At 47.4% G+C, this 57,671-nt stretch carries 43 protein-coding genes (2 of these 43 cut by a window edge); 16 read left to right on the top strand and 27 right to left on the bottom strand.

Going from position 1 to position 57,671, the window contains the following annotated elements:
- The 5 genes from U2F10_RS34820 to U2F10_RS34800 all read right to left on the bottom strand — a co-directional run.
- On the bottom strand, nucleotides 1-1,375 hold part of the coding region annotated (locus tag U2F10_RS34820; protein WP_499874738.1) for a Tc toxin subunit A-related protein (this coding region is incomplete at its 3' end). The annotated region extends 13,224 nt beyond the left edge of the window; 1,375 of 14,599 annotated nt are visible.
- A 114-nt stretch (nucleotides 1,376-1,489) separates the two neighbouring features.
- Complete coding sequence (locus U2F10_RS34815; RefSeq protein WP_499057816.1) at nucleotides 1,490-1,927, bottom strand: hypothetical protein; 438 nt, start codon at nucleotides 1,925-1,927, stop codon at nucleotides 1,490-1,492.
- A gap of 477 nt (nucleotides 1,928-2,404) precedes the next feature.
- Entirely contained in the window at nucleotides 2,405-2,545 is a 141-nt protein-coding gene (locus U2F10_RS34810) for a CHAT domain-containing protein (RefSeq protein ID WP_163697026.1), read from the bottom strand.
- An 11-nt stretch (nucleotides 2,546-2,556) separates the two neighbouring features.
- Nucleotides 2,557-2,904, bottom strand: coding sequence for a hypothetical protein (locus U2F10_RS34805; RefSeq protein WP_499057814.1), 348 nt, complete (start codon nucleotides 2,902-2,904; stop codon nucleotides 2,557-2,559).
- Nucleotides 2,905-3,977: 1,073 nt separating this feature from the next.
- The gene (locus U2F10_RS34800; protein WP_499874737.1) at nucleotides 3,978-5,954 is read right to left on the bottom strand and encodes a hypothetical protein; all 1,977 of its coding nucleotides are present in this window, start codon (nucleotides 5,952-5,954) and stop codon (nucleotides 3,978-3,980) included.
- Nucleotides 5,955-7,683: 1,729 nt separating this feature from the next.
- Here U2F10_RS34800 and U2F10_RS34795 point away from each other — a divergent pair.
- Nucleotides 7,684-9,087 (top strand): helix-turn-helix domain-containing protein, encoded by a 1,404-nt coding sequence (locus U2F10_RS34795; protein ID WP_163697027.1) that lies wholly within the window; start codon nucleotides 7,684-7,686, stop codon nucleotides 9,085-9,087.
- Nucleotides 9,088-9,151: 64 nt separating this feature from the next.
- Here U2F10_RS34795 and U2F10_RS34790 read toward each other — a convergent pair whose 3' ends face one another.
- From U2F10_RS34790 to U2F10_RS34775, 4 genes are all read right to left on the bottom strand, one after another.
- Nucleotides 9,152-9,463, bottom strand: a complete 312-nt coding sequence (locus tag U2F10_RS34790; RefSeq protein ID WP_499874735.1) for a phage integrase N-terminal SAM-like domain-containing protein — start codon at nucleotides 9,461-9,463, stop codon at nucleotides 9,152-9,154.
- A gap of 67 nt (nucleotides 9,464-9,530) precedes the next feature.
- Nucleotides 9,531-10,151: a hypothetical protein gene (locus U2F10_RS34785; protein ID WP_499874733.1), complete on the bottom strand. Its 621-nt coding sequence runs from the start codon at nucleotides 10,149-10,151 to the stop codon at nucleotides 9,531-9,533.
- A gap of 152 nt (nucleotides 10,152-10,303) precedes the next feature.
- A complete protein-coding gene (gene psbU, locus U2F10_RS34780) occupies nucleotides 10,304-10,498 on the bottom strand; it encodes a photosystem II complex extrinsic protein PsbU (protein ID WP_163671891.1) in 195 nt (64 codons plus the stop codon).
- 106 nt (nucleotides 10,499-10,604) lie between these two features.
- Complete coding sequence (locus U2F10_RS34775) at nucleotides 10,605-11,567, bottom strand: aldo/keto reductase (protein ID WP_499874732.1); 963 nt, start codon at nucleotides 11,565-11,567, stop codon at nucleotides 10,605-10,607.
- Between the two features lie 547 nt (nucleotides 11,568-12,114).
- Between U2F10_RS34775 and U2F10_RS34770 the strand changes: the two genes are divergently transcribed.
- A complete protein-coding gene (locus tag U2F10_RS34770) occupies nucleotides 12,115-13,512 on the top strand; it encodes a lysophospholipid acyltransferase family protein (RefSeq protein ID WP_499874731.1) in 1,398 nt (465 codons plus the stop codon).
- A 94-nt stretch (nucleotides 13,513-13,606) separates the two neighbouring features.
- Here the strand turns inward: U2F10_RS34770 and U2F10_RS34765 are convergent, their stop codons facing one another.
- Complete coding sequence (locus U2F10_RS34765; RefSeq protein WP_499874729.1) at nucleotides 13,607-15,031, bottom strand: glutaredoxin family protein; 1,425 nt, start codon at nucleotides 15,029-15,031, stop codon at nucleotides 13,607-13,609.
- A gap of 148 nt (nucleotides 15,032-15,179) precedes the next feature.
- Here U2F10_RS34765 and U2F10_RS34760 point away from each other — a divergent pair, with 148 nt between their 5' ends.
- Nucleotides 15,180-15,671, top strand: coding sequence for a host attachment protein (locus U2F10_RS34760; protein ID WP_163671265.1), 492 nt, complete (start codon nucleotides 15,180-15,182; stop codon nucleotides 15,669-15,671).
- Between the two features lie 381 nt (nucleotides 15,672-16,052).
- A complete protein-coding gene (locus U2F10_RS34755) occupies nucleotides 16,053-16,244 on the top strand; it encodes a DUF4278 domain-containing protein (protein WP_163703198.1) in 192 nt (63 codons plus the stop codon).
- Nucleotides 16,245-16,521: 277 nt separating this feature from the next.
- On the opposite strand, the gene U2F10_RS34750 is transcribed toward U2F10_RS34755, so the two are convergent.
- Nucleotides 16,522-16,758 carry a PLD nuclease N-terminal domain-containing protein gene (locus tag U2F10_RS34750; RefSeq protein WP_499874727.1) on the bottom strand — a complete coding sequence of 79 codons (237 nt, stop codon included), beginning with the start codon at nucleotides 16,756-16,758 and terminating at the stop codon, nucleotides 16,522-16,524.
- An 87-nt stretch (nucleotides 16,759-16,845) separates the two neighbouring features.
- Here U2F10_RS34750 and tnpC point away from each other — a divergent pair, with 87 nt between their 5' ends.
- The 5 genes from tnpC to U2F10_RS34725 all read left to right on the top strand — a co-directional run bounded on the left by tnpC (nucleotide 16,846) and on the right by U2F10_RS34725 (nucleotide 24,445).
- A complete protein-coding gene (gene tnpC / locus U2F10_RS34745; protein ID WP_499870809.1) occupies nucleotides 16,846-18,336 on the top strand; it encodes an IS66 family transposase in 1,491 nt (496 codons plus the stop codon).
- A 599-nt stretch (nucleotides 18,337-18,935) separates the two neighbouring features.
- Nucleotides 18,936-20,213 carry an HlyD family secretion protein gene (locus U2F10_RS34740; protein ID WP_499874726.1) on the top strand — a complete coding sequence of 426 codons (1,278 nt, stop codon included), beginning with the start codon at nucleotides 18,936-18,938 and terminating at the stop codon, nucleotides 20,211-20,213.
- A gap of 42 nt (nucleotides 20,214-20,255) precedes the next feature.
- Complete coding sequence (locus U2F10_RS34735) at nucleotides 20,256-22,217, top strand: ATP-binding cassette domain-containing protein (RefSeq protein WP_499874724.1); 1,962 nt, start codon at nucleotides 20,256-20,258, stop codon at nucleotides 22,215-22,217.
- Entirely contained in the window at nucleotides 22,214-23,314 is a 1,101-nt protein-coding gene (locus U2F10_RS34730) for an ABC transporter permease (protein WP_499874722.1), read from the top strand. Before U2F10_RS34735 ends, U2F10_RS34730 begins: the two co-directional genes overlap by 4 nt.
- Before the next feature lie 3 nt (nucleotides 23,315-23,317).
- Complete coding sequence (locus tag U2F10_RS34725) at nucleotides 23,318-24,445, top strand: ABC transporter permease (RefSeq protein WP_499874721.1); 1,128 nt, start codon at nucleotides 23,318-23,320, stop codon at nucleotides 24,443-24,445.
- A 237-nt stretch (nucleotides 24,446-24,682) separates the two neighbouring features.
- Here U2F10_RS34725 and U2F10_RS34720 read toward each other — a convergent pair whose 3' ends face one another.
- The 9 genes from U2F10_RS34720 to U2F10_RS34680 all read right to left on the bottom strand — a co-directional run bounded on the left by U2F10_RS34720 (nucleotide 24,683) and on the right by U2F10_RS34680 (nucleotide 37,971).
- Nucleotides 24,683-26,152: a glycosyltransferase family protein gene (locus U2F10_RS34720; protein WP_499874719.1), complete on the bottom strand. Its 1,470-nt coding sequence runs from the start codon at nucleotides 26,150-26,152 to the stop codon at nucleotides 24,683-24,685.
- 236 nt (nucleotides 26,153-26,388) lie between these two features.
- Nucleotides 26,389-28,236 carry a DCC1-like thiol-disulfide oxidoreductase family protein gene (locus tag U2F10_RS34715; RefSeq protein WP_499874718.1) on the bottom strand — a complete coding sequence of 616 codons (1,848 nt, stop codon included), beginning with the start codon at nucleotides 28,234-28,236 and terminating at the stop codon, nucleotides 26,389-26,391.
- Nucleotides 28,237-28,342: 106 nt separating this feature from the next.
- Nucleotides 28,343-29,605 carry a hypothetical protein gene (locus tag U2F10_RS34710; RefSeq protein WP_499874716.1) on the bottom strand — a complete coding sequence of 421 codons (1,263 nt, stop codon included), beginning with the start codon at nucleotides 29,603-29,605 and terminating at the stop codon, nucleotides 28,343-28,345.
- Between the two features lie 32 nt (nucleotides 29,606-29,637).
- The gene (locus U2F10_RS34705) at nucleotides 29,638-31,098 is read right to left on the bottom strand and encodes an MBOAT family O-acyltransferase (protein ID WP_163671257.1); all 1,461 of its coding nucleotides are present in this window, start codon (nucleotides 31,096-31,098) and stop codon (nucleotides 29,638-29,640) included.
- A gap of 27 nt (nucleotides 31,099-31,125) precedes the next feature.
- Nucleotides 31,126-31,425: an acyl carrier protein gene (locus U2F10_RS34700; RefSeq protein ID WP_163671256.1), complete on the bottom strand. Its 300-nt coding sequence runs from the start codon at nucleotides 31,423-31,425 to the stop codon at nucleotides 31,126-31,128.
- Between the two features lie 93 nt (nucleotides 31,426-31,518).
- Nucleotides 31,519-33,333, bottom strand: coding sequence for an acyl-CoA dehydrogenase family protein (locus U2F10_RS34695; RefSeq protein WP_499874714.1), 1,815 nt, complete (start codon nucleotides 33,331-33,333; stop codon nucleotides 31,519-31,521).
- 91 nt (nucleotides 33,334-33,424) lie between these two features.
- Complete coding sequence (locus tag U2F10_RS34690) at nucleotides 33,425-35,251, bottom strand: fatty acyl-AMP ligase (protein ID WP_499874712.1); 1,827 nt, start codon at nucleotides 35,249-35,251, stop codon at nucleotides 33,425-33,427.
- Between the two features lie 486 nt (nucleotides 35,252-35,737).
- On the bottom strand, nucleotides 35,738-37,372 hold the full coding sequence (locus tag U2F10_RS34685) for an LA_3751/LA_3752 family putative glycosyltransferase (RefSeq protein WP_499874710.1): 1,635 nt from the start codon (nucleotides 37,370-37,372) through the stop codon (nucleotides 35,738-35,740).
- A 392-nt stretch (nucleotides 37,373-37,764) separates the two neighbouring features.
- Nucleotides 37,765-37,971: a hypothetical protein gene (locus tag U2F10_RS34680; protein WP_250566040.1), complete on the bottom strand. Its 207-nt coding sequence runs from the start codon at nucleotides 37,969-37,971 to the stop codon at nucleotides 37,765-37,767.
- A 91-nt stretch (nucleotides 37,972-38,062) separates the two neighbouring features.
- On the opposite strand from U2F10_RS34680, the gene U2F10_RS34675 reads away from it, so the two are divergent.
- Both U2F10_RS34675 and U2F10_RS34670 read left to right on the top strand, forming a co-directional pair.
- Nucleotides 38,063-38,815, top strand: coding sequence for a RecB family exonuclease (locus tag U2F10_RS34675; protein WP_499874709.1), 753 nt, complete (start codon nucleotides 38,063-38,065; stop codon nucleotides 38,813-38,815).
- A gap of 70 nt (nucleotides 38,816-38,885) precedes the next feature.
- A complete protein-coding gene (locus U2F10_RS34670; protein ID WP_499870799.1) occupies nucleotides 38,886-40,349 on the top strand; it encodes a transposase in 1,464 nt (487 codons plus the stop codon).
- Nucleotides 40,350-40,592: 243 nt separating this feature from the next.
- On the opposite strand, the gene U2F10_RS34665 is transcribed toward U2F10_RS34670, so the two are convergent.
- Entirely contained in the window at nucleotides 40,593-41,186 is a 594-nt protein-coding gene (locus tag U2F10_RS34665) for a Uma2 family endonuclease (RefSeq protein WP_499874708.1), read from the bottom strand.
- Between the two features lie 791 nt (nucleotides 41,187-41,977).
- Between U2F10_RS34665 and U2F10_RS34660 the strand changes: the two genes are divergently transcribed.
- On the top strand, nucleotides 41,978-43,576 hold the full coding sequence (locus tag U2F10_RS34660; RefSeq protein ID WP_499057766.1) for a hypothetical protein: 1,599 nt from the start codon (nucleotides 41,978-41,980) through the stop codon (nucleotides 43,574-43,576).
- A 76-nt stretch (nucleotides 43,577-43,652) separates the two neighbouring features.
- Here the strand turns inward: U2F10_RS34660 and U2F10_RS34655 are convergent, their stop codons facing one another.
- Entirely contained in the window at nucleotides 43,653-45,083 is a 1,431-nt protein-coding gene (locus U2F10_RS34655) for a lipase family protein (protein ID WP_499874706.1), read from the bottom strand.
- 59 nt (nucleotides 45,084-45,142) lie between these two features.
- Between U2F10_RS34655 and U2F10_RS34650 the strand changes: the two genes are divergently transcribed.
- The gene (locus U2F10_RS34650; RefSeq protein WP_163666387.1) at nucleotides 45,143-46,027 is read left to right on the top strand and encodes an alpha/beta fold hydrolase; all 885 of its coding nucleotides are present in this window, start codon (nucleotides 45,143-45,145) and stop codon (nucleotides 46,025-46,027) included.
- 53 nt (nucleotides 46,028-46,080) lie between these two features.
- Here U2F10_RS34650 and U2F10_RS34645 read toward each other — a convergent pair whose 3' ends face one another.
- The 5 genes from U2F10_RS34645 to U2F10_RS34625 form a co-directional block, all read right to left on the bottom strand.
- On the bottom strand, nucleotides 46,081-47,610 hold the full coding sequence (locus tag U2F10_RS34645) for a lipase family protein (RefSeq protein ID WP_499057764.1): 1,530 nt from the start codon (nucleotides 47,608-47,610) through the stop codon (nucleotides 46,081-46,083).
- Nucleotides 47,611-47,635: 25 nt separating this feature from the next.
- Entirely contained in the window at nucleotides 47,636-49,069 is a 1,434-nt protein-coding gene (locus tag U2F10_RS34640; protein ID WP_499874704.1) for a lipase family protein, read from the bottom strand.
- 92 nt (nucleotides 49,070-49,161) lie between these two features.
- Nucleotides 49,162-50,385, bottom strand: a complete 1,224-nt coding sequence (locus U2F10_RS34635; RefSeq protein WP_499874702.1) for a lipase family protein — start codon at nucleotides 50,383-50,385, stop codon at nucleotides 49,162-49,164.
- A gap of 124 nt (nucleotides 50,386-50,509) precedes the next feature.
- Nucleotides 50,510-51,763 (bottom strand): beta-ketoacyl synthase N-terminal-like domain-containing protein, encoded by a 1,254-nt coding sequence (locus U2F10_RS34630; RefSeq protein ID WP_499874701.1) that lies wholly within the window; start codon nucleotides 51,761-51,763, stop codon nucleotides 50,510-50,512.
- A 6-nt stretch (nucleotides 51,764-51,769) separates the two neighbouring features.
- Nucleotides 51,770-52,027, bottom strand: coding sequence for an acyl carrier protein (locus U2F10_RS34625; protein WP_006512953.1), 258 nt, complete (start codon nucleotides 52,025-52,027; stop codon nucleotides 51,770-51,772).
- A 263-nt stretch (nucleotides 52,028-52,290) separates the two neighbouring features.
- Between U2F10_RS34625 and U2F10_RS34620 the strand changes: the two genes are divergently transcribed.
- The 3 genes from U2F10_RS34620 to U2F10_RS34610 form a co-directional block, all read left to right on the top strand.
- The gene (locus tag U2F10_RS34620; protein ID WP_499874699.1) at nucleotides 52,291-53,238 is read left to right on the top strand and encodes an acyltransferase domain-containing protein; all 948 of its coding nucleotides are present in this window, start codon (nucleotides 52,291-52,293) and stop codon (nucleotides 53,236-53,238) included.
- Between the two features lie 291 nt (nucleotides 53,239-53,529).
- Nucleotides 53,530-54,384, top strand: a complete 855-nt coding sequence (gene fabD / locus U2F10_RS34615; RefSeq protein ID WP_163696195.1) for an ACP S-malonyltransferase — start codon at nucleotides 53,530-53,532, stop codon at nucleotides 54,382-54,384.
- A gap of 228 nt (nucleotides 54,385-54,612) precedes the next feature.
- Nucleotides 54,613-57,671 carry the 5' portion of an FkbM family methyltransferase gene (locus tag U2F10_RS34610; RefSeq protein WP_499874697.1) on the top strand. 3,814 nt of this gene lie beyond the right edge of the window, so the window shows 3,059 of its 6,873 coding nt (coding positions 1-3,059); it begins with the start codon at nucleotides 54,613-54,615; the stop codon falls past the right edge of the window.

Here is a 57,671-nt window from a genome sequence, read left to right as displayed (position 1 = left end):
AGGGCAAGTTAAAAATCCGGTTGAACTGGTCTTGAGGCAGATCCTCATTGGTTCTACCCACATATGAGATCTCACTCAGAATGGCAACAACTGTATCAAGAGGCTGCTCCAAAGTCTTGTGAATATAGACCACCTGAGCGACATATACTAGAGTATCGGCACTCAGCGTAGGTACACTGTCAACCTGACAACAGTGGCGCAAAATATGGTCTAAGTCGGTAAAGCTCAGACCTGTTTTCTGCGCTAGCCGCACAAAACGACTGGTGCGGTCAAACCACTCAATCGGTACAGCACCGCCATCGGACCACTCCAGAGTAGTCTCGTCATCGCTCAAAGTGACATAGCCTGTGCCATTGCTGGTACCGGTATTAATATAAAAACTCCCACGACCAGCTTCAACAGCGGAATGATCGGACGGGTCAACATAAAGATTTTGGTACAGCAGCTCCAACATCTCCTGGGATTCTAGATCCGTCGTCTCCATAAAGCTGGTGACGGTGGATAGAAGACTGATTAAATGGTTGCTGAGGACGCTTGCTTGACTGGATCTAATTTCGCTTAGCAATTCAGCCGTTTTATCGGCATCAATTGATGAGATATCCTCGAATATCTCCGCTAATAGAGACAGCAGTTCAGTTGAGTCTGAAAAGTCATCACTACTTTGATCAAAGATAATGCTTCCAGTACTGTCAAAGATACGAATGTAGTATAAAGCACCAATTTTTGCCGCAATTACCAGGCTTGTCCCACCCTCCGGCAGAGCGTCAACATCCGCCAGGGAATCATATAGTTCGATGTCATAGTTCGCTATATAACCATAGGCCATGACAGATGAGGCAGCTACCTCATCAGGTTCTAACAGAGCCGTCCACTCTGCTGTAGACAGCCCCAGGTATTCCCGCGCCACGGTGGTGTAGTCTGCTGTAGTCGCAAAGAGACGACGCAACTCATGGGCCGTGATGCCTAGGTGATTTAGATGGTTCTTGACCTTTTCACTATTTAGGGAAAACGGCATGTTGAAAGGATAGCTTGCCCCCTCCAAGACACCGAAGACTGCTGCTTCTAAGGCTTCTCGTATTTCGTAGTCGGTACTGTCAACCCGACCCTCTAGCACTTCGTTGACAATATCCAGATAGGGAATCAGCGTTGTAGTGTTTTCGGCATCCAGATCAATTCCTTGGATATCACTCCGGCGTGAGTGAAAATCGACGGCATCCTCATCAGCTTCGTCGGTCACAAACTCATCGTCCAGCATTTGCAGCAGGTCGACCAAATAGGCTGCAGGAGAATAAACAGAACGAGACTCGTCACCTGCCTTAAAGTCGATGTTACCAAAGAGATCTGCGTAGTTAGGAATGTTGGAGATCATACTCATAGGAATTCTGTTCCAGAAATGAATGTGGGGGGAATATTCTTAAGATCAAAACGGAGACTGGTCGATGATTGGCCAGCCTTCAGGGATAGCTTTGTTTAGCGAGCAAGATTAGACTTAGCGAGCAAGACCAGCTACACGGCTGTGGGCCCCTGTCTGTTGGGCACGGTCCGTATATTGCAATGCAACAACTTTACGCACCGCCACCGCACGCTTATACACACTTTGGGCCAGGGCTCTGTCATTACCAAAGGTTTTAAGATTATCTTGTATGAACATTTTTCTGGGCGTATTGGCAATTTGCAAAGCAGATTGAAATCCGCTTTGTAGCAACTTTATAGCGAGGTCTTCTTGACCATTGGGAACAACTCTTAATAAACGCTGATAGGCCTTAAGCTGCGTGATTAGACCTTCCTTATTGTCCTCTAAACCAGTCCACTTATAGGTATCGAGAGTCGAAGCGTGGAGTAAATCGGCGGTTCGAAAATCAATTTTCTTATTTTTTCTTAGAAAGGCCTTCAGGTTTTTGATGTTAATTGTTTCTGTACTACTCATTGTTACACCCTACTTTTTGCATTAATGAAACATACTTGAAGACACCACTTTCAAGGTGAAGCCTAGATCATGGAGGTAAAGCCAGCCTGGCTCTTTATCCAGTGGATTCAAAAGAAAACTGAGAGAGAATCAGATTGTTGAGGTTTTCTTTTCTCTCACATAAGACTGTTTAAAGGCATTCAAGCAGTCTTACATCAAATAAACCTCAAAAGAAAAACCACGGCCCAGAAAGCATTGCAAGAATTTTCTACAGTCGTTTCAACAACTTCCTTAGGCTTCTGAAGTAATAACGCTATTTCAAAATCTCAAGAGATATATGTGATGATACTACACTTCGATAAAAGTTGTCAAGCGCTTTTTGGGTGTATAACAACAACTTTTCAAAGAATGCAGTTAGCAAATAGACTCATGCTATTCAGTTCAGGGGCACGAGACAAATTTCAGCAAAATCACCAACTGAATTTATCAGATTTATAATCAGTTACCCGCCAGAACAAAGAGAGTCCAGAAGTGAGAGGAGGCTAGCTGTGGGTCTTGCATCAGGTCTAGCTGTGCCTGACGAAAAGCTTCAGCTTTGGTGATATCTGGCTGTGCTAATGCCGTGTAAAACTCAGTCATATAAAGAAGCGTTACGAGAATGGTGCACAGTTTGGGAATAAATCGGTGTCGATGGTCTCGGTGTTGCGCTGCACCGGATTGATGGCCAAAGCCTTTTGCATGACAACGATAGGATTGCTATGAAAACGATGTAAAATATATGCCTTATCACCATAAGAGTCTTTGTTATTGTGTTGTCGCCCAATCCTCAATTCCTCATCCAGAAAATTCGCTGTTCCCCGGGGGGATAGTCCACTTTCCACAAGTAACCAGTTCAGAACTAGCTGCAATTCTTGCTGCGATGCCCCACGCTTTGCCCAACTGGTCAACCGTCTACGATGGATCTCGCACATACCCGTAGCCGAGAGAATATATGCCATAGCTAGCATTTTACTGTCGACATCTAGCTATGGCACACATCGTTTATTTTGCGACGGCTCTATTACTTCAATACCTGGGTAAACCTGAACTTTTACCTGAATCAACCTGAACTTTTCGGGATTTTTTCTGCCAGGGATCATCGTTATATTAAATATTGTTGTCTAGCTCTGGGATTAGTTATTGCAGTACACCTAATAAGGTTAAATGAGGCAGAAGCATTATGAGTCCAGCGGAACTCATCAGGCGACGTTATTTGTATAAAACTTATGCAAGTTGGTGAACCTATTACCCGCTTTTATCCTTCAACAGAATGGGATTTATTCAATACTTTTCCCTGCTTCTGTTGAAGTGATCAGTGTCTAGAGACCATTCAAGGGACCAATCATTTACCCATTGATATTTTGAATCGCTATGAATTAGCTCGCCATATTAGACGACTCAAAAGGCATCAAATTTCTTTCAAGATTCGAAATATTGGAGATATGACTTATCAGACTTTATATCTTGTCTAATAGGTTTGATGAGTCAAGTCCAAGCTTTCACTATGATGTCTCTCCTGAAGTCAACAGAAGACCAAATATAGCCAGTCAGTAAATCAACCATATTGAACAACAGATTAAAGACGTTACCTACGAAGGCTACTATGCAAATGTCCAATGGACTTAGATGGCTCACTGTGCAAAAAGCCCAACTTGATTGGCCTGTTGTTTCTTTTTTTTGTCATAGCCCATTTAGGTGCGATTCCACTGGTAGCACTGTATCCATCCACAGACGGACTCTGTACCATATGCAGGGTTTTGGTGGTCTCATTGGTTGTGGATTTTCCCTAAAAAGGATCGCAAACAAATAGGGGTACTCTATTTCAAATATGCGAAAGATATGCTTCAAAACCCTTTCTATAAATCTCTTGAAAAGAGCTACCTCTTTTGGCATCTTGGGCTTGCCATCAGCCTATTTCTAATCGGCTATGGTCTTGGGGGGCACTACATTTGCGATCGCACCCTCACATCAGTTGGGCTACTTTTCACTGCTTCCGTTAACTCAGCCCATAGGGCCAAGGTTGGTTAGAGAGTTATCCTGTGTCAGGATGCGTCGACGAGGTCTCTCCAGAGAAGGCTCGCAAATAAGATAACCACTGTTGTCTTTGTTCAGCCGTGAGATGGGCCAGCGAGGATGTGGTGAATTGCGTTGGCGCTAGCGAAGCCATGCCTGATGGGGCTATAGCCGCTTCGAAGAAGCTTCGCAACTCCTCATGAATCCTTCCCGGTCCCCAATCCAACCGCTGCAGCTGCTCCACTATCTCCACAATCGTTTCTAATGACTGCTGCTTCGCCTCTGACAGCTCCATATCCAACAGCTCAGCACATAGCTCAGGCGGCTGTTGCCGTAACCATGCCAACGCCTCCGCCATCAAAATCGGGTCATCCAACGTTAGCCAGTAAGCCATCTGCTGCAGGTGAGCTGCCCTAGACTCCTGAGCCATTAATTCTTCAGCCTCTACAACCTCCTGCGCTGCCTGTAAATTGACAGCGACCTGAGCCTTCGACAACATTTCCCGGATACGCTGAATCTCTTCTTGATGGGGATTACCACCCTCTGGCTGAGATGCAACAGATTTCAGATCGCTAGAACCATTGGTTTCATTATCATTACCATCTATCCCTTGTAATAAGCTTGTAGAGCTGTGACAGTTTGGCGCGTTAGCTTGGTCAAACTGTCCAGATTCATTGTTAATTTGGGGTGTGTTTGGGCAGTTCTCCTGTGTTTTCCAGAGTGGATGCCACAGTTTTTTGTAGCGATATAGAGACCCACCTCCGATGCCAAATTTTCTAAGGGCATTGAATCTAGCAGTGGCCTGTTCTGGAAGTTCGTTTTTGTCTGAGAGTTCTTTGAGTGCTGCTTGAATCTTGTCCTTGGTTTTTTGACTCTGCTGTTTATTCCAACTGGGTTCAGTATTTTCAGATTCAGACTTTTCCTTCTTTTCCTTTTTAGATTTATATTTTCCAAACTGTTCTCCATAGTGGAAGTAGTGACTTTTCTCGATGCAGCTGACCCATTCTGAAACGCGGTCTTCGATTTCATGCTGATGACGACACCACAACTCATAGCCCGGCAATGCTTTGGCTATAGTTAGAACTTCTTTGATTAGACTGTCACCGATTAGCGGTTCACCACCGTACATCACATGGTGAAATACATAGGTGCGCATGGTGATTCGACCCAGTAATCGATTTGTTTGGCCATGGTCGGTCCAACCTTGCTCGATTTCAGCATTGAGGTCGTTTAGAAACTTATCAGCCTTATTCGAGAGACGATAGCTGCGCCGTTTCTTCTGTCGAATGATCCGCTGTAGTATCGCATTATTTAGATTGTTGCGTCCCTGGCATTGTTTCCACTGTTCGACAAAGGTAGTCTGGTCGGTCCAGATCGGGTCTAGATCATCATTGAGTAAATACGACCCACGCTGTAGCGGTAGCCGGTGGGCGTTAAATAAGTTCGGAGTACTTTCGATGGTGTATAACCGAGCATTGGGAAAGACTTCAAGCTGACCGGGGGTGACCTTAAAGCCCTGACTTTCCAGAAGCAATGTGATGCCACTGCCCACTTCCCAAGCTGTCAGTGATTCTGAAAATGGAAAATATAGGTGCAGACCCTGACTATCGGATGAGGTGCAGGTGATGGCTGACACAAGACCTAAGGGTTCCAGTGCTTCAGTCAGTTTTTGAAAGGCAATGGGATCTCGCCTGGGGTGGTACGCGCTACCGATATCAATATCGACCATGGCGTACTGGGTTTCTTTCCCAAATCGCACACCATATAAATAAGTACCCTGTTCAATCAGTCGGTCTGATAATGGATGCCGACTTTCCGTTTGCCATTGGGGGCGTTTGCCTGGGGATGGATGGTTCGCGTAGATGTAATCGTGACGATGGGAAAATAGTGCAAGAAATCGATTGTTTCGTTCTTGCACGTATTCAAATGGATTTGGCAGAGCCAATGTCACGCTTTGGTCCACAGTTCCGTTAACAGCATCGGGATGTTGCTGCACTCAGACGAGTGATTCCCGTTGTCTACGAGTAGACCTGTATTTTGGCAACACAAAACAACCCTAGCTGTAAGCAGGAATTCTGCTTTATTTAGAGGCTAAGGGTAGGAATCCAAAAGAACAGAACTGGATAATCCTGGCATTGCTGATCCTCGGTATGATTTCATCTGAAAGATGCTGGTTGATAGCATGTCTGACAGATCGTTTCATACTCTAAATCAGCAATATTCTGTTTCACAGTGGTCTAAAGCACTAGAAAGTGCTGAATTTTAATTGTGTGCCTTATACAAATGAACTACTCATGTTGACTTCAATGCTTATAGCAGACTGTCTGATTACAAAATCTTGCCTGGATTGTTCTGATAACAGAAAATTTGTAATCATGGCTTGGCTTCTGAGAGGGCCAAAAACATCAAACTCTTTTGTTGTTGGGAAATATCACATAACAATAATCAAAATTTTGGGTATGGGGTCTAGATAGTTTGGGGTAAGGGACCTAGAATTTTCCGGTCTATGTTCTAGAACTAATTTGTAATCATTATGGGTACCAGGCCCTAGATAAATCGTGTAATCAATCCCTTTGGACACCATGGATGTAATCACTGTAGGGGCAGGGCTCTAGAGTATTGATGTAATCAGAATCCTATGTTTGTAATTCTGTAATCACTTTGGGATTGGGCTCTAGAATAAGAATGTAATCAAGATTAGGGTTTTGCTTCTAGATGCCACCTTCTTGGAATGTTCTAGCGTGATTACAGGTACCAGGTTCTAGAGATTGTTGTAATTGGGTTGAAGCCCTAGACTCAGATGTAATCAGTTTTGGGCTCGGTCTTTAGAGGAGATGTGTAATCATAGTAATGATCGAACCTAGGACCCGTAAACCTTGTTCCGACCCTGCCATGGGGAAACCCCAGTATGCCTATTGAGATAGCTTGATTACTTCCGGAAAGGGAACTTGGAGGGACCCCAAGCAACACCTTTAAACTCCCCATCAACACCGTACTTTAGGTACTGGGCTCTAGCGAAACGTGTAATCAGGCCCAAGTTCTAGAGGTTTTTGTAATCAGGTCTAGGCTCTAGGCTTTGTTGTAATCAACTTTGGGCTCAGGCTCTAGAAAAAACCTGTAATCACAGCCATTATCAGCTCTAAATGTAATCACTTCAATGAGGCTTCTAACCGATTTTCTAGGGTTGGGCTCTAGCGAAACGTGTAATCAGGCGCAGGTTCTAGAGGTTTTTGTAATCAGGTCTAGGCTCTAGGTTTTGTTGTAATCAGTTTTGGGCTCAGGCTCTAGAGAAAACCTGTAATCACAGCCGTTATCAGCTCCAAATGTAATCACTTCAAGGGGTTTTGTGATCTGTGTTTCGGGGCTACGTTCTAGATTTACTTGTAATCGAGCTTGGGTTCTAGATTTATTTGTAATCACCTAAAGCTGTTGCCATATGGTGTGTTGACTATTGTTGTCTCAATTTAGGTGCCAGGGTCTAGAGACTTTTGTAATCAAATGGAGGTTTTGAGGCCAAATGTAATCACGACTATGAGAATATTCACGCTTTCTGTAAGTTGTCCTCATATGTGTGAATATGGCGCTATAATTCACCGCGTGGTGTGAAGCTTGGCATGTTTTCTTCTTGCCTGTCCAGTGCTCTCTAAACCACGTCCAAGTCTGCAGGTTCTTCTAGGTCAAAATGACGGTACTGGACGTGGACAATGTTGAAGTCAGGGAATCTAATGGCCTCAAAATCTAACAAAAAACTAGATGCTGAGACGCGGGCAAGTCGTTCTGTCGCGACGCAGCAGAAACGACCTACTACCAAAGTGGCCCCAGGTGAGCGTCCTAAAACAAATCCAGATCTGTTTGATCAGGGATCGCTGACTAAAGTAACGTCCTCATTGCCAATCTGGGAAGCGAGCAATATTCTCACCCAGCGTCAGCAGTTGCCTTGGACAACTGATCCCGATGGCAAGCTGATTTATAGCCGTGAGGTTAATGATGGCAAGGGGGCAATTTGTTTCTGGATTGCGGACAATACAGAGGAAGAACACCCTGCTGCGCTAGCGGGGGCAGCTGCTCTGGCGGTTATTGATACGTTTGATATTCGGGCGGCGTGTATACACCTGATCCTGGCGGCCCATGCGTCTCAGATGGAGCGGCCCTGGGAAGAGGAGTTGGTGATTGATGATCGCCAAATTGAGGCTTATCTTGGTTTGCAGCGACGTACCGATAAGAATCGTCGTGAGAAGCTAGCGCTGATTGAGGAGATTGTTAAACAGCCTTGTAAGATTACGACGCTTATTTCCTGGCCGCGCTACGGCAAGCGAAAGGGGTTTACAGTTGAGGAAGGCCGCCTGTGGCACCTCCTGGGTACTCGCCATCATTATCAGCAGGATAATTTTGGTAATAAAGAGCTGACTGGGATGTCCTTTGTGGTGAAGGCGGGGCTGTGGGCTAAGTACTTTTTGAATGAGGAGACAGCTCAGGAACAGGAGCTGCCGGTTAACCCAGGTGTGTTACCGAAATCACTGTTGGAAAGTGTGATGAGCATTTGGCAGCACCGGGCGGGGGCGGCTCGATTGATGGTATGGCTGTTGTTTAAGGCGCAGTTTAGTCCACAGCATCCGTTGCCAGTGCGGACTTTGTTAGAGGTGGCCTATGGTGTGGAGCGTGTGCACAATGCGCAGTCGGATAATCAGCTGCGGAAGAAGCTGACGAATACGTGGGATGAGGATTTGCTGGCGTTACATGATCGGGGTTGGCAGATTACGTTTGATGCTGAGACGTATCCGGTTGAGATTCAACCGTCGGGGTTTGGGCGGGATACGTCTCGTCGGCCTAGGGGATTTTTTGATCAGTTGTTGAAGGCTCAGTTGTTGATTGCTCCTCCTGAGAGTTGGGATACGGCAAATCTTCCATCTGGGGAGGCGGCAGAAGAACCTGTTGAGATAGAACCTGCGGTACCGAAGTTGACTCCGGAGGAGGTTAAGAGTCTTAGGGTGGAAAAGGGATGGAGTCAGCGTAAGTTGGCGATGCTAACTGGAATTAGTCAGGGGTTGATCTCAATGATGGAGAATGGTACTCGAACGATTACAGCAGATAATGAACTTATCTTGCGTCGTACGTTTGATTATTTTTAGTGCTTGGCTGTGAGAGCTATCTATGTCTTACCGTTTCAATCACCATTAGCTTAAGGAGTTTCTGCTATTGGCAGAGAAACTCTGGTGATGGGGGGAATATTAGGCTGAATGAATTGGCCTTAGGTGTCGTTTTTAGATGAGTCTTGTAGCGAGTTAACTCCTGCTCGGTGACATCTGGCCATCCCTTTCCAGCTAACCACCGCTGAAATTGCCGCAGCTGACGAGTGTAGGTTTTCTTTGTACTGGGTCTTACCTCCCGATTCTCAAGAAACCGATCTACCCAATCAGGCTCACGAGTTGCCTGGGGCACTACAGGCTTTTGGGGCCTGCCATCTTGGAACTCAATAAATGTGGGTTGTGGATCGGATTTAGCCATGGGTAACTCTCATACTGGTACAAAAGTATCAAAGATTTTCCTAGTAATCCTGCGGCTGAACAGAGTTTTAGGAACGTGGATTTTGTAGGATCGAGAGCGCTTCTTCCAATGCCTTGGCCGCCTGCATCAGCTGTGTCCGAGTTTTGACCAACTGATTGCGTCGCTCAATTCCCGCCCGTGCTTCCCGATGGCGTGGCTCGCCCGTTTTACCCAAATGAATGTGCCGCACCAATCGCTGCTGTGCCTGGGGATGAAACATTTCCCTATGGGCCGCCAGTTTGTTGTACCAATAGGTACCGTAAGGCCGCTTAACCGCATAGGCATGCACTTCCGTTCCCTCAGGAGCAATATACTGTTTGCTGTCCGGTTCTAACTGAGCGAATTGGGTTTCCAACTCAGCCATGGCTTCTTGGAGTGTCTCCATCAGTGACACAATCCCCAGCGAATCCAGGTCTTGAGGGTTGCCCCGCTGTCGTAACATTAGTGTGGCTGCCGAGTTAGCCGACATCGGTACAGAATGCTGTGCCTGTGCTTCATCACCCACTTGAAGATTAACTGTTCCAACGTTTTCGTCAGCTTTAGCCAGTTCTGAACAAGCCACTAAATTAGGACACTGAGCCGCCAATAGCCCCGGTGTTTGAGTAATTGCTTCACAGGAAAAACTAAACGGACAATACTTTCGACTCATTAGTATATTCTAGCTGTCTAATAAAACTATTTAGCTAGAACTAAGTTTGAAATATAGGTGCCCATGGTGAGCGCTTCAAGCAATGAATCGTTACCGATATTGTTGGTTACATTACTCTTCTGGTTATAAAAAAGATTGCTGCTGTTGATGGTTCACTTATAAATACCAGGATTAATTCGATCCCCACCTTCGATTAGTGCCGGTTCAGACGGAGTCACTACAAAATTCTCTAGATTGTCTTTCAGAATATCGATTTCTCGCTCGCTGAGTCCTGGCATATTGAGAACATCTTCTACCGTGTTGAAAGGTGCGTTTGCAATAATCTTTCGAGCCAGGGTGGGGTACAGTCCTTATCTTTTTCTTTAGTGTGGATAACAGATATATATTTGAGTTGAAACCGCAATAATGCTAAAAACACATTATGAGAATCTTATGAAAGTAAATGCTCCAACCCTAGTTAGGTTCTTCATTCACACAGTGACCCGCGTTGTTGAGCTTTGCCATCTGCTTAGTGGACAAGGTCAGGTCTAACGCCCCCAGGTTTTCTTTCAGGTGTTCGGGGCGGCCACCTGAAAAAACAGGTAACAGGGGCGGTTGGCGATGCATCATCCAGGCCAACACAACTTGATTGGCGGTAGCGTTAAGTTCTTGGGCGACTTCCCGTAATGCAGCTATCCGGGCTTCTGTATCTGGTCCAGCATAAGCAGCTGAGATGGGGCGATCAGCTCGGACATAGGCTCCCCGTAGGAGTGGTGTGTAGGGCAGCATGGTTTTTCCCCGAGCGTCACCATAGCTCATTAAGTTTTGGTTGATGAGGCGCTGATCACCAAAATCTGCGCCAGGAGTTGGGCGTAGGTAGGTAAATCGCTGTTCGATACAGGTAAACCCGTTCCAACCTTGAGCTGTTGCGATCGCATCTGCATCTGCTAAACGCCAAGCATAATAATTACTCGCCCCGACAAACCTGACCTTACCGGCTTTTACCAATGAGTGAAACGCCTCTAGCGTCTCCTCTAGGGGCGTGCTTGGATCATCCTTGTGGGCATAGTAGAGATCTAAATGATCAATACCTAACCGCTTCAGACTGTTGTCGCATTCAGAAATAATAGTTGATGCAGCTAGACCATCAGGTACTTCCCCATAACCAAAACCAACTTTACTGGCAATGAAGAGATCATCTCGGTTGCCCCGTTCCCGAAGCCACCGGCCAACTACAACTTCGCTTTCGCCACCCTTGCCGTTGGCACTCCATTGATTGTAGCTGTTGCCTGTGTCAATGAATATGCCTCCAGCTTCCAAATAAATGTCCAGCAGCTGGGCTGATTGTTCATACGTGTTAAGGGTTCCAAACCGCAGTGTTCCTAGGCATAAACAGCTGACGTCAATCCCTGTTTGACTTAACTGAATTTTTTTCATGGTTATCTTCAAGAGTATAGATTAATAATTGTGTAAGAAAAGACAAAGATACTGCCTTGTGCTACTTTGCTGTTTTGCTTCTGGCACAAAGGTTTTAGCGATCTAAAAACATAATCTCCCTAGACCACCGACCTCTTCTAATGGAGAGGGTAAGAATCTCATCTGGTGGTCAAATCATAGGAATTAGATCTATCTAGGATTAGCTGATCTCTAAGGCTTACTTTAGGTTAAATAACTAATATGAGGATTTTATGGAGAATTTAGATTTAGTGAACCCAAACGCCCTCAGGTATTTTGGTGAGTGACAAAAAAATGACGGGCCAAACACTTATCGACTAGCCCGTCATTTATCGCTTATTAAGTTGTCCAAGGTTTCCTCCTCCCGAACCATTCTTTGGATTTACAGAGTTTGTAGCTTGTCCTGCACCTCACATAGCCGCATTTGCCATATTTCAAGATACTTGATGCTGGATAGGTGTTATGGTCCTGGTTAGGAGTGTTGCGGTGAGCTCGACATTCGTTTTCCTTTGATGAAGACTGCGTTCAGATGCCCCAAAGTATTGATGGTGTCCAACCCCCATTAGGATTTATTGCCCCTGCCTACAGCGCCTGGTTGCTGAAGGTGGTTCATAGAATTTTGCCCATACTGTTGCGTGTGCGTCTGTCACCCTGGTTACCGGCAGGTATCACCCAGATTCAGGTGACCAACGGTAGAGTGCTAGCGGAGTTCTACCAACAGTTTCAACAAGGGAATCTACGCTTTCTAATGGCCTTTCGTCATGTAGAAGTGGATGATCCTCTCTGTGGCTTGTATCTACTATCCAGGGCCGTTCCTAAGGTTGCTCGGCAACAGCGTATTCAGTTACGAACGCCGCTCCATACCCATTTTCTCTATGAACGGGGAATGCCACTTTGGGCAGGAACCTGGCTCGGTTGGGCTCTCTCTCGTCTGGGTGGGATTCCCATTCGCCGCGGACGACAACCCGACTGGTCAGGGCTACGACAGGCGCGACAGATGTTGAGTCAGGGCCTTTGGCCCATGACGGTGGCTCCGGAGGGGGCCACCAATGGTCACAGTGAGCGAGTGGGTCCTTTGGAGATGGGAACTGCTCAGTTAGCATTCTGGTGTGCTGAAGATTTGGCCAAAGCAGGTCGCAGTGAATCGGTTTATATCATTCCTATCAATATCCAGTATCGGTATGTGAAACCTGCCTGGTCACGTTTGGGACGATTGTTAGCTCAATTAGAAAGGGATAGCGGATTACCTGCCGATGTTAGTCATAGCGCAGTATCTGAGAAGATTATTTATCAACGCATCATGCGGCTTGGAGATCATCTGCTGAGCAAGATGGCAACGTTTTACAGTCGTTTTTATCACCAAAAACAGCTCTCTTTTCAGTTTGATGCTGATGCCCAATCTGCTTGCTTAACACGACTGCAAGCACTGCTGCAGGCTGCTCTGCAGGTGGGTGAGCAATACTTTGGCATTTCGGCCCATGGCAATCTGGCGGAACGCTGTCGCCGTTTAGAGGAAGCGGGTTGGACCTATATTTATCGAGATGATTTGCCGGATCGCAGCACCCTATCGCCTTTAGATCGAGGTTTAGCAGACTGGGTAGCTCAAGAAGCCAGTTTGCGAATGCTCCATATGCGCCTGGTGGAAACCTTTGTGGCGGTTACCGAGACCTACCTGAAGGAAAAACCGTCCTTTGAACGCTGTGCAGAGACCACCTTCCTGATGTTTGATATGCTGGCCCGTCTGCGAGGTGATAAACACCCCTGTCGGCCTCGGTTAGCTGCTCGTCGGGCCACACTCACCATCGGTGAGCCGATTTCGGTGACAGAGCGCTGGCCTATGTATCAAACCAACCGCAGGGCTGGAAGACAGGCGGTGATGGACCTGACCCAAGAGTTGCAACAGGCGTTGGAGCAAATGATCACTTAATCTAAGGTTTGATTCCTATCTTCACAAGCTTCTTAAAGGAATTGCGTATGCTCAATTAGAGTCGTTTTGGAGACACGTTATTTCGATACCAAGTTTAAGTTAATAGCAATAATTCTGGCTGAAAAATCATCACTAGCCCAAAGAATAACATAAACAATCCGCCCACTAATTTAAGACGGCGGCCCTGGCTTTCACTCAATCGAGTGGACTCAAAGGAATAGATGAAATTTGCCAGGATGAGCCCCAAAGGCACGATATAGAGGACGGCATACAGGAAAGTCCATGTGGTTTGGCATAGGAAAGTACCGTCTACACTTTGAATATTGCAATAGTTTACCAAGGTTGTCATGTAGACCACAGGTAAGATGGCTGTACAACCTAGTTCAACGGTATTCACAAAAATGGCCAGAATGACTGTACTGCCCAGCGCTGCGAGGAACTTGAGTCGATTTTTCTGGGGCTCGTTTAGGGCACGAACAATGCGGCTGGCCTTTTGGGTAATGGTGCGCTGTTCGTCGGCTGATAGAGAGAGGGAAACACCTTGCTTAAACCAAAAGTAGTCTTTGATGTTGATTAATCCGGCAATCGCAACTCCAATTCCTAACACGAGTAAGAACCATTGACCATAGTGCTCTAGTAACAATGCCCCCATGCCAATCATCACTATGATGAACAGGAAATACATTGCTGCTGATGTAATAATAAACGTGCCCCCAATCAGAAGCATATCTCTTCGTCGTTTAGTGTGGGTGAGCAACGACAACAAAATGATTAAGACGGTAAAGGCACAAGGGTTAAACCCATCAGCCAGGGCAATGGTTGAGACAAATAGTGGAAAGGGTAACTGTTGAGCAAAGGTCTTGATGATTGTATCTGGTGTGAGGCTTATTAGCAGAAACAGACTGAGTAGGCAGATGGCTCCTAAGCCGCCCCACCAATAGCGTCGATCTTGGGGGGATTGAAGACGACTTCTTAATAATGGGAAACTGATTAGATATATGCCCGGTAACCCTAGTACTAACCAGGGAAACTGCCAGGGGTTTGTGGCGGTGTCTAATTGTAATGTGTTTGTGGCGGTGCCTAACTGCAACGTGTGGCCGACAGCAGTTGCAATCGCATCTAAAATCTGGTTATGGTAGCCGATATATCCCTCATAGGCTGGTACATATTCTAGTGAGCCATCACTCTCGCTATAGCCAACAAAACTCATTTCGCCAACAAATGTGCGAGGCACGGCTCCAGACCGGATGTTATATCGTTCCCTAAAATCTTGCCACGTTTGAGGTTCTTCGCTCACTTCAATCAGATGTACCTTCACATCTGGATTGTAGGTATCAATATCCTCCATCAGTGGTTTCTGACGCAGACAATGGGGACAGGTTGTACTGTGGAAGAAGTACACATCGACAACATCACTCGCGACTGTTTTAACAGGCACTAATAGGATTAAAACGACGGTTAATATTGTTGCTAGAAACTGGATCCGCCATTGATATATAGACTGAAATGGAGCTTTCATAAGCAAAGAGATTACAAGATGTATCTCAGGAGTAAACTATACAACTGTTCAACGATAGAATTATATTAGTTATGATAGCGCCTGGTTCCTCAGGTGTAACCACGTCAGGTTAGTGACATAGAACTCTACAAAATTACTGAGACAGTCTATGGGTAAATTGCTTGTTGCTACTATCAATGGAGCCGTTGCTCGTTTCTTCACTTCAGAACCAGCAACCTTACCTATGTATGATCCGGACGTTCTAACGTTGGTTGAACATAAAAGTATGGTGAGTTTCGAGGGAGAACTACCCGGCAAGGCTCTATGGTCAAATATTCAGTCAGGACGTAACCGTGGTGCGAGCGGTCAGTCCCACAGATATGATGACCATCGCCAGAGTCATAAACTTGAATTTGAACGGCGATTTGCTAAATCTATTGCTAAAACCGTACTAGATCTGGTTGAGTCTAAACACGTTCGACAACTTATTATCATTGCGGCACCCCAAATTCTAGGGCTGATGAGAGAAGTTTGCACGCCTCTGTTACCCAAACCATTGAAAATGAATGAATTGGCTCGAGATCTGTGTCATCTCAAGCCCCATGAGCTGCATGATTACCTGGCGAAGACAGGACAGTTACCAGCCCGGATTAGATTGTGAAAGATTGCTGGGAGTTTCTAACGCTGTAAGTGCTTTCCATGTCCCCAGTATTGGGGGTTGGGGGCCTGGATAACTGGTAGCTTCTTTACCAGAAATGTCCTTAGAAGACAGCGAGCTGTCATAGAGGCAGATGCAGCAATTCTGCTTAAGGGATAAGGATTTTATAAGATCCAAAAATTAATGCTGGAGAGACATTGCATGCAACGTCTGTACATCCAATAGTGGAGCCTAATTAATTGTGGTTCCTAAGCTGGTTATCCACCAACCCAAACCTGAAGACTATGGGGGTATAGCACAGGCTTCATAAGATTCTCAAATTCTTTATCTAACATCAAAGTGGGATGAGGGTATCCCACTTTCTAACAATTTCAGGGGGACACTATGAAACTCAAGTATCGCGGCGTTAGCTATGACTATAAGGCTCCTAAGGTCGCAATTGCCGACAGTGAAGAAGTCGGTAAATATCGAGGTGTTACGTTCCACTTCCACAAATTGGTTAAAGCACTGTCTTCACCAGTTTTTGACCTGAAGTATCGTGGAGTTTCATATCATACTGGTGGTTCAGATGCCTAATTTGGCTTTGAAGCTCTAATGCCGAAATGTTGGCTAAGCAAAGGTACCTTTGCTTCTCAACACTAGAAGAAGGCTCAGGAAACTGATAATTTCTTTTTAGAAACTATCTGAGGCAATTCACTCTCAGAGTAGATATAGGGGGCTGGCTGTTTAAACCGGTTGTTTTTTCTGTTTTTTCTTACCTTGCTCCCTATCTACTGGCATTGAATTTTGATGTCGACTCCTTGGGAGGTATTTGGTTCATGACTACACCATCCCGAAAGTTTTCTCTTAGACTTTACTGTGCTAGCTCCCGGCGACGCTGTGGTCGTCTCACAAAGACATAGATCAGTGCACCAACAAAATTCAAGAATAGGATAATAATAGTCCAAACAATTTTAGTGTTGCCCTCACTTGCTTCTTGAGTAGCACAGTCAATCAATACCCATAGCCAAAATAGAGCAACAACAACAGGGCTCATCAGAATAGCAACTGTTCTGATCAAGGCTAAACGTTCATTATGATAAGGTTGCATGGAAGCATCAATCTTTTTTTGTAACCGTCCCAGGAAAATAAAGAAATCTTAGGGTCCGTCGTACGTGAGCTTCGCTAAGTTGGTGGCATGAGTGAAGAGATCGAAATTGCTGGAGTCAAGGTACCAAGAGCGGACTGGGAGGCAACCCCAGCAAGTATCCGTGCATTGGTGCTGGTTCTTAGCGAGCGCTTGAAGCAACAAGATGAGCGTTTAAGCCAGTTAGAAGAACGATTGAATCAGACCTCACAAAACTCATCAAAACCCCCTTCGAGTGATGGATTCAGCAAGCCTTCAGACGGTAAAAAGAAATATAAAAAGCGGTCTCCACTAGGCCAACCAAGATCGTCACCCCGTCAGGCTCGTAAACTCAAACCCAGCGACGAGTGTGACCAGGTGCATGACGTGATGCCGTCGACGTGTGCAGACTGCGGTGCACCGTTGAGTGGTCACGATAGTCATCCCCACCGTCATCAAGAAATCGAACTACCGCCGATGGAGCCAATGGTGATTGAATATCGCCTGCATCAACTCAGTTGCGGTGTCTGTGGTCAGGTTACCCGAGCGGCTTTACCGCCAGGGGTATCGCCCTTGGGCTATGGGGAACGATTAAGTGCAATCGTGATGCTGTTGAGTGGCCCGTATCGTCACAGCTATCGTCAAGTGTGCGCGCTCATGGCGGACCTGTTTAGCGTTCGTCTCTCTCGTGGGAGTGTCGGTCGCTTGCGCAATGAAATGAGCGACGCCCTCAGCGTACCCGTGGCCGCTGCCAAGGACTATGTTCACACCCAGCCAGTGCTCCATAGTGATGAAACCAGTTTTCCTCAAGGGAATCGGGATGGTCGAAATCCCAAGCAGACGAAAGGATGGTTATGGGTGTTGGTGACACCCCTAGTGAGCTTTTTTGAGGTTGTTCTGAGTCGGTCTCAGAAGACCGCAAAAGGTCTGATTGGTGAATCCTATGAAGGTATCGTGGCCTCTGACCGCTACAGTGCCTATAACTGGATTGCGTTAGACCATCGGCAAGTGTGTTGGGCTCATCTCAAACGAGACTTAACAGCAATGACAGAGCGTATGGGTGTTTCTCACGAGATTGGGAAAGCGTTGCTGCGTCGCCAGCGTCGGCTGTTTCGGTGGTGGCATCAACTGAAAAATAACACGTTGTCCCGTGAGCAGTTTATCCGTCAAGTCACCCAGCTACGGCAAGGATTCAAAACGACGTTAGAAGAGGCTGCTTCACTACCGATTGACCCTCATGAAAAATCTCCGTTGGCGAAGACCGTCAGAACCTGTCGTCGGTTGCTCAAGGTCGAACCTGCGTTATGGACCTTCGTTGCCATCGGAAATGTTGAACCCACCAATAATGCGGCTGAAAGAGCCTTGCGGCCAGCGGTGATTTGGCGGAAAACCAGTTTTGGTTCTCAAGCTCAACACGGTAGTCAGTTTGTTGCACGCTTGTTGACCGTCACTGCCTCGCTCAAGGCTCAGGGCAGAGATATGCTTGATTTCCTCGCTCATGCCTGCTTGGCTGCACGAACTGGAAAAGAGCCTCCTTCGTTGATTCCACAAGATCAACGCTAGGGACGGTTACCTTTTTTTGAATCAAGATCTCTTGTAACTGTGGCCCATCTGACAACTTTGGATCATCTGGTAATCTAACCGAGATACGTTCACCTTCTAGGGTCTCTACAGTAGCTTGGAAGTAATGGGGATGTGAATAAATGTCAATTCTCTCAATCTTATCCTGTTCAATCGCCTGAATTAGCTGATCGTATTCCCATGTAGTCATTGTGGGCTGTCTATTACATGACGTACTAGCCAGTGCGATCGCAACAAAAATGCCTAGAAGTGCAAACAGAATAAAATGTTTCCAGTTTTTACGTCTGCTATTACCATTCATTTCGTTGTGTTACTCCCCCGAGAACTAGTACATTAGCGGTGTCTAATTTCCAGTCTTGCTTGCTCAGACATATTCAAAACCGATCTATACCCGTAGATTACAAATCAACTTTGAGGAAATCATGGAGAAACCCCCTAGAACGCTGGCATGAAAATTGCTTAGCGATGCTTAGTGGGGTACTCATAACTTCCTCATATCCATTTTCTAAGTTCAAGATAGAGCAGGTTTTAACTGCTGTAAAAGTCAAATCCTCTCGCCCCTTTAATGAGGAGATCTGTTCATGCATTTGCCAGGTTCACGGCTGAATCTCAACCAATTAGTTGCTCGGTTTAAGCCCCATTCCACTACCTCTGACGTATCGAAAAGTAAACATAAAAACAGGCTGCGTGTCTTGCTTCCGTTAGGTCTTTTGGTGGTGGGTGCGGGTCTCTCCGTGACCTACTTCTTATCACGTTCCTCCACAGATACGCTGCAGTTGAGTGGCCGCATTGAGGGCTACGAGACAGACGTGGGTGCAAAAGTATCAGGACGAGTGGAGTTTGTAGCTGTCAGAGAAGGCGACCAGGTCAATGATGGTCAAGTGATTGTTCGGCTTGATGATGAAGAAGTGCAGGCTCAATTAGACGAGGCTAAAGCACAGCTGGCCTCGGCCCAACAGCGAGAACGACAGGCGCGATTGCAGATTGAGGTGCTGCAAAGCCAAATTCGGCGAGCCCAGGTGAGTCTGGAACAATCCCAGGGGGATACAGTGGGTCAGGTCAGCCAGGCTGAGGCTAATCTTGCTACGGCTCAGGCGCAGCGAGCAGAAGCAGAGGCACAGCTGATTGCGGCTACATCAGACTTGGATCTGGCCAGGGTGGAACGCGATCGCTACATCAAGCTTGCCCAAGTCGGTGCCGCGACCCAGGAGCGTGCGGACCAGGCCCAAACGACGTTTGAAACTACCCAAGCCCGGTTGGGTGTACGTGAAGCCGCCATTGTCGCCGCTCAGAGACAGGTTGATGCCGCAGCAGGGGGATTGACCCAGGCCCAAACCACCCGGCTCAATCCAGATCTTCGTACAGCTGAGTTAGACGTTTTGCAAAAACAACTGATTCAGGTACAATCCCAGGCGGTTGCCGCACAGGATAATGTGACCAGGGCTGAAGCCGTTCAGCGAGAAATTGAAGCTCGCATGGGTTATCTCACCATTGCTAGTCCCCTCGCTGGAGTTGTTACCGCTCGCAGCGCTGAACCGGGAGAAGTGGTGACGACCGGCAGTACGCTGCTTTCTTTAATTGATCTAGACACTGTTTATCTGCGTGGTTTTATTCCTGAAGGAGAGATTGGCAAAGTACGAGTAGGACAAGCGGCCAGCGTCTTTCTAGATTCAGCACCCGAGAATCCCCTCAGTGCCCGAGTTATTGCCATTGATACCCAGGCTTCCTTTACGCCTGAAAATATCTACTTCCGAGAAGACCGGGTGCAACAGGTGTTTGGTGTCAGACTCAGCATTGATAATCCTGATGGATTTGCCAAGCCTGGCATGCCTGCCGATGGTGAAATTTATTTCGAATGATGCTGCTGATTTTGTCTTAATCATGGGTGAACAAATCAAACCATGCATTCAACAACTCGTCAGATTGAGCAGCCAGAGACCGCACTCGAAACCCCTGCTATCCAGGTAGAGACGTTATGTAAACGCTATGGCAAACTAACCGCTGTAAACGAGGTGACGTTTACGGTGCGGCGGGGCGAAATCTTTGGCCTCATTGGTCCTGATGGTGCTGGCAAGACCACCCTGTTCCAAATCTTGGCAGGTGTGATGGAGGCAACCTCGGGAAATGTGATCATTCTGGAGCGTGCGCCTCGGGATGCTCGCTTGCAAACGGGCTATCTCACCCAACACTTTTCGCTCTATCTGGATCTCAGCCTGGATGAGAATCTGCGGTATGTAGCTGGTCTCCATGAAGTGCCGCCCCAGCGGTTTGAACAGCGGCGCAACCAATATCTCAGGCTGATGAATCTGGAGCCGTTCTCAGATCGTTTGGCTGGTCAACTGTCTGGTGGCATGAAACAGAAGTTGGCCCTGTGCTGTGCCCTTATTGCTCAACCTCAGATATTACTTCTGGATGAGCCGACAACGGGTGTGGATCCTGTTTCTCGACGTGAGTTTTGGGATGTGCTGGCTACCCTTTCCCATCAGGGCGTCACCATTGTGGTGGCCACACCCTACATGGATGAGGCTGAGCGCTGTCATCGTGTTGCCCTGATGTATGATGGCCAGATTCAGCAAATGGGAACACCGGCTCAACTGCGGGATAATCTGGGACTCCAACGCTTAGAGGTGCGCGCTAGCGACCTCAAAACCGCTGAACAGGCTTTGCTCAAAGCGAATGCTCAACCGTCTACTCCGATTGTGGATGTACAAACCTTTGGCGATCGCCTGGATGTACTGGTTGACGATGCAGAGACTGGTGAAACCCAGGTTCGTGCTCTCCTGGGGCAACATCAGCTCACAATCAACACGATTCGTCCAGCAGCGCCTACTCTGGAAAATGTCTTTGTCAACCAGCTGCGCCAACAGGGGTCGGACCCTGCTTTTGTGCCATTGCCACGGCTGCGGCCATTGCCAGCCCACAGCCGTGATGATATTGCCATTGGTGCCCGTGACCTCAGTAAGACATTTGGCAATTTTCAAGCGGTTAAAGCGGTCAACCTGGACATCCGCTATGGTGAAATTTATGGATTGTTGGGGGCTAATGGTGCTGGCAAAACCACCACCATTAAGATGCTGTGTGGGTTGTTGGGCATTACCCAAGGTGAAGTCACACTAGCCGGCCAAACCCGCAATTTGCGTAGCAGTGCTCTACGTCAGCGGATGGGCTACATGAGCCAGAAATTTACCCTTTATGATGACTTATCTATTCAACAGAATTTGGAATTTTACTGTGGGGTTTATGGTGTCCCCCGTCGTCAGCGCTCTGCCAAAATCAATTGGGTTTTAGACATTTGTGGATTGACGGGCAAAGCAGACCTGATGACGGGGCAACTGCCAGGGGGGTGGAAACAGCGGGTGGCCTTTGGGGCATCAGTGATGCACGAACCTGAAATTTTGTTTTTAGACGAGCCCACATCCGGTGTGGATCCCTTGGCTCGCCGTCAGTTCTGGCGATTAATCGAAAACTTAACCCATCAGGGCACAGCCGTGCTGGTAACCACCCACTATCTAGAAGAAGCTGAACATTGCAATCGCATGGCATTTATGGCAGCTGGGGAGATTGTTGCCCATGGGTCTCCGAGTCAAATTAAGGCCAGCCAGCCGGGACAGCTGTTTGAAGTGCAGGTGACCCAGCCTCAGGTTATCGCCGATTTACTCAAACAGTATTTTGATGACTGGCGAGTATCCCTATTTGGCGCTCGTCTCCACATTGTTCTGGATCAACCAGACATAGAGGTGCCTCGTCTCCGCTCATTACTGAGCACAGCAGAATTCGACATTCAATCTATCCAGGCTGTGCCATTCTCCCTGGAAGATGCCTTTATTGGCATTATCCAGAGAGCCCAGGGGGGACAGCCATGAAGCGCATCTGGTCTCAGTGCATCAAAGAATTGGCTCAATTTCGTCGCGATCGCTTGACGTTTGCCCTGGCCTTTATCCTGCCGTTGGGGATGCTACTGATTTTTGGCTATGCCATCCGACTGGAGACAAAAAATATTCCCCTGGCGATCCAGGACTTTAACATGACTCCCCTCAGTCGTAGCTATGTAGAACGACTCTTTGCCACTAATCAGTTTCAGCCTGTCCCAGGGTCGGGAGAGCCCATTGAGATCATTGATCAAGGACGCGCTAAAGCGGCAGTGATTATTCCACCAGATTTTTCCCGTCGCATCAAAGACCAGAAATCCAGCCCTATCCAGGTGCTGGTGGACGGTACCGATGTGAACAATGCCCGCGTGATTCGCAACAGCATACGGGCAACGACTAACTTCTTTGTGCAGGATCAAGGACTTCAATCTAGAACAGTTAAGGTGGTTGCCCGCATTCGCCTCTGGTTCAATCCGGGTCGCAAGGAATCTCTCTTCATCGTGCCGGGGCTTTATGCCGTTATCTTGGCCATCTTTCCGGCCTTGCTGGCAACTCTCGCCATGGTGCGTGAGAAGGAACAAGGCACGATTGTGCAGGTTTATACCTCTAACTTAAGTGCAACTGAACTGCTGCTGGGTAAAGGGCTAGCCTACTTCATTGTGGCCATGGGTGAAGCCCTTTGCATCATGGGTTTGGGCTCGCTTCTGTTTAGGATTGGGTTGGCGGGTAATCCCCTACCATTGATGCTAGGAACCTGTTTATTTGCAACGGTCAGTGTTCTTTATGGTCTTTTGATCGGCGTCCGCTCTAGTAATCGCATTGCGGCGGTGCAGGGGGTGGCATTTACTGGTTTTCTAGCCTCTTTTTTGTTTTCGGGCTTTATCTACCCGTTGAGTAATATTCCGTTTCCCATTTCACTCATTTCTAACATTGTGCCAGCTCGCTATTACATTGATGTGACTCGCGATGCCTTTGTCAGGGGGACCGGGTGGGGAGGCATTTGGGTTGCCCTGGTGGCCATTGCGCTGCTGGCATTGTTATTTTTTGCAGCCGCCTGGCGTGGTCTGCGTCGGATGCAGTTACCGGACTGATTGATGTTTAAGTTGTTCCAGCGTTTACTTAACAGTCGCTTCTGGGCCTTAGCCATGAAGGAGGTGCAGCAGATCTTGCGAGATAAGAAGCTACTGTTTATGTTAGTTTTTCCACCGACGGTGCAACTGTTACTCTATGGCTTGATCTTAAACCCTGATGTGCAATACTTGAAATTAGGCATTGTGGATCAGGTTAATGTTGGGGCCAGCCGTGAACTGGTGGCCGCTTTGACCGGGAATGATGTGTTTGTTGTTGATCGCTATAGCGCCAGTCAACAGAGCCTGGGGGAACAGGTGCGACGGGGAGATATCACCTTGGGGGTAGTCTTTCCGCCTGGCTTTAATCGCAATTTGTCCCAGGATAAATCGGCTGAGATTCAGGTGATGGTGGATGGCGTGGATGCCAATACGGCGGGAATTGCCAGTGGCTACTTTACCCAGATTGTCCAGCAATATAATCGTCAATTGAATGATATTGAAATCCCCAGTGTTGTTGAACCACAGATTACCTTCTTGTACAATCCTGGACTCATCAGTAGCTGGTTTTTTGTACCTGCCATGATGGGCGTCGTCCTGACGTTAATTGGATCCATCGTCTCCTCGTCTGCCCTGATTCGGGAAAAAGATACGGGCACCCTGGAGCAGCTCTTGATGACTCCAGCGTCAGCCGGGGAGATTTTGCTGGCAAAAGTGGTGCCGTTATTCGTGCTGTTGTTGGGGGATGCACTGTTGGCACTAAGTGTTGCCAATATTATTTTTAACGTGCCGTTGCGGGGCAGCTTATTGCTCTTTTTAGTGATGTCGGGGTTGTATGTCTTTGTCGGGATTGGCATTGGTATGATGCTGGCCACACTCTGTCGCAATCAACAGCAGGTAATATTGACCTCGTTTTTTATCAATATGCCGTTGATTCAACTGTCGGGTGCGATCGCACCCATCGAAAGCATGCCTGCGGTTTTCCGCTATTTGTCATTGCTGAATCCCCTGCGTCACTATGTAGCAATTTTACGGGCTGTATTGTTGCGGGGTGTAGGTTTGGAGGTGATCTGGCCCCATGCGATCGCTCTATTGGTGTTTGCAGCAGTTTTAGTTACCATTAGCACCAATCAATTTCGACATCAGGTGAGCTAGCCGCCTTAAGGCTCCCGCGCTTAAATAATTCCCCCGTTACCCCATCACCCATCCACCCATCGACTCATCCACATTGGATAGTGGGCAAACTTACGCCACAGAATACTAGGGCAATATCTCCAGGGTCAGCAAGAGTTTTAGAAAATTCTAATCTAAACGATAGACATATGCTGTATCCGTTTCTAAAAAAAGCTTGTGTGGTTTTTCCATGGCTTCATTTTCAACAACTTTATCAGCTTAAATCTCATACAGCCATCCAGAATAAAATGTGAGGCCAATAGCTGTCGCGAGGGCTAGTAGCCAAAGTACAAAAACGATGGACGATAGCTTGCTTAAGGCAACGTTATTATCATCTGCCGCTTGGTGGCTTAAAACAAAGGGCGACATAAAGATATGATCTAAATTGTCTACATATTGCCTCTTTTCAGGATTTTGCCCAATACATCCCTTGTAGATGGAATCATCTACAAGACAAGCAATATTTGCAACTCGCTGCATCAACCGGAAATCAAAGCGCGTTCCAGGAAAACCAACTTTTTTTTGATATATTTCCAAGTTGGGTTGCATGAGCACAGAAGCAAACTGGGTCATAATAGCAATTACAAGCACACCCTGAATTAAGTATCTTTTCAATTGCCTGGATGATAAAAGCAGTTGTACAAGCAGAGCCAACAGGGGTATTAACAACAAATGAACAGAGGTAACATGAAATCTGGCACCCCAGGCTGTACCCCCCGTCCACACCAGTTTACTGGTCAGCAATATATGTAACGCTAGATTTAGCAGCCCAGTTAATAGGTACAGCTGGACATAGGGAGAAATCTTTTTCCAGATGACAATGGTCAGTATCAGACAGGGTAAAAATAGTGGATCGTATATAAAAATACTTCTCGCTGGCGAGAACAATGTATCCAGAATGCCGATCCAAGGTGGATTGACAAAGGGATAATTTGCAGGAAGTTGCGGTAAGCCAGACCACATGGGATCTGTTCCAAGCTGCTTTAAGATTTCACTGTTTGACGTTGCCCATACACTGCCATATCTCAGATAATCAACAAAGCGGCCTAGCAGAGTAAATGGAACCAGCCCTAAGATCCAAACCGCTGAAAATCTAAACAGGTTGGGTAGGTGCCGCTTTTGATAGAGAACGCAGCCACTTAAAAACAAAAAGACCGTCAAAGCGTGGAAAATGCTGGTTGTGCGAATGAGCATGGCGAGCCCCAAGCATAAGCCACTTAAAAATACATAGGAGAGTTTATTAAAACGTACACCCGCTAGGGCAGATGCATATCCAATGGTCACAAACAACAGGATCTGATTATTTTGCTGGGGAATTTGAGCATAGTGGAGCACCGTCGAACTTAGTAACCAGCCAATGCTCGACAAAGTTGCTACATGCTGCTTAAACTGAAATAACCTGAGTAGCCAAAAGCAAGCGATAATAGCTGCTACATTCAAAGGTATAAACACTAAAAACTGAACGGCTAAATTTCGAAACACAGTTTCTCCAATGGCGGGGAATAAACGTCCTAACTGTGTCCCGACCCAGTCACCAGGCAACATCAGCAGAGATTGCCCAACATCATAGGCAATATACCGTTTGTTATCTCTGCCTTGAACGCCAAATCGGATGTCTCCCCGTCGTTTAGGCTGCGTTTCGGAAGACACAAGCACTTCTTCCTGTCCTTTCCACCAGGAATGGGTCATTTGCAGCCTTAACGTAGTATCTAGGCCAATGTATGTGCCGGGATTTATGACAGCAAGCCATAAAAATGTAATTAAAATAAGCTTGGTGAGTAACTTCATGTCAGACAATAACCTGTAGCGTTTTTGGCCTATTCAGATATTGGACAGAGGCGGGCAATCCTATCTTTAAAGTGCTGCCATTTTATACAAACAACAGTTCGGACTCATTGAGGGTGAATATCAGTATCGTTGTGCACTCAATTAGGGATACAAGACTGGCTCCAGGGTTGGCTCTCTTCGGTAGTTTGTATTTCACCCCGAGAAACAGTTCTTTCCTTTGTAAAAGATACTTCAAAGTGTTTGAGGCGCTGATTGTTTGAGTTTTTATGGTTCCAGCTGCGGCAAACATACTTTCCATAGTAGGGATAGAGTTGTTGGCCTAGGGCACGGTTGAGATTAATAAAATAGGTACGCCACTGCAGATTTTTGTAGATTGCCTGTCGTTGAGCCAGGGTGGGTTTATCTGCAGATATAGGCTGATGGGGCTGCAGTAAGTTCACGGTATGACCATCTGCCAAAGTGCCTACTACAGAATACCAGCCATCATCACGGGGAGGACCGGGTGAAAAGATACTCCAGGACTGATCTAGTCGCGTCGCTTGCATTGGAATGTGCAGCCGATTGGCGGTATGGCTATTGGTCACACGCCTGAGAGCACGAATTGCTGGATGGGGATTATCAACAAAGGCATGGTGATGGGTAATGCTGCGGAAGTTCCAGATAGAGGTAAGGATTAACAGGATTGCCGTCAGGCTGTTGCCAAACCACGAAGCACTGACAGAAAAAGCCTTAAATTTGAAGGGACGTGTGACTAAACCAGCCCTACGGCGGTTGTTGGCGATCGCATCATAAAACCGAGTACCCACTTTCATCATGGGTGACCAACGCAGCACCGGGGCTAAAAACCAGAAGACAGGCGATACGCTACACACATAGGCGATCGCTTCAAACTTATAGTGATACTTGCCCTGCCAATCAACGACTACCCAAGAATTATGGCGCTCCATGGCCGCAAAGATATCAGGATCGCTCTGCGTAGTACGGAGAGGAGTATCTGGCAAGAGTAAAAACGTGCGGATCAGGTGCACGACTTTTTTACAGAAGCCACAGTCGGCGTCATAGTGAATCACCAGGCCATGGTGCTCCCGACCATAACAGCGCTTGACCCACCGTTCCCAGGTAGAGGTGGGAATAAACACAAGCCAGGTAACAATACTCAGAGCTGGAAAAATGCCGAGGTTAAGGGTAAGACCAAAGCCCAGGTGCAGCAAAATAAAGGTGACGATGGCGATATTGCGAAACAGAGCGGTACGGATAGGCACAAATATAAACAGCGGACCGATCCACTCCAACACCAGGGTAAAAAAGGTCAATATGGGGAGCAAAGCACCCAGATTTAAGAGCCATGCTCCTAGGGGGGTGACATATTGGTCAAAGCTTAAGGCATAATAGACTGCACTGCCTTCAGGCCACCAGGTGGAACTGGTTGTTTTGAAGAAGGCGGAGAACATATATATGTAACACTGCTGAACCATAAGAGCGACGCTAGCAGCCCCAAAGAAACGTTTTGGTAGGCTTTGGGCAGCGGTATTGAGAGCACTGTCAATGGAATACTTGGCCCCCAGTGGGAGAAACATCGCCCAAAACATGATCGCCCGCAGAACATCATCAGCCGCGAAGATCAGGGCTGGATTGCGATTATGGAGAGAGACAATCAGTGCCCAGGAGGCAATGGTCGCTAAACGCGTTTTGTACCCCACCAACAGAGCCAGGGCCAAGATCACCGCCACCAGAAATATTAGGGCCTGTACCCAGGCTTGACCACTGATCAGGTGAAGCGACCAGTACCCATCGGGTAAGATTTCGGCGGCTGCCTGCCTGGGTAACACTCCCGCATCGGTATAGTGGGCGACTAAATCACCCAGACGAGTCAACAGATCCGCCAGGATGACTAAAGCCAGACCAATGCGTAACAATGCCAAAGACCTTAAATCTAGGCCATAGCGCTTTTCTAGAAATCCGGGGCGGGGAACAGTGTCGGCCATGGAACAACAGGGGCAAGGAGGACAAAGAGACTGTTTAAGGAATAAGCAAGTTTTGAGGTGGATTCATAGGTTCAATTTTGTTGGCTTTATTAGCCAGACCTATTGGTTAGGAATCAGAATTATTTAATGTCCAGCTTTGTGCCCTCATCCTAAATCCTTCTCCCCCAGGGGGAAGAAGGACTTTAAACCTGGCTTCCTCTCTCAAGGCTGCCATGTACACACAAGTATTGGAAACTAGCGTTTGCGGTTGCCTCACCCCCTCTAACTCCCCCTTGGTAAGGGGGAGAACTGGAGTTTCCCCCCTTACCAAGGGGGGATTAAGGGGGGTAATGCAGGATTCTGAACTCTCTGCCGAGATGTGTGTATACCGTAGCTCTCCCCCTTGGGAGAGGGCTGGGGTGAGGGCTATCTGAACATCAGCAAAGTTGAAACTGTTTGATTCCCATTCCTTAGCTAGTAGCGGTTGCAGTTGTTGGGCTAGGGTTTGCGATCGCAATCTCCGTGCCTCAGGCATCAGGTGATAATGGGTATCGGCAAACAGATTAGGATCGGACTGAATGTTCAATGTTTCAGGGTCATACACCACAGGAGCAATGTCTGATAATGTATCTACCGTGGCCTCAACATTTTTCTGTGTTTCTAAATCGTCGGCATCAGCATAGACCCAGGGTAGTGCCAACAACAACGTAGCGCCTTTGGCCTCCACCTCCTGACGAAACTCAGCAAGACGGTCAAGGGCATAGGGTGTGGCCGGTTGTTTGATTTTCATCTGCCACCATTCCCCAGTGCGTGCCTTGGTGATGGTTGGATCTCCTTGGTCGGTGAGGGGATCATCGTAGTAACCCGTCACTCGCCCCAATGTGGCCAAATCTATAGAAGACTTCACCACTGCCCGCAGTGAAGGCACCCCCAACATCAGCACATTTTGTGCCAACTGTTTTGGTGGAATATTGCCGGTTAACGGCTGCCCCGTTGCCAGGGCAAAGGCTCCAGAGCGTTCACCTAGACCATTTTCATGGTTTAACAACAGATATTCCGGGATTAACAGAACAGTGTCACCCGGTTCTACCTGGGGTAAAACACTGGGCAAGATCAGGTTCAACCCCACTGGACCATCAATGCCCATATTGATCACCGGTAGCCCCAGATCTGCCTCCAGCACCTCAGCATTGATCGTGTAGTGGGCTCCTGACCCCCCGGTGACAATCAGCTTAGGAGATTCAAGAGTTTGCGCCAGGGCGATTTTGCGCTGATACATAGACCGCAGCCAGCTGGTTTCACCACCGCCGTAAACGTTATACAGGCTGCCAGCACCCCAAGCTAAACTTGCGATCGCAGCCCAGCGTAACAACTTGAGTGACTCTTGCATCTGACTGATCCCCCCTGTATAGCCGCTGGGCTCTAAAACTCAAAATAAATAAATTCAGATGGAATATTGGCAGCAAAGAGAATCGTTAGCACTAATAAGGCTTTAGAAACCCAGGGCACCAAAAAAAGCTCATATTCTAAAGACCGTTCTTGCCAAACTGCAATATGCTCTACCAGTAAAAAACCTGCAGCTAACAACAAAATCAGCCCCAGCGCCATGGCTTCATTCAGGCTGAACTGACTAAATGCGCTGCCGAGATTCGCTAACGAATACGCCCAGGGTGTGATCAATGTGGTCAACTTAGTGACGAGCCGAGCCGTATTCAACTCCATAAAGAACAAACAGCCCAGCACCACTGAGCCAAAGGTTAATGCCCACGACATAATTTGAGGTCGTTTGACATACTTGTTAACAACTCTCTGAAAGGGTCGACCAGCATAGCGCAGGAGCAAGAGGAGAGCACCGTGATAAGCGCCCCAGAGAATAAAGTTCCAAGATGCCCCGTGCCAGAATCCCGAGAGGGTGAACGTCGCAAACAGAAAAGCAGGAGCCCAGGCTTTTCGAGACCCCATGAGCGGTAAAAACACATAGTCACGAAACCAGGTACTTAGGGAAACATGCCAGCGTCGCCAAAACTCGTTGATGCTCTGAGAGGTATAGGGGGCTAGAAAATTTACAGTTAGACGCACCCCCAACACCCGGGCAATGCCCACGGCCATAAAGCTGTAGCCGGCAAAATCAAAATAAATTCGCAGCGTGAACAAAAAGGCATAAAACCAAACCAGCCAAGCATTCCCCGCCTCTTGCAGATCAATGTAGGGTGCAATGTTATCGGCGAGGACAAATTTCATAAACAAGCCCAGGGACAACCACCGCAGCCCCCAGTCCCAGTTATCGGCTGTGAACTTAAATCTAAAACTAGAAATTTGCGGTAATAGGGCCGACCGTCGCTCAATTGGACCCGCCACAATTTGAGGGAAAAAGGCAACAAAGTTCACATAGTCCATGAACTCAATCGGCTTTTTACGGCGGGCCTTGAGGGAATCCACCACAAACGCCACCATCTGAAAGGTGTAAAATGAAACCCCAGGTGGAATTCCTCCAAAGACCGGCAGTGGAAATTGCGATCGCCAATTTCCCGGCACCACAACCGCCAATCCTAAAATATCCTCAACAAAAAAGGTTAAATACTTAAAATAGACCAGTACACCTATGTCAAAAATAATCAGCAACGTGGCAATGAGTCGTTCCTGTTGGGGTGGGCGGGTGATCATCCACCGTACCATCCAATAGTTAAACAGGATTTGGATCAGAAAGACAACAAAGCTGGTGGCACTGGCATTGAAAAACAGCAGTAGCGATAGAGCCGCAATCCCCACCGTGTCAAAAACGCCACGCCAAAGGTTAAAAACCTGTCCAATCAAGCGCACCGTAAAAAACGGGACACAGAACAGCAGCAAAATCCACCAAAAGGAAAACTCAGAGAAATTCAAAACGGTGTCTCCTTAGTAGCATTTGCCCTACAGATCCTTGGGATCTATCGAGACCTCAAATTCATTGACTAAGTAGGTAGAGGCTTTGGCAATGGTGGGATAATCCCAAAACAATGTAGACGGTAGCTCCAGGTCAAGCCAGTCCTCTAAATCGGCAACTAGGGTCACAGCATCGATGGAATCTAATCCATAGCGAGTCAGAGGTTGGGTGACGTCTACCGTCGTTGGCTCTAAGGAAAGCACATCAGCTAGCTGTTGAACCAGCCAGGTCTGAATAGCTTCAATCGGAGAGATAACCGTTGGGTTTTGAGTAGTAGAAGATGTCATAGGTTTCAGTTAATGTAAGGTCAACGGTCTTAACGAGAGTAAACTAAACGGCAACAGCTTTAACTAGTTTGAACATGAGAAACCCTTTCAGATCTAAACCTGCAAAATGGGAGCAGGGGATTTGATCGGAGCAGAAGCGTTAACAGAACTTGTCCTAGGTGCCAATTGGAATGGCACAATTGACAACATTTTGTCAGCCCCATGGAGCCGTAACAGTTCCTCCGCTACGGTTTCGTAGTAAGCCAACGGTATGGCTGGCTGCTCAGGGGTGAGCTGGGCTAACAATCGATCTGCGCACAGCACCAGCCATTTCCCTTGAGCAAAGAAATCTCCCAGCTGGCTGCGATTGTGCAGCCACATGTGCAGACAAGCCGCTGCAGCATGAATATAACAGTACCGCTTGGCCTCTTCAAAGGCTTCAAAGGACTGATCGTGACCATGTTCAAAAGCACCATCAACAATGGCTTCATCCTGTTCATCCAAGACTTGCAGAAATTGTTGGTACTGCTGCTTGAGACAGTCCAGGACATTTTCATCTATATCTAGGGGGTTGCCGAGGGCCTCCAGGGTAGCCAGGGCGGATTCTAATCCCTGGGGCACATCATCGGTGCCCCGAGCGATCAGATCGAGCTGGCTGGGATCGAAGGTAGGGAGCTCTGTCGTTAGATTAAAGCTGTTGCGTAAACGTGCTTGGAGAGCGACTAAATCCTTGGGTTTACGCCGACTGCGAGCTTTGGCTAGCTGCCGTCGCTGTAGGATCAAGGCATGGAGATTAACGACTGAGCTGCCATCAAACACACTGATTATGGAACTATCGCGCAACATTTTTTGGAAAACACCATAGTCGTGCTCATCGCGCATATAGAACCTTGCACCCAGGACAACTGAAATATCCTGTTGCATTTTTTCTAGGGTGACGGGCACAAAATACTTGTCCACCGCCGACCAGACGCTAAACTGCCGGGGAGCAACGTGAAATCCTCGCGCCGCCGCAATATTGACACAGTCACAGGCCAGGATATCAAGGAATCCATTAACCAACACACGGCGGGGGTGAGGCATATCCCAGACGGTCTTGCCGTAGAGCTGACGATTCAGGGCAAAATTGAGGGTGGTGCGCAGACAAGTATCAGCAGAACCCTGGGAAAATGCTGCACACAAGGCCCGAGTAATCTGAAATCCTTTTAGGGCTAGCTCTAATCCTTGCCCCTCTTTTCCTAAAAGCATTTCATCAGGGACAAAACAGTCTTCAAAATAAATACCGCTCATGTCGGCTCCACGAATACCGTGGGTTTTGATTTTAGGGTTGTTGCCAAAACTGGTGGGATCAAGTGCCCGTTTGTCTAGCATAAACAGGGACAGCCCTCGATTACCTCCGGCTTTGTCAGTGCGGGCCAGCACAAAGGTGATTTCCGATCGAGTTGCCCGGTTAATGGGCCATTTCTCACCCGTGAGGCGATAGCCGCCAGGCACTTTTTCTCCCACTAAACTGCCACCGACTAGATCACTGCCGTGCTCCCGTTCAGAATAGGCCAGGCACATGGTGCCGTAATCATCTTGCATAAACCGAGCCAGCTGTTGTTTTTGTGTTTCCGTACCTGCCATCCAGGTGAGGAAAGACCAAAACATGGTGGTAAATGCGATCGCAGTATTCAGATCGCGACGAGAGAGCACCCGCACAAATGCAACAAATTCCTCAAAAGAGGTAAATTTGCCACCGCAGTCAGTGGGAATGTAATAGTGTTGTAATCCCCAGTCATAGAGCCCCTTAATTTCAGCCTCAGGGAAGACCTCTTGTTCATCAAGGGTGGCCATGTGCTGAAAAGAGAGAGGGTTCTCTGGAATAAAGGGGTTGCCTAGGGAGCGCTCCAGGGCTTCCGCCACCCAGTATTGCTTAAGAGATTTCATAAAACTGTCGCTAGGATTGAGAACTTAATCTAGGCAATAAGGCCTGATCGTCATAAAATAGAACAACTTGATTCTGTAGCACCCACAACCATCAAGAAGATGCCATCTGTACCTGGTTTTCCAGGGCGTCAGCATCATTTTTAAAGCTCCTCATCCTGGCCGTCAGCTGAGGATGCTCACTCCAGTCGGCAATGACCTCTAGGGTACCGACTAAAAAGTGATCGCGGCAGGCCCGCCGTTGGATTTTGCCACTGGACGTCTTCAGAACATTGCCGGATTTGACGAGTGCGATCGCACTCACCTGTAATTCATGGGCTTCGGCAATAGCCTGCCGAATATCTGTCAAAATGTCGTCCGCTGTCATGGTTAACTGATGCTGGCGCTCCACTTCTTGCACCACTACCAGCTTTTCTTCTCCTTCATCAATGATGGAAAAGGCTGCGCCATAGTTCGGACGAAGAGCCGGATGTAGCTGCTGCACCGTCCACTCAATATCTTGAGGATAATGGTTGGCACCGCGAATAATAATCAGATCCTTAATACGTCCGGTGATATAAAGCTCCCCGGCCCGCATAAAGCCTAAATCTCCTGTGCGCAGGTAGGGGCCAACCTGAGGTGTATCCTTGAGTCTTGCTCCAAATGTTTCTGCGGTGGCATCAACCCGTTGCCAATATCCACCAGCAACACCCGAATCAGCCACCCAGATCTCTCCCACCTCGTCATGAGCACATCGAGTTAACGTATCTGGGTTAGCAATGACAACCTCAGTCTCGCAGACTAATTGACCGCAACTCACAATATCTCTCAGTAGAGCATCGTCCTGGACAGGAGCGACAACCCCCTGCTCCAAAGCAGTGGCATTCAGCGACAAAATCACCGGCTCTGTCCCCACCCGTTTACTAGAGACCAGGAGAGTAGCCTCTGCTAAACCGTAGGCTGGGGCAAATGTTGTCCATCGAAAACCATGGGGGGCATAGGCATCCAAAAACTCACCCATGACGCGAGGGTTAATGGGTTCTGCCGCATTACCTGCTGCTTTCCAACAGCTCAGATCTAACCCCTCTCGCTTGGCGGGCTTCACCCGACGGACACACTGGTCATAGGCAAAGTTAGGGGCCTGGCTGTGGGTAGCCCGATATTTAGAAATGGCTTCCAGCCAACGCTGAGGTCGCTTTATAAATGCCAGGGGTGACATCACATAGCAAGGCACCCCAGTATACAGGGGTTGGATTAATCCTTCCACCAGGCCATAGTCATGGAAATAGGGCATCCAGGTAACTGTTGCCCCCTCGGGCGTATACCCACAGGCCCGTTGCAAATAGGCAGAATGGTGCATTAAGTTTTTGTGGCTCAGCATGACCCCTTTAGGCACCGATGTCGAACCTGAGGTGTATTGCAGGTAAGCCAACGCCTGCTGATCTACCTGGGGGTCTTGCCATTGCTCCGCCAACTGTAAATCTACCTGCTCGGTGTTGAACCAGGTCATCTGTGCAAACTGAGGAGATACTACATCCTGATTATTCTTCAGAAGATCGATGATGCGTTGGTTGCTCAAAACTAAACTAGCATCAGCATCCTTCACAATCTCCAGTAGACGAGGCAGGGCCCGCTTCATACGCCCAGCATCTGGAGGAGGAACGGGAATAGCGATCACCCCAGCGTATAGACAGCCACAAAAAGCGGCCATAACCTCAACCCCCTGGGGATAGAGTAACAATGCTCGCTCTCCTTTAGCTTGTTGGAGACGGGCGGCAATTGCCCGAGCCTGTTGATCAAGTTGTTGATAGGTGTAGCAAGCGGTTTCGGTCTTACCATCTTCAAGAAACTGATAGGCCAGCTGATCAGGTTGCCTATCAGCTCGATAGCGTAACAGATCAATCAGGGTCGTGAGCTTTGGGGATACAGAGAGCTGAAACATGGCAATGTAGCAGAGCTCCAAATAAGAATTTGATCACAAATGATACTTAGGGAGATCGCACTTAAAAAGCTGGAAAAGCTATCAATAAAAAGATAGCGGTGCGAAGTTTAGAATCGACTATGCAGATTAGGGGCAACCAGAATGTTCTGCACCTAGAGCCTGAGTGACTGAAGGCAAGAATGTAAGACCTTATACCGTTGGTTGCTGCGAGAAAATACTGGTGTCATAATCGCACGAACCTTAAGGAAAGAGACCAGAGGCCTGAAAGCTCTTCACAGAAAAAACATACAGTTTTTTCTAATATAAAGTTCTTTATTGTCTAAATGTATCCACTGAAGTAAACCATTGTAGTGAGTGAGTAGTACGCTACAAAAAGAGCATAACTCTAAAATATTTAGGATCTTAAATTCAATGAGGACATAGCTTTCAGCATTTATCCAGCAACCTCAAAAAGATGGGAAACCCTCATAAAGCCTGGTGGCTTTCTCAAAGTTTTGAGATCATGACATCGTACACAGGGTACTTTCCAAATGTCCCTAACGAAGAGAATTTAAGCTGTAACGGTATTTTCTTTGAGAAAATTACTAAATTTTCAGCGGGTTCTTCAGGGGTAGGACAAGGGCGATGGGGGTAGCAGATATATAAAAATTGGCTATATCCCTGTTCATACAGACCATCTGCCAACTGTCGAACGTCGGATGTTGATTCAGTCAGAAAAAAAGTTTTTTCAGGGGTTGCTACCCAAAGTTGCTGAGCGACAAACTGATGGGACATGGCAATGTAAGGGCTGGAATGCTCAGTAATAGCAGTAATCGCCGGTGCGATCGGCCCATAGTTGCGACTGAGAGAAACAGAGGCCGTGGCGCGATCGCCATAGTTGGCGACGGTACCGTTGTAAACGTTGAGATAAGCACCTGCTAAAAATACGATAGTTAGGCTACTAATTGTTAAATAATATCGCCAGCCCCTCAAGCAAGTGAGCACTTGATTGAGATAGGTGCCGCCAATCAGGGTAAGTAGTGGCACCAGGATTAGGTAGAAACGAGCGCCCCACTGTTTGCCACCAGCCCCAGGCGGAATAATCAGAGGAACAACCAGAGTAAATAGTAGAAGAATTAACCATATTGTGATGATCTGATAACGAAAGTATCGAGGCTTGCTAAATCTGGTTAAAACGGCAATCGTCAGTACCCATAGGGTAAATGGGAAATATTTGATTAACGCATTGAGCAACTGTTGATAATTAGCCATGGCTTGGGACAGTTGCTGACGAATGGAAGATTCTTCGACCACCTGAAGGGCATGAATACCTAGAAAATGGCCATAAATCGTTTGATTAAGCCCAAAAAAGACCAACATACTCAACAAAAGGCCACTTATAAACAAGCGGCCTTTACCCTGGAGTATTGGTAGCCAAGACAACATTTTTGGACTCACCCATTGCCAAAGTGTAAGTCCCACTACAATGGCGGCCAAACATATAAATTCAGAGCGAAACCAAACGGAAAGACCGATCAGGCTACCGGATAAAAATACCTGAATATTGGAGGTTGTAGCACCCTTTGGCCCTAGCAGTATGGTGATTCCCCAAAAGGCTAAACTTACGGCTAGGGTATGCTCCCAGTACATGGCTCCATACAAGGTTAAGGGAGAGGCAAAAATGAGGATACTGAGTGCGATCGCAACCACATCTGCTCTCCACTTTAGTTGTTGTCCAATCTGAAAGAACCTTAGCCAGATTAGCCATAGGGCTAGTAAAGGAACAACATACAGCCCCCAGTAGCCTAGAACACTGTAAAAAATAGATGTCAGTGCTGGAAAGGGAAAAGGAAAGGTAATGAAATAATTATCAAATCGTTCATAGACATAGGGAGGCGTGAAGGGATACAGCCCTTGTTTCCATAATTCAACAACCCAGCCTGGGGCCGATAAGCGTAAATCAAAATGCCAATTTCCTGCAGCCAGTTGTTGAGACAGCAAGGCTTTAAGGCCACCATCACCACTAAAAAATACACCCCCTTGGGTATATTTTTGCAGACTGAGGGTAAATAGAATGCCGACCAAGATAATAAGCCATGGGAACTTAACATCCAGGGATATCTTCGATCTAGAGGGATACATAACGGCAGTTCCTCGATGACTGTCGTGATTTAGGGTATTAATTCTTATTTACGAATATCTGGCCATGGGAAACCTGTTCAGGTTTGAGCTGAAATCTGAGACCGGTAACTATAGCTAACGCTGCAAAACCTTGATGCAACGGCCATGTAGTATACAAGGCAAAGCTACAAAAATGCTGCAATCAAAAAGTCCCAAAGACCGAGATATTCTAGTTGAAAGCCAATGATTTTTTAACATTACCACTGATTTCAAGATCTGGTGCGATCTCATCGATTAAAAATATGCCTGCTTTGTCAGTGCTTGTCGTTTTTCGAGACACTCATCCTGTTGCCACTTAAAACACGTAATTAAGGGTTTGAGATTCCACCATTTCTGACTGGGAAATTCATAGGTTAAGGTTTATTAACCTGTAGTCTGGCCACTTCAGAGATGGCCAGACTACTGATAGTGTCATAGTTGAGGACGCGAACTCCACCAGAAGCAATTGTCCCCATGGCCAGTGCCTTATACAGAGACGCTATCAACTCTACAGAAAGACTTTGTAGATTGAAAAGTTCAACAGTCTTGTTGTTATGGTAGTGATGATCGGTATGACCCATGGGCAGGAGTCTCTAGAAACCTTTCCATTCTCTGATGACAACTTGATAAAGCCCTGTGCTGTAGCTGGCTGTCAGTAGTAAAATGCTGGCTATGGCATATCTTCTCTCGGCAACCAAACTCAAGTCCTATGCCCAGTGTCCCAGGGCCTATTATTTTCGCTATGAGTACGGTTTGAAACAGCCGTCGATGTTTGGCGCGGCGGTTTTGGGTAAGGCCTTGCATGGTGCCCTGGCGCAGCTATACCAGGATTGGCATTATCAGGAGCCGTTACCGTCAGAGGGGTGGCTACGGTATTGCTGGGAGCATCAGATTAGTGCGTTGACGGCGGCCCAGGTGGAAGCGGGGTGGCAGATTCTGTGGCGGTATTTTGAGACTGAGATTGTGCCATTGGGGGTGATGCAGCGTCCCTTGGCAACGGAGGGTAGAATTCAAGGTTTGACCCAAGTGAATGGTCTGGAGTTTAAGCTGACGGGGCGTTATGACCGATTGGATAGTTTAGACGATGGGTTGGAGTTGATTGATTATAAGTCGGCGAAGAACCCGAGGGTACCTGAGGCTGACATGGTGGATTTGCAGCTGGGTTTGTATAGTTTGGCGTTAGAGCGGCGTTATGGCAAGTTGTTGCGACGGATGAGTTTGTTGTTTTTGCGGACGGGGGAGCGAGTGACCTATGGGGTGACCGATGAGCATCGGCGTCAGGTGGAAGCGGTGATTGGTGAGCTGGCGTTGCGGTTGTTGGATGAGGAAGATTGGCAGCCTAGATGTGGGGAGCAGTGTGGGCAGTGTGCCTATGCGAGGTATTGTTCGGCGGTGGAGGCTGAATTGGACTTTGTAGAAATTTGAAGAGAGGAATGCACTAGGAAGCGGCAATAGGCGATAAAGAGCAAAACCAAAAGAAGCTCAGCCTATTGCCATGAATGTGCAAGATCGTATCAATCAACTCAACCAATTTCGAGATCAGGTTTACGCTAGTTTCAATCAACGCTCCGATAGTCTGATGGATTTGTTAGATGCCTTGTGTGGGAATACCCATGCCAGGTCTGTTGTTGAGTTAAGCCTCAACCCTCTGTTTCGGCGAGAGTATGGATCGTTATATGCGGCTATCGGAGCCTTGGGGGTAACCCGCGATGAGGTGAGCGCGTCAGACCAACCTGACGGGAGTCCTCCTCAGTCTCGATTTCCTCAGACGTGGATACAGTCAATTGCCAAGGGGGTACCGTCCCCGTCCCATCGGGATTATTGGTTATTTGGTGTGGATGTCACTCCGGTGAGTCGCCCCCATGCCATCACTCTTAAGGATCGTGAGTCGGTCTACAAACCCACGGTGGTGGCAGGCCAAAAACCGATCACCTTGGGGCACAACTATTCACTGATGGCCGCTATCCCCGAAGCTGAGGTCACGGGGGCGCGTCGTTGGATTGTTCCGCTCAGCGTGGAACGGGTCACCAGTTTTGAGAGCAAGGTCGGGGTGGGGCAGCAGCAGGTAGAGCGTCTGCTCAATGACGAAACCGTCCCCTGGCATGGGCAGCGGTGTGTGCTGGTGGTCGATAGTGATTATAGCCATCGCCGATTTCTCTATCCCTTCAGCACTCAGGAAAATCGAGTGATTGTCACCCGCAGTCGTGCCAATCGTGTCTTCTATCGGGTACCGCAGGCATCTACTGAGAAACGGCGTGGCCATCCTCGTTGGTATGGCCTGCGTTTCGACCTCAAAGATGAGACCACGTGGGGGGACCCTGACGAGCAAATCAGGTTTGAAACCACCACTACCAAAGGCCATCTTCGGACCGTTACCTTAACGCGTTGGCATGATCTGCTGATGAAAGGCTCACGCGCCCAACCCATGCATGCTCACCCCTTTGACCTTGTCCAAGTACAGCTCACTGACCCCACCGGACACCGCATCTTCAAACCCCAATGGCTCATCGTCTTTGGCCACTCTCGGCGACCGCTAGATACCCGCAATGCCTACCAAGGCTATACCGAGCGTTTCAATCTTGAACACGGCATTCGCTTCACGAAGCAGAACCTCATGATGAATGACCTGCAAACCCCTGATGTCACTCAAGAGGAAGCCTGGGTTCAATTCTCCTGGTTAGCTTATGCTCAATTGTGGATGGCACGCTTGTTGGCTCAGGGACTCCCGCAACCGTGGCAACGATTTTTACCCGATTACACTCAACACCATTGCACACCAGCCATGGTTCAGCGTGACTTCACGCGAATTATTCGGCAGATTGGCACCCCGGCTGCTGAGTCCAAACCCCGAGGTAAATCTCCGGGGCGCACCGTTGGAACCACCTTACCTCACAGACCGAGACGACCCATTATCAAACGGGGGCGGGCTAGACTGAAAAAGAAGAAAAAAGCAGCTTAACGTTGATTGCTTGCACTCATGTTGCCCGGTGACAACACACTCTGCAATCGGCAGAGATAGAAGCTCTTGCCTCTTTTTTTGTTAAAAGTCCAAGGCTGAACCGGAGCCGTTGCCGGAGGTGCGGCAGAAGATACGGCGGTTGCAGTTGTGTTTGGGTATTTGACTATTGTCTTGGTGGACTGTTTACGGGGGTAAGGATGTATTGCTGTGTTTCCTTTGCTAAAAAGATACCAATTTTCTCCCTTACCCCCTTTCTTCTTCCTCCCCTGCGTTAGTTTCCAAAATTACCTGCTCATACAGTAACTCAATTGGACACTCAAACCCAACACTCTCTAGGGTGATGATATCCTCAGCCTGGTATGTGGTATATAGCCACAGTCGCCCTTCTCCTCGCCGATAAATTTCCACCTCAATCTGGGTGGAGCTGATCAGGACATATTCTTCTAAACTGGGCAAACTGCGATATTCTCTGAACTTTTCGCTGCGATCTAAGGTTTCTGTGCCGGGCGACAGGACCTCGATAACAAGTTTTGGGTACCGCAGGGCATCCAATGCGGTTTTGTCGCGTTCGTCGCAGCTGATGGCTAAATCTGGATAGCGATAAATCTGTGGGGTGATGTTGACTTTTGCATCGGCCATGTTGATGCGGCAACCTTGTTCGCGAGTATAGGGTCGTAGTTTGGTAAGCAGGTTGATGGCGACGTCGTTGTGGGGTAAGGAGCCCCCGGCCATTGCATAGACGCTGCCGTTGACAAATTCGTAGCGCAGTTCCTGCTGGGGTTCCCAGTCCAGGTAGGCGGCGGTGGTCATTTTTTGGGGCGGGGGTACGGCAATCATAATTTTTGGGGTGGCTGGCTGATTATATTATGGCGTAGTTAGGGAGTGCGATCGCGACGTCTAAAATTATTACATCGGCATCTGAACGTTGGACATTAGCATAGTCGATTACAAAATATCACTTGACGAAAACCACGATTTTTAACTAAGAAAAATTCGCGAGGTTCCTGTGGAGTATCAGGTAGGTAATCGCCAATACGTAAAGCTCGTTTTTCCGATGAAAAATCCTGCACAGATTGAAGCACTGTCAAAGGAAATTTCATAAAGCGTGAGTTCACGATGGCTAGTGATAAAACTGTTGGATATTAGACTCTCTCCAGATGGGGGTTAAACAATAAATGCGTCGTCGTCAATTTCTCGTTTTTCAATGTCGTCTCTGTTCCCAGAGTCATTACTCACCTCCCGAGACTGACATTGCGATAGCGAATGGATCGTTCGGATGGCTTTCCAAAAACAACAAGGGGTTGTTTTATCTAAGAGTATGCCTGCTCTACTGTTGTCTAAATTATGGGCTGATAAAATAGGGCAGGGAAAAACTCTAAAATACCTTCATTGGTAGCTTAAAAAAACGACAAAAATGCAACATTAACTTTGCGCTCAGTAGTTAAGTAAGGTAAGCTTAAGTAGAGCAGATTTAAACTGTTTAACCACGTTTTCTCTTACTTATCTAAGCTAAAAAACTTTTTCCACATAGCAATCAATCGTATTGGTATAGCGAAACTTGGATTAACTGTTCTGCCCTATCCTATTCAATCTCATGCACTCATCAATTTCATAGGAAAAGTCCTATTATGAGTCTAAATAAGAAACGTCCGCACGAGGTAATCCCTGGTTACTTAGATTCGGTTAGTAACCAGGTCGCGACCATCACCAATCCGTGCACGGATATGCCGCTAAAGATTCCCCATTTTTCTGTCATGAGGCAGGCAGCAGAGAATCTTGATAAGACAAGTTATCCGGCAGATATCGCATCCGTCATTACGTCCTTCCTTCAGCGAGGGTCATGTTTCGACATGCAAGCTATTCCATCTGGTTACCAGATGGAATTTCCGGCAGATCATCATATTCACCCAGACATTGGAGGCATGGAGTTTTATATTTTAGCGGCCAATCTGGATACGACAGATCCCGACGGTCGCCCTCAAAAGATCGGCATAGCGATGTGGATGCAAAAGAATCGCATGGTCGGTCTGAGCGCACAAAAGAGTGCGGGTTGGTCTGATGGGGATACGTTGGTGGGGTCGGTGATGGCCACTGCAGTGTTAGCTCCGCCGAAAAAGAAAAAGAAAATGCCGTTTTTGGCAAGTACCTATGCGAAAAGTTCAGTAAAGGGTGGCCCAGAACAGAGTTCTAGAGCTGGGGAAGACCTGGTCTTCGAATGTGAGAAGAGTCTGGAGGGAAAAAAAGTCCGTCGTAGTCGTCTTTTAGAATGGCCGATTGTCGGTGGAAAACTGGAGTACAGCAAGACAGGTGAGCCATTTATTTTTTCTGTTGGCCCTGATTCTTTTAGTGGCACTGAGAATGTTCTACCTTTGCAGGCCCAGGTCAACGATGGAGAGAATTTAACGTTTGACCTGATGGTAGATTGTCTTGAAGAACTTCAACCGGAGACCGCATTTTTCTTGCAGGGACCCGCTGGCCCGACGGGCTTCCAGGTCAACTGGCCGCAATTGAAGATTTCGGGTTCGTTAATGGTGGAAGGCAAGCGCTATCAGATTACTGCTGGAACCGGAACCATAGTGCATCAAGCCATGCCAACTAGCCTTGAAAATGCGGACGGTGCCGTTAATCCTATCCCTTACCTTGAAGATCCGAGACCCTTTGTTGGCTGGGCCTGGCAGTGGTTTAATTTTGACAACAAAGATGCCGCCATCTTTGCGGGTGTGAATATCAACAATTTTTCTATCAACCTTGTTCCACCGTTTGGTGTCTATGCAACAATCGATGATGGAAAATGGAAGGTGACATCATTTCCCACAGCGAGTACACCCCAAGGGTCGTCCATCATGTTGGGGGATTTTCACGTCAATCCGACCGTGGCCAGTCAGCCTGGCCCGGATCGACCCAGTGCCATTATGCCCACAACTTGGAAGTACTTGATCCTGGGGGATAATTCGCAGCCGTTGCTGGATGGATTCGCGAGTGCCTGGGCGGGGGATGGTGCAATCAATATCAATGATTGGTCGATGTTTAGTGAGCTACCGGTCACGTATTATAGTTCTGATCCAAATTTGCCTGACGGTGTGGGCTATTGTGAATCTTTTGGCTTTGAAAGTACGATCCAATATACAGACCGTGGATTACAAATGCTTCGGACAGGACAGGTGCCAGAACCATCGTCAGATTCGAAGTCCTTTTTAGAAAGGCTTCTGAGTATTTTCAGGTTTTGACGTTTCAACTAAAATCAACACAAAAGTAGGCATTATCTCCCCCGGCTCTGTCGGGGGTGGTGCAATATTTAGTGGACTACCATCCTTCTTCAATCAGGAAAATCAGGGGCTGAGAGTTCTCCATCGGTGTGCCATCGTTCCACTGACTAACTCTTTCTAGGATCTCGTCTAAAAGCGGACCTTCACCTTCCTTTAAATCGTCGATTTTGTCCTTAGATCGTTGACCAAGCTCCATCATCAGAATGGGGGTTGTGTTTAATGACGCGAGGACTGTTTGGATGCGAACACCTGCCTCTGTGGGTCTGGCCATAACAGTCACAGTTCGCTGGGAGATTGCATCCATGCGTTGGGCAAAATCTCCGATATCAAAATATTCGATATAACCGATTGAGTGCTGTATTAAGGCTTCAGTGAGAAAATTAATGGTATTAGTATGATTTTTATTGGTCTCCGATAGGTCTAGATCCTTCTTTAGTTCATTGACGACTTGGTCAATTTCGTCAGAGGTGGCTGGGTACTGACTTCTCATATTATTAATATCATAATCGTAACAGGTTGATTCAAACCCTTTTGTGTTGGGAGCGACGTTTAGATAGTTATTCTTCCTTGTGGATTGTTTAAGTAAGAAAACGAGTAGATCTACAAGCGGAGTAGATTGCAAATCGCACTGTTTGTATAGTTTGGGAATTTTGTCGAGCATTTCGCTGTTGAAAGCATGGGGAACCATATCCATCGAGTTCCATTGTCTATTGGTTGTAGCCAACAGCTTGCTGTCATAATATTTGGAGAAGTTAGTGTCACCTTGAGTTTGGCCGGCTGTCGGTAAACAGCTAATCGATGTAGAGCCGTCTGTGTCCCATTCGGAGCGAGTATCCTCTAAATAGAGGGAGTAGCAGGGTGACAAGGCACCCCCTAAACTATGTCCGGTGACCATGATATTTTTGAATGGCCTGCTAGCTAGATATTGCTGGGCCGTGGTCCCATGATCTTGAGGACTTTTAATGGAGACCAGATTTTTTAACCCCAGGGAGATTCCTTTAGAAATGCGTGGTTCCCTCTGGGGCCCACACCAATGAGGACCAAGGTAACATGCAATAGACGCCACATTGGATTTTTTGCCATAGGGCCATGGTACGGTTTCTCTGACGTTAAAGTCTTGGAGAACCCAGTTCATTAAGGATTTACCATTGGTTCCTGCGATCGCAATAACTGCCTGGCTGGGATCTGTTTGTGGCACAATAATGAACATCGTATTGACCGCTCTGCCTGGCCCAGCCCACGAACCAACAGACACACCCGGTCCCCAGACCAAATGCCAAACCCCGATTAACGTTTGGATCTCTTCGTCCTGTAATACCTTGGTCAACATGGCTTTTGTTTGTTTAGCTATCGCAGCTGCCTCTCCTGTATAGTTGAAGCTAAGGATAGTTGACCACGAGATACAAAATATCTGCTGTTCGAAACTATAGGTTCCGTTGTTGTACCCTGAAGTATCGGTAGTTGTCATTTGTTTTTTCCCATATAGGCGGATTTGTCGCTGACCTCAAGCGTTATTTGGCAAGAGTAATGACCATGATTCCTCAACAACAATTTGAATCAGCAATCGGCACCATTGAATATTGTGACATTGGCACCGGCCCCCCGATCCTTTATTTCCACGGTACCGGATGTGGCAACGGTGTTGTGGCTCTATTTGAACAATCATTGCTGGATGCTGGCTATCGTTTAATTACTCCAAATCGACCGGGCTACTATGGGACAACATTGGGGCGTCGCGGTTCAGCTACTTTTTGCGCTGACTTAGCGGCCCATCTGTTGGATCATCTCAACGTCGATCGCGTCGCGGTTATCGGCACATCTGGTGGTGGTATGCCTGCGGCACAGTTCGCCTGTCGTTATCCAGACTACACTGCTGCCCTGGTTCTACAATGTGCCCAATCCCATCGATGGGACAACGGCATGTGGTTACCCAACGGCCTTGGTCAGTTGCTATGCCTGTTTCGACACAGCATCTTCGAACCACTGTTGAGCTGGCACAACAGACAATATTGGCAACACGTACAATTAAACCCAATGTCATGCATCGAAAGTTTAAGTGGAACCCGATTTTACGACATTCAGCAAGATCCTGATGTCCTAACAATTATAACGGCAATGTCAGCCATGGGAGTCGATTGTGCTGCCAAGCCAGCTGGTTATCTGAATGACTTAGCCATGATGGTTGGCGATGAGAGTGTTGCATTAGACACCATTGCTTGTCCCACCTTAATTTTGCACGATCGAGCAGATCCCATAGTTCCATTCGCCCATGCAGAATGGGCATACAGATGCATCTCTGAAGCTTACCTTCCGAATATTCGTTTAGGTGGGCATTTGATCTGGCACGGAGCCCATGCTTGGATCATGCGGGAGAAAAGAAACTCATTTCTCAAACTATCACTAGCCGTATAAAGGCAGGTATGGAAGGCTAACGCTTGCAGGTATCACCTCAGTTGGGCCACCGATTAACGCCCTGAGCTACCACCAGACCAACAATGATCACTAGAGGGGGGCTTCGTCTGATCTTCAACCAAAAAGATTACGGGCTGAGCGCCCTGGTTGGGCTTGTCTTGATTTATCTGGTCCACTTTTGTCAGGATCGCATCCCAAAGTGGACCTTCTCCTGCTTGCAATTCGTCAAGTTTCTGCCTGGTGGGCTGAACGAGATCGAGAAGAATTGGTCTTTTCGTTAACAACTCAAGCAACTTCCTCAAACGGCCACTTCCATCTTCAGGTTTAGATACAAGCACTGAGGATTGCTTGGATGCTGGCGTCAGTCGTTTGGAGAAATCGTCAATATTAAAATGGGCGATGTACCCGATCGTATGTTGGATTAAGGCCTGAATGAGAAATTTAAGGGTACTACCAATATCTAAAGTAGGAACCCCGTCTTGTTCTAGTGTCTTCTCAGATGCATTCAACATTTGGATGAACTCCCAAATGTCTTCAGCGACTTTGGATTTAGTATGCTTTATCAAGACATCCGGCTGATAATACTGGGATGGAAAGTCCTCTGCCTGGGGAGCGACATTGAGATAATTCAGGCTCTTGGTATCTCGTTGAATCTGGCGAACCAACAGCTTGATGTCCACACTGGCAGAGAGATCCGGTTCATACAGGTCGGGGACTTGGGCTAACAGCTCTGTATTGAAAGCATGGGGAACAATGTCCATCAGATTCCATTGCCGATGGGTCGTTTTCGATAGCTTACTATCGTAATATTTGGAGAAGTTACGATCACCAGGGGTGGGGCCAGCCGTGGGCAAACAGCTGATGATTGTAGATTCCGATAGATCCCATTGGGAACGGGTTTCATCTAAATAAAGAGAATAACAGGGTGACAAGGCTCCGCCAAGGCTATGTCCAGTCACCATAATATTTTTGAATGGTCTGGTAGATAAATATTGTTGGGCCGTGATTGAAGTGTTGCTTGTTGGGTCAACACTTTCAAGGTTAACTAGTTTGTCTAACCCAAAGTAGGTGCCTTTGGAAATTTGTGCCTCCGTCTGCGAAGGACCATAGGGCCATGGCACGGTTTCCTTGACGTTAAAGTCTTCAATGATCCAGTCCATCAAAGAACTGCCATTGGTGCCAGCGATCGCAACCACCGCCTGCTCAGGATCGCTTTCTGGAACAACAATAAACATAGAGTTGAGCGATTTGTCTGGCACAATAGCAGATAAAAGCGAACCAGCATACACCCCCGGTCCCCAGACCAAGTTCCAAATACCGATCAACTTTTGAATCTCTTTGTCCTCTAATACATTTACCAGCAACTCTTTTGTCTGGCTAGCAATTTCAGAGGCTTCACCTTTGAAGCCAAAGCTGAGAATAGTGGACCACGATAGAGAAAATATCTGTTGCTCGAAACTATAGGTTCCGTTGTTGTAAGCTGACGCATCTGTGGTTGCCATTGAGTTCTCCTTGCTATTTTTGGATGAGCTGCTGGCTAAATATTGCTGGGCCGTGATCCCATTATCTTGAGGACTTTTCATAGAAATCAGTTGGACTACCCACCGATCAACGCCCTGAGCTACCACCAGACCAACAATGATCACTAGAGGGGGTACTCGTCTGATCTTCAACCAAAAAGATTACGGGCTGAGCGCCCTGGTTGGGCTTGTCTTGATTCATTTGGTCAACTTTCGCCAGGAGCGCATCCCAAAGTGGGCCTTCTCCTGCTTGCAATTCGTCAAGTTTGCGCCTGGTGGGCTGACCAAGATCGAGAAGAATTGGTTTTTTCGTTAATAACTCAAGCGACTTCCGCAAGCGGCCACTCCCATCTTCAGGTTTAGATACCAAAGCTGAGGACTGTTTAGATGCTGGAGTCAGGAGTTGGGAAAAGGCGCCAATGTCAAAATAGGCGATGTACCCGATCGTATGCTGGATTAAGGCCTGAATGAGAAACTCAAGGATACTACCGATACCAAAGCTAGGGGTCTCAAATGGTTTTAGTTCTTCCTCAAATGTTTGAATGGCCTCCTCAATGTCTTCCACGATGGCTTTATATTTATCATTACTTATAAAGTCAGACAAGCTGTAATACTGGGATGAAAAACCTGCTGCCTGAGGAGCGACATTGAGATAGTCCAGGCTCTTGGTATCTCGTTGAATCCAACGAACTAACAGCTTGATGCCCACACTGGCAGAGAGATCTGGTTCATACAGGTCAGGGACTTGGGCTAACAGCTCCGTATTGAAGGCATGGGGAACGACGTCCATCAGGTTCCATTGCCGATTGGTCGTTTCCAGTAGTCTATTGTCGTAATATTTGGAGAAGTTGCGATCACCAGGGGTGGGGCCAGCCGTGGGCAAACAGCTGATGATTGTAGATTCCGATAGATCCCATTGGGAACGGGTTTCATCTAAATAAAGAGAATAACAGGGTGACAAGGCTCCGCCAAGGCTATGTCCAGTCACCATAATATTTTTGAATGGTCTGGTAGATAAATATTGTTGGGCCGTGATTGAAGTGTTGCTTGTTGGGTCAACACTTTCAAGGTTAACTAGTTTGTCTAACCCAAAGTAGGTGCCTTTGGAAATTTGTGCCTCTGTTTGCGAAGGACCATAGGGCCAGGGCACGGTTTCTTTGACGTTAAAGTCTTCAACGATCCAATCCATTAAGGAACTGCCATTGGTGCCAGCGATCGCAACCACCGCCTGCTCAGGATCACCTTCTGGAATGGCAATAAACATCATGTTGAGTGATTTTTCTTCCCCCACAAACGAATCGGCATAAATTCCTGGTCCCCAGACCAGGTTCCAAACACCGATCAACTTTTGGATCTCTTTGTCCTCTAATACATTTACCAGCGACTCTTTTGTCTGGCTGGCAATTTCAGAGGCTTCACCTTTGAAGTTAAAGCTGAGAATAGTGGACCACGATAGGGAAAATATCTGTTGCTCAAAACTATAAGTTCCGTTGTTGTAAGCCGACGCATCTGTGGTTGCCATTGGGTTCTCCTTCAACTGGTTAATTTTGGGCTGAGGCCGTTGACCAAGATCTAAAAGAATCGGCTTGTGGATTAACCACTAAATTTTCCACGTTAAGTTGATAGCTGACTAAAAATCTTGCTTAAACGGGTGTCACCCTCTACAGGTTTGGATAAAAGAGTCAAACGTTGAGGGGATATTTTTTTCCTTTGATATTGAAGCATGATGTCGAGGAAATCTCCAACATCAAATTTATTAGTGTAGACGGCTGTATGCTGGATTAGGGCCTGAATAATAAACTGGATAAACTCCTCAACGTTGCCATTGGTGTCATTATCCCCGAGAGCAGTCCCTGCCTGCTTAAGTGTTTCGATGGTTTCCTCAATGGCTTCAACAATGGGTTTGTATTTATCTGTAAAGTCAGCAAGGTCAACGACCTGTGATGGAAATCCTTCCGCATCAGGAGCGACATTTAGATAGTTTAGGCTCTCTGTAACTTGTTGAAGCTGGCAAACTAGCGATTTTATGCCATCAGTAGAAGAAAGATCCGGTTCGTACAGGTCAGGAATTTCGCCTAACCTCTCCGTATTGAAGGCATGGGGAACGATGTCTAACAAGTTCCATATTTTAGTGGTCGTCGCTAGCAGCTTACTGTCGTAGTATTGGGAAAAGTTAATATCCCCTGGGGTTTGGCCAGCCGTGGGCAAACAGCTGATGATTGCAGAGCCGATGCTGTCCCATTGGGAACGGGTTTCATCCAAATAGAGGGCATAGCAGGGGGACAAAGCTCCGCCAAGGCTGTGTCCGGTCACCATGACCTTTGTAAATGATTGACTAGCCAAATACTGCTGGGCCGTGATAGAAGAGCTGGTTGTTGAGTCAACACTTTCCATGTCGGTCAGCTTGTCCAACCCAAAGTTGATGCCCTTGGAAATTTGTGGATTCGTCGATGAATGGCCATAGGGCCATGGCACAGTTTCTTTAACGTTAAAGTTTTCAAACACCCAGTCTACTAAGCCACTCGTGCCAGCGATCGCAACAACTGCTTGAGTAGGATCTGTTTCTGGAGCAACAATAAACATAGTGTTGTCCGCTTTGTCTGACACAATCGGAGCGCTGAAAATTCCTGGCCCCCAGACCAGGTTCCAAACCCCGATCAATTTTTGGATCTCTTCGTCTTGTAATACGTTGATCAGCAATGCTTTTGTCTGACTCGCAATCTCAGAGGCACCACCTCTGAAGCCAAAGCTGAGAACAGTGGCCCATGATATACAAAATATCTGCTGTTCAAAACTATAGGTCCCGTTGTTATAACCTGACGCATTTATGGTTGCCATTGGATTCTCCTTGGGAAAAAAGACAAAGACAATGAAGGCCCATTTGCGTGAGTTGAATGTTACCACAGACTCTTGCAAGTTGCTGTTCAACTCATGCCTGCCCACGGATCAATGGGCAGGGTCGTTAGCGGCTACGTCGAATCACAAGCGATGTGTTGATTCCCCCAAATCCAAAGGAGTTGCTTATGCCCACTTCGATATCGGCTGCCTGGGTTGTTGTTCCTACAAACCCGTAAGCAGAAGCAATGGGATGCCTCAGGTTTAAGTTTGGGTGCAGAAACTGTTGATTCATTTGCACCAGTGTCGCCGCCGCTTCTACAACTCCCGCTGCATGAAGGCAATGGCCGGTCAATCCCTTTGTAGCATTAATTCCGACACTGTTTATATGCTTTCCGAACACATCTTTCAGAGCTTTTGCCTCGGTCTCATCCCCAATCAGAGAACTTGTCCCATGGGTATTAACGTAGTCCACTGCTTCAGGTGATGTGTTAGCTTGCTCAAGGGCCAATCCCATGGCTCGAGCTTCTCCTTCAACGCTGGGATGACTGAGGCGATGGGCATCTAGACAGGTCGCTGCACCGGCTATGTGGCCTAGGATCTCTGCCCCACGGGTTTTGGCGCAATCAGCGGATTCAAGTATTAAACAAGCACTACCCTGACCGTAGATAAACCCCTCGCGATCTCGATCAAATGGGCGACATGCTTGCTCGGGGTTAGTTTTAAATCGATTGCCTCCCAAGGCTCCTGCATTACGGAAGGCTTGCAGTTCCATGGGAGAAAGGTCCGTCATGGCCCCGACGACCAAACAGATATTGGCAATACCGTATCTGATCTGCCGCCAGGCCTGTAGAACTCCCATGTTGCCACTGGCTGAGGCCCCTCCCACAGTGCAGCCCTCCCCCTTAATTCCCAAGACCTCGCTCAAAATGCCCACATGATCTGTATCCAGGAAGTGCAGGGCGTAACTCGCAGGCATAAAGTCCAACGTTTGCGAGAATTTCTCACATATCTGGTATTGGTATCCTGGCGAAATATTGTTTCCCGCAACGATGAGATTGGCTGACTCCAGGGGCATATCTTCAGCTGGACCAAAGGCATGAATTCTGGCTTCAAGGGCGGTTAGAAGTGACAGTTGGGCAGCAAGCGGAACTCGATGCCCGGCTCTTCGGGCACGGGAGTAAAGTGATGGTGGCAACTTGAGAGCCGCGAGTCTCTCTTTAAAATCCCATGGAGATATCCGCCCGGCGACGCCCAATCCGTCGCCGACATCTGCGGTGATTCCGCAGACACCTGCTTGCAAGGCCCGAGTAAAGGCATCCCTGTCACCACCGATGGATGTAATGATGCCGATACCTGTGACGACAACGTCTCTTAACACCTGAATCTACTCTGTATGCATCCTGCTGTGCAGAAAATCCACTAATCCTTGGATACTCTTTACCCCTGCGAGTTCGTTCAAAGGAAATTTGACTTCCAACGTCTCCATCGATTGGACGACGACATCAGCCCGGTCAATGGAATTTGCCCCCAGGTCTTTCATACTTTGTTGTGGATCAATTTCCACAGAGTCTAACTCTGGAAGAATTTCCCGCAAGTTACCTGTAACTACATCGAATATTTCTGACTTTGTTCTGAGCGCCATAGGTAGAAGTGTGTGAAAACGCTAAATAAACCTTGCCCACGCCCAGAACGGTTGTTTTAACCGAGAAGAACCTACGGGGTTCAACTTGGACGTAGTTCACCTTAATTTACAATCAATGTTAGTCGATAAACTTCGAGAAAGGTGTAAGAGTTGTTAACAAGGTCTAACTGAAAGGGGCTCAAAAGGTCTCGGATTTGAGGTTAGGACTGATCAAATTTTTCAATAAACCTTGATAACTAAAGTTATGAGAGTATTAATGTACCATGAGTAAGGTCATTTGGATGTTTTCAGGGCAAGGCTCCCAATATTTCGACATGGGGCGTGATCTCTACAAAGCAAATCCTGTATTCCGAGACAGGATGCAGGCTTGTGATGCTCACTGTGAACGTCTCCTGGGGTTTTCGATTTTGGAGATCATCTACCCCAGGGCTAATGTATCTAAATCTGCACCGTTCGATAATCTCCACCACACCCATCCAGCGCTCCTATGTATCCAATATAGTTTGGCCCAAACCCTCTTAAGTCAAGGAATGAAACCGGATCTGATGCTGGGTTATAGCCTGGGTGAATGGGTGGCACTCTCTGTATTTGGTGTCTTGCCATTTGCGGCTGCCTTGGAATCAGTTGTCGAGCAGGTGGACCTGTTGAAACGATGTACACCACCGGGTGGCATGCTCGCCGTTATGGCATCGCCAGATATCGTAGATTCTTCCCCTGTTTATCAGGACATGGCGATCTCAGCTCATAATTTTCGCAACCATTTTGTCCTGTCTGGACTCAAGCAATCCATAGATTGTGTTCAGGCCCACCTCCGGGCAAGTGAAATCACACACCAGCGCCTACCGGTTACCGTCGCGTTTCACTCGCCTGCCATGGATGCAATTGAAATGTACTACAAGGCTCAAGGTCATCGAAAATATCCTCAATCCCTGACAATTCCACTAGTATCTCTTGCTTATACAGAAATCCTGGATATCTTACCTGAGGATTTCTTGTGGAATATACTGAGACGCCCGGTATTTTTTGAAAAGACTATCCGGCGACTTGAAGCAGATGGCGATTATCATTTTGTGGATCTGGGGCCATCGGGCACTTTGGCAACGTTTTTGAAGTACCTTCTGACGCCCGACTCCCACTCTAAAATCTCCCCGATCCTGACACCCTTTCAACAGGCCCAGGTAAATCTGGAGCGATTGGAGTCTGCCCTATAAGGGAAACTACTGACATTGTTGATTGCTGATAACTCGTAAATATACTGATTTCTTCGGATCATTCAAAGACTAAAAAGAAATACATTCGTAAATATACTGATTTCAAGATACTCGTGAATACACTGGTTTCTCCGGAGTGTTCAAAGCAAAAAAAGAACATCTATAATTATTGCGAGCTTGGATAATCACGCTATAATCCAGCTTGTTCCTGTAATTATTTGTGGTTCGTTACATATTTGTGGTCCATGTCGATAAGTGTTATCGGCATCATCAGGGAGTTTGACGACGAACATGAACGCTAATAGTTTGATTTATGTTTTTCCTGGCCAGGGAACTCAAGTGCCAGGAATGGGTGACGGGCTGTTTGAGAAATTTCCAGATATTACAAGAGCTGCGGATGAAACGCTCGGTTATTCCATCAAAACCCTGTGTCTTGATAATCCTGACAACAAGCTCAACCAAACTGAATATACCCAGCCTGCACTTTACACAGTTAATGCGATGACCTACCTGAGCATTAAACAAGAGACTGGGCGAGTTCCTGATTTTGTGGCTGGCCACAGTCTTGGAGAGTACAACGCGCTCTTTGCTTCCGGGGCTTTTGACTTTGTTTCAGGCCTCAGGCTGGTCCAAAAACGAGGCGAACTGATGGCCCAGGCCACGGGAGGTGGAATGGCCGCAATTATTGGCTTAACCAGAGACCAGATACGCGATGTGATGCTGCTCTATGGCAGCCCTGACGTGAGCATCGCTAATCTGAATTCACCAAAACAAACCGTCATTTCAGGGTCTATGTCGGTTATTAATGATATCCAATCTTCATTTGAGGAGGCAGGAGCCAAGTTGTTTTTGCCCCTGCCAGTTAGCGGTGCCTTCCATTCACGCTTTATGGAATCAGCCCGCAGGCAGTTTGAAGCATTCCTGAAAAGCTTTCAATTCAACCGACCTAACATACCGGTGATCTCCAACGTGGAAGCATCACCCTACCCGAGCGGAGGAATTGCTGAACTCCTGGCCAAACAAGTCACTTCGCCTGTTCGTTGGGTTGAATCAATGCAATATTTACTCAGGCAACCCAACCCAACGTTTAAAGAAATTGGACCGGGAGATACCTTGCAAACTCTCCTTCATTACATCATGAATTAATATGTTCCAACTTGTGTTTAATGTAACGGTTTTCCTGAAGAGTTGCTGTCTGTTAATTCATTTTATTTCTATATAAAATCTGTTTCATGGACTGTAGCTTGCTACACTGAATTTAGTCTGTTGAAAATATTAGACAAGAGATTGCTGGTTCCAGGAGATTGTCGAGTCGCTATTGCCTATATAGGTGTTATTTGCTGGTGAGAACCTAGGAAAATCCCCGGAGTATTTATGCGGGATAAAAAAATAGCTGTTCTAAAATCCGACCATCCTTTGCTGATGAATCATGTCGTGTTAACCCGTCCAATTTTACCGGCGGTGGGTTATTTCGATATGATCTTTGAGTCGATGTCCCATGTTTTAGATCCCAGTCAATTAGGGGTGTTTCCATGGAAGGTTAGTAATGCGTTTTGGCTTGCTCCTTTGAGTGTCTATCAACGTGCGCTTGCCGTTGAACTTGAGCTTGATAGGACTCCGCAGGGGTTTGACTATCGCATCTTGTCTGGTGGAGAGCAACAATTAATTATCCATGCCTCAGGTTCTCTAGGTGTTAGGGAGTCGATTGAAATCCAGAGGTCTGAGACGATTGACGTGGAGGCTCTAGTGGGTGAACTCCCCAACCAGTTGGACGCAAGCGCCGTTTACCAAACGTTTGAAGACAATGGCATTGCCTATGGAGAACCGTTTCGCTGCATTGAATCCTTTTATTTTAGTGAATGTGCTGCTGTGGGTCATCTGGTGCGTCCCACAGCTGTAGTGGGTCACCCTGATTGTTTTCCCGGTCTTCTGGATGCGGCGATTCAGTGCGTCCTGCTTTTGGTGCGTCAGATACATCCCACTGTAGCGGTGTGTGTCCCATTTTTCCTCGGAGAAATATTGGTTCACGAGGCTCCTGGCAACCAGTGTTTTTGTCTGGCAACGCTTAAAACAGAAGGCCATAACGACAGTCATTTTTCCTTTGACGTCCAGTTAGTGAGTGAGGGTGGCAAACTTTTAGGTGAAATGCAAGATCTTTGTATCCGGGCATTTTTCCCTCAGAAAACTGGTAAGGCAGGAGGCAGCCACCATCAAAGTGATAATGAGCAAAATGGTGAGATGGCGATCGCATCTCCTCGCCTTTGGGCTGTAGCATCCACCTTCACGGCAGAACCACTCGAAGCGCCGCTGATGGATCTGAGCCGACAATTAAGCTGGGATACACGGGTGGAGTTCGCTCCGTACAACCAGATTTATCAAGAGTTTCTGAATCCCCGCAGTTTGCTCTCCCAAAATCGTTCCGGTGCCAATTTTCTAGTAATTCGACTTGAAGACTTTCAAGCCAGTGTTTCAGAGGCTGGTGTCTCTATTGACTCTGAAGATAACAATTCATTGCCAACTGGTGATGAATGTTATCAACTCCCCAATGGGATGACGATTGCCAATCTGAATCCATACGAAACTCGGTATCTATACCACGAGATCTTTGTTGAACAAACCTATCTGAAGAACGGGATTGTTCTAGAGGAAGGTGATGTGGTTTTCGATATTGGTGCCAACATCGGTATGTTTTCGATGTTTGTTGCCCAACATTGTAAGGGTGCTCGTATTTTTGCCTGTGAACCTTCGCCTATCTGTTTCCAAATTCTTGAACAAAATTTATTCCTGCATGCTCCCGGGGCCACAGCTCTGCCTGTTGGCGTTGCGGATGACGATCGAGAAGCGCCGTTTGTGTTTTATCCAAAATCATCGGTGTTTTCAGGATTTCACGCCGACGATCAAGAAGATGGCCATGCTCTGCGTCAGGCAATTATTAATGAGTATTCCCAACGGTTCGAGGCGACGGACATGGAGACCCTGGGAGAGCACCTCGACGGTATGGTCGATGCCAGGCTTCAGAAAGAGACGTATCAATGTCAGTTGAGATCGCTGTCGAGTCTGATCACAGAATATCAGATCGAGGAAATTGGCCTGCTGAAGATCGATGCTGAAAAATGTGAATGGGATATTCTCAGCAGCATTGCACCTGATGATTGGCCAAAGATCCGGCAGATTGTAGTTGAGGTTCACGACCAAGAGAACTGGAAATTGTCACAGCGGGTTACGGCTCTCTTGCGTGAAAAAGGTTTCGAGATTTCAACTGTCGAAGAAGATCTGTTGAAAGGGTCCCTGCTCTGTAATATCTATGGAAAACGTACCCGGTCAGCCATGTCCGCCAGACGATCGGCGCTAGAAATAGGCATCCAGAGCAATCTCGAAGATTGGGTGTCTCTGCTCAAGCGAGCTGCTGCCAGCCGGTCGTTGCCCCATCTGGTAGTGGTATGTCCGCCGTCAGTCAAGGCCTTAGCAATGCTATCCAACGAGTTTCTGCAAACAACGGAGGCCTGGCTACAGGAGACATTGTCCCACGAGGATGGGATTGATGTGATATCGATGACTGACCAGGCGTCGGTTTATGACTGGGGAGATTACCACGATCCTGTGCGCGATGCTATGGGGCACATTCCCTACACCCCTCGGTTCTTCACTGGACTGGCCTCGAACATAGTCCGTCGTCTTCATTGTAGACAGCGCGAACCGTACAAGGTAATTGCCCTCGATTGTGACAACACTCTCTGGTCGGGAATCGTCGGTGAAACGGGTGCCTCAGATATTGTTGTTAACAACGATTTTCAAATATTGCAAACGTTTATGCTGGCCCAAAAGCAGCAGGGTATGCTGCTGTGCCTGGTCAGTAAGAATGATTTGGCGGATGTCCGCCGTGTTTTTGAAACACGGGACGATATGCGCCTGAAATGGGATGATTTTGTTGCCTGTCGCATCAACTGGCAACCCAAATCCGACAACCTGAAGAGTCTGTCCGAGTCCCTGGGTCTGGGTCTGGAGAGCTTTGTTTTTCTCGATGACAGTCCGATCGAATGTGCTGAGGTGCGAGCCCATTGTCCCCAGGTGTTGACGCTGCAATGCCCCGCTGCTGAAAAGGACATTCCTTCATTTCTTAATCACGTCTGGGCCTTTGATCATGCCCGCAAAACCATAGAAGACGGTCATAGGACAGAACTTTACAAACAACAGGCAAGGCGCGAAGACTTTCGTCGGCAGGTGTCCAGTTTCGCGGAATTCATTGAGAGTCTTGAACTGGACATTCGCATAACGGAGCCGTGCCCTGACGACTTGGCTCGCATGGCACAGTTGACCCAGAGAACCAATCAGTTCAATTTTGCCAAGCGTCACTACTCCGCCACAGAACTCCGCCAGCTGAGTGAAGAAAGCACGGTGGGGAGTTTGGCCGTTAAGGTTGCGGATCGGTTTGG

It is taken from the genome of Leptothoe sp. EHU-05/26/07-4 (genome assembly GCF_043421015.1).
GTDB classification, from domain to species: domain Bacteria; phylum Cyanobacteriota; class Cyanobacteriia; order Phormidesmidales; family Phormidesmidaceae; genus Leptothoe; species Leptothoe turfae.
The sequence above is the reverse complement of the archived record's forward strand: the minus strand, read 5'-3'. Positions and strand labels throughout refer to the sequence as shown.

Coding starts and splice junctions, on each gene's coding strand:
- U2F10_RS34815 (WP_499057816.1), bottom strand. CDS start 1,927: ATGAGTAGTACAGAAACAATTAACATCAAAAACCTGAAGGCCTTTCTA.
- U2F10_RS34810 (WP_163697026.1), bottom strand. CDS start 2,545: ATGACTGAGTTTTACACGGCATTAGCACAGCCAGATATCACCAAAGCT.
- U2F10_RS34805 (WP_499057814.1), bottom strand. CDS start 2,904: ATGGCATATATTCTCTCGGCTACGGGTATGTGCGAGATCCATCGTAGA.
- U2F10_RS34795 (WP_163697027.1), top strand. CDS start 7,684: ATGGCCTCAAAATCTAACAAAAAACTAGATGCTGAGACGCGGGCAAGT.
- U2F10_RS34790 (WP_499874735.1), bottom strand. CDS start 9,463: ATGGCTAAATCCGATCCACAACCCACATTTATTGAGTTCCAAGATGGC.
- U2F10_RS34785 (WP_499874733.1), bottom strand. CDS start 10,151: ATGAGTCGAAAGTATTGTCCGTTTAGTTTTTCCTGTGAAGCAATTACT.
- U2F10_RS34775 (WP_499874732.1), bottom strand. CDS start 11,567: ATGAAAAAAATTCAGTTAAGTCAAACAGGGATTGACGTCAGCTGTTTA.
- U2F10_RS34770 (WP_499874731.1), top strand. CDS start 12,115: ATGCCCCAAAGTATTGATGGTGTCCAACCCCCATTAGGATTTATTGCC.
- U2F10_RS34765 (WP_499874729.1), bottom strand. CDS start 15,031: ATGAAAGCTCCATTTCAGTCTATATATCAATGGCGGATCCAGTTTCTA.
- U2F10_RS34760 (WP_163671265.1), top strand. CDS start 15,180: ATGGGTAAATTGCTTGTTGCTACTATCAATGGAGCCGTTGCTCGTTTC.
- U2F10_RS34755 (WP_163703198.1), top strand. CDS start 16,053: ATGAAACTCAAGTATCGCGGCGTTAGCTATGACTATAAGGCTCCTAAG.
- U2F10_RS34750 (WP_499874727.1), bottom strand. CDS start 16,758: ATGCAACCTTATCATAATGAACGTTTAGCCTTGATCAGAACAGTTGCT.
- tnpC (WP_499870809.1), top strand. CDS start 16,846: ATGAGTGAAGAGATCGAAATTGCTGGAGTCAAGGTACCAAGAGCGGAC.
- U2F10_RS34740 (WP_499874726.1), top strand. CDS start 18,936: ATGCATTTGCCAGGTTCACGGCTGAATCTCAACCAATTAGTTGCTCGG.
- U2F10_RS34735 (WP_499874724.1), top strand. CDS start 20,256: ATGCATTCAACAACTCGTCAGATTGAGCAGCCAGAGACCGCACTCGAA.
- U2F10_RS34730 (WP_499874722.1), top strand. CDS start 22,214: ATGAAGCGCATCTGGTCTCAGTGCATCAAAGAATTGGCTCAATTTCGT.
- U2F10_RS34725 (WP_499874721.1), top strand. CDS start 23,318: ATGTTTAAGTTGTTCCAGCGTTTACTTAACAGTCGCTTCTGGGCCTTA.
- U2F10_RS34720 (WP_499874719.1), bottom strand. CDS start 26,152: ATGACCCATTCCTGGTGGAAAGGACAGGAAGAAGTGCTTGTGTCTTCC.
- U2F10_RS34715 (WP_499874718.1), bottom strand. CDS start 28,236: ATGGCCGACACTGTTCCCCGCCCCGGATTTCTAGAAAAGCGCTATGGC.
- U2F10_RS34710 (WP_499874716.1), bottom strand. CDS start 29,605: ATGCAAGAGTCACTCAAGTTGTTACGCTGGGCTGCGATCGCAAGTTTA.
- U2F10_RS34700 (WP_163671256.1), bottom strand. CDS start 31,425: ATGACATCTTCTACTACTCAAAACCCAACGGTTATCTCTCCGATTGAA.
- U2F10_RS34695 (WP_499874714.1), bottom strand. CDS start 33,333: ATGAAATCTCTTAAGCAATACTGGGTGGCGGAAGCCCTGGAGCGCTCC.
- U2F10_RS34690 (WP_499874712.1), bottom strand. CDS start 35,251: ATGTTTCAGCTCTCTGTATCCCCAAAGCTCACGACCCTGATTGATCTG.
- U2F10_RS34685 (WP_499874710.1), bottom strand. CDS start 37,372: ATGTATCCCTCTAGATCGAAGATATCCCTGGATGTTAAGTTCCCATGG.
- U2F10_RS34680 (WP_250566040.1), bottom strand. CDS start 37,971: ATGGGTCATACCGATCATCACTACCATAACAACAAGACTGTTGAACTT.
- U2F10_RS34675 (WP_499874709.1), top strand. CDS start 38,063: ATGGCATATCTTCTCTCGGCAACCAAACTCAAGTCCTATGCCCAGTGT.
- U2F10_RS34670 (WP_499870799.1), top strand. CDS start 38,886: ATGAATGTGCAAGATCGTATCAATCAACTCAACCAATTTCGAGATCAG.
- U2F10_RS34665 (WP_499874708.1), bottom strand. CDS start 41,186: ATGATTGCCGTACCCCCGCCCCAAAAAATGACCACCGCCGCCTACCTG.
- U2F10_RS34660 (WP_499057766.1), top strand. CDS start 41,978: ATGAGTCTAAATAAGAAACGTCCGCACGAGGTAATCCCTGGTTACTTA.
- U2F10_RS34655 (WP_499874706.1), bottom strand. CDS start 45,083: ATGACAACTACCGATACTTCAGGGTACAACAACGGAACCTATAGTTTC.
- U2F10_RS34650 (WP_163666387.1), top strand. CDS start 45,143: ATGACCATGATTCCTCAACAACAATTTGAATCAGCAATCGGCACCATT.
- U2F10_RS34645 (WP_499057764.1), bottom strand. CDS start 47,610: ATGAAAAGTCCTCAAGATAATGGGATCACGGCCCAGCAATATTTAGCC.
- U2F10_RS34640 (WP_499874704.1), bottom strand. CDS start 49,069: ATGGCAACCACAGATGCGTCGGCTTACAACAACGGAACTTATAGTTTT.
- U2F10_RS34635 (WP_499874702.1), bottom strand. CDS start 50,385: ATGGCAACCATAAATGCGTCAGGTTATAACAACGGGACCTATAGTTTT.
- U2F10_RS34625 (WP_006512953.1), bottom strand. CDS start 52,027: ATGGCGCTCAGAACAAAGTCAGAAATATTCGATGTAGTTACAGGTAAC.
- U2F10_RS34620 (WP_499874699.1), top strand. CDS start 52,291: ATGAGTAAGGTCATTTGGATGTTTTCAGGGCAAGGCTCCCAATATTTC.
- fabD (WP_163696195.1), top strand. CDS start 53,530: ATGAACGCTAATAGTTTGATTTATGTTTTTCCTGGCCAGGGAACTCAA.